The organism is Pseudarthrobacter siccitolerans (assembly GCF_001046895.1).
Classification (GTDB): Bacteria; Actinomycetota; Actinomycetes; order Actinomycetales; family Micrococcaceae; genus Arthrobacter; species Arthrobacter siccitolerans.
In genome coordinates, this window is the sequence record NZ_CAQI01000053.1 from 498,768 (window position 1) to 553,880 (window position 55,113).

Below are 55,113 nucleotides of genomic sequence, written 5' to 3' on the forward strand. Positions count from 1 at the left end.
GGAGATCTGCCGCCGTGAGGGCATGTCCATCTCGGACGTGATGCTGGCCAACGAGCTGGTGTGGCGGACCGAGGCGGAGCTGCGGGAAAAACTGCTGAAGCTGTGGGCCGTGATGCGCGAATGCGTGGACAACGGCTGCACTGCGGAAGGAATCCTTCCGGGCGGGCTCAACGTCCGCCGCCGTGCGCCGTCGTTATTCCAGACCCTGACGGCGGACACCGGGGTGACCGACCCGCTGCGGGCCATGGAATGGGTGAACCTGTTCGCGCTGGCCGTGAACGAGGAGAACGCGGCCGGCGGGCGGATCGTCACCGCGCCCACCAACGGCGCGGCGGGCATCGTCCCGGCGGTGTTGCATTACTACGTGAAGTTCGTCCCCGGCGCCAACGACGACGGCGTGGTCCGGTTCCTGCTGGCAGCGGCCGCCGTCGGAATCCTGTTCAAGATCAACGCCTCCATTTCCGGTGCCGAGGTGGGCTGCCAGGGTGAAGTGGGCTCCGCCTGCTCCATGGCCGCCGCCGGGCTCTGCGAAGTCCTGGGCGGGACGCCCGCGCAGGTGGAAAACGCCGCCGAAGTGGGCATTGAACACAACCTGGGCCTGACGTGCGATCCGGTGGGCGGGCTGGTGCAGATCCCCTGCATCGAGCGCAACGCCATCGCCAGCGTGAAAGCCATCAACGCTGCCCGCCTTGCCCTGCACGGCGACGGCAGCCACAAGGTGTCCCTCGACAAAGCCATCAAAACGATGCGCGAAACAGGAGCCGACATGAAAACCAAGTACAAGGAAACCTCCCGCGGAGGCCTTGCCGTCAACGTAATCGAGTGCTGAGCCATGACTGCAATTGAGACTGAAACCGTCCCTGCCGCTGCCCCCACCATGGTGGAGCACGTCCTGACCCTGGACTGCAGCGAGTCCCCGGGCATCGTCCACGCCGTGTCCGGGTTCCTGCTGGAGCACGGCTGCGACATTATCGACAACCAGCAGTTCGGCGAGCGCTCCGAGGGGCATTTCTTTATGCGGGTGCATTTTGCATCCGACGGCGATGCCTCCACCGCGGACACGCTGCGGGCCGCTTTTGGTCCTGTCGCCGACCGGTTCGGGATGCGCTGGAGGCTGGAGCCGCACGGCTCCAAGCGCCGCGTGCTGATCATGGTGTCCAAGTTCGGGCACTGCCTCAACGACCTGCTCTTCCGGGCACGGATTGGCGAGCTGCCGGTGGATGTGGTGGCCGTGGTCTCCAACCATACGGACCACCAGGCGCTGGTGGAATGGCACGGGATCCCGTTCTTCCACGTGCCCGTCACCGCCTCCACCAAGCCTTCGGCCGAGGCCCGGCTGTTGGAGCTTGTGGACGAGTTCGATGTGGAACTCGTGGTCCTGGCCCGGTACATGCAGGTCCTGAGCGACAACTTGACCCGGAAGCTGGACGGGAAGGCGATCAACATCCACCACTCGTTCCTGCCCAGCTTCAAGGGTGCCAAGCCGTACCACCAGGCGTACGCGCGGGGTGTGAAGACTGTTGGCGCGACGGCACACTACGTGAACAGTGAACTGGATGAGGGACCGATCATCTCCCAGCAGACCGTTGAAGTGGACCACACCTACGGGCCCGAGGACCTGGTGGCTGCCGGCCGAGACACCGAGTGCAAGGCCCTGTCCAATGCCGTGCGCTGGCACTGCGAGGGCCGGGTGATCCTGCAGGGCAACCGCACGGTGGTCCTCCGCTAACCCCCGGACGCTCTCTCACTTAACGTGGGTTTTGACCGGATGCTCTCTCACTTAACGTGGGTTTTCACGTGACGCTCTTTCACCTTGGTGAAGGAGCGTCACGGCGTTAACGCCTCGTGCGTGGATGCACGTCGGTGCTGGCGCTCAATCGCTGCCAGCAAATCCTGACGCCTGGGCGTGGTCCTGCCACGCGTTCCGGAGTGCCCGTTTTATTCGCTGCACTGCCTGGTGAAAATCATCCGCAAGATCGTCCTTATCGAAAACCAGGACGGTCCATCCGGCTGATTCAAAGGCCTTATCCCGTCTCCTGTCGCTTAACATCTGTGCGTCACCGAGGTGATGCTCGCCGTCGTACTGAAGAGCAAGGCGGCGATGACGATAGCCAAGATCGGCCGACGGCGACCGCCCGTCTCCGGCGCGCAATAGCACCTGGAGTTCGGGCTCGGGTAAGCCGGCGCTGGTGATGGCCAACCGCAGCAGTGATTCAGGAGCCGAGTCTGCGCCCACACGCATCAGATCCAATGCTTCGCGGGCACGGACGATGCCTTGGAGATTCGGGTGATGGCTGACGAGCACGCGCAGTCCCGCCAAGGTGTCATAAGGCTGCGTCCTTCCCTCGAAATCCACCCGCGGGACTCGGATCAGTTCATCCCCCATGCTCACCAGGTCATCGAGTGGCAGGACGCGCGCCAGATCGAGCCAGGTGCGTGACCTCGTGCTCAGGCGGATGCCGTCGACCAGCTCGATCTCGTCTTCACGAGCCACGACGGTGTGCCCGAATATGCCCTTTCGGCGGACCGACGGCAGGGCGCGCGGCTTGCTGAGGTGGAGCTCTGTGGAATCTGCCAGCCAAGGTGGCAGCACCTGACGCCGTAGCCGGGCCGCAGTCACGTGTGAGATCCAGGCACCGGGCGACGCAGCGGACAACGCCCTGGCGGCGCCTTCCAGGTCGAAGTCCCAGTCCGCCGGGCGGTAGAGACCCCGGCCCACGTTGACTACATCCTTGCGCCGAAGCCTGTCCAGCGTGACGCCGGAAGCCCTGGCCGAGCCGAAGGTGAAAGGAGCCTCAGCCAACGGCGGGGGCAAAAAACTTTGCTTTCGCATGCTGGCATTGTGCCTTGACACGGCAGGACGCTGCAGAAGTTATCCACAGGCCCGCCGTTGGGCTTTGGCAGGTGAGAGAGCGTCCGCCCGAAAGCAGCGTTAAGTGAGAGAGGGCTGGCCCGAAGGGCGCGTTAAGTGAGAGAGCGTCCGGGCTGGGTGGACTTCCCTGTTATTTCGACTCAAGGGCGGCGAGGCGGATGGCCAGGTGCAGGGCTGCCAGCCGGCCGGTGCCGCGGGGGTCGCCGCCGCACAGCGAGAAGATCCGCTGCAGCCGCTGGTGCATGGACTGGCGCTCCACATGGAGCTCCCGCGCCGCCTGCGCCGTGTTGCACCCCGAGTCCAGCCAAACCCGCAGCGTCTCCACCAGCTGGGAGTGCCGCTCGGCGTCGTGGGCAAGAACGGCGGCCAGCTGCTGGCTGACGAAGTCACGGCGCCGGGCCTCATCCATGGCCTGGACCGCCAGCCGTTCCACGGCGAATGCCTGAGCGTCCAGCACCTGCCCGGGTGTACTTGCCGGGGACCTGGACCGGCCGACGTCGGCAGCAAGTTCCAGCGTCAGCCGCGCCTCGGCGAGCGACCAGGGTGCGGCGGCAATCCCTGATGCCACCGGACCTACTGCACTGACGGTCCCCTCCGGCACTTCGAGTGAGTGCAGGCCGTCAAGAATCTTTTGCCGTTCGTCCTGCACGTTCCCGGAGCGGAGCACACCGAGCGCCAGCAGTTCCGCGTTGTCCGCATAGCTGGCGCCGTGCTGCCCGCCCGGATCCAAAAGGTGCTCCACATTCCGCCGGAGCTGTTTGGAAGCCGGAGAGCGCACAACTACGGCCACCACCTGGGCAGAGACTGGAATGCCGGCCGCCGGAGCAAGCTCCTGCAGCCGCCAGTTCTGCTTGCCGGAATCAATGGCCCGAATCAAGGCCGCCCCTGCCATTTCCTTCAAGCCGGGCGGCATCCGCTGCAGCAGTGCCAGGGCGAGAATGTCCACGGACCTGTTCCCGGCTATCCTCGCCAGGTTCACATCGGCGTCGCCGCGGACATACAGCGTCAACCGGGCAGACGGGATCCCGCGCACAGGAACCTCGATGTGGATGGTCTTCCCGGCCTCCCCCGCGTCCTCCCCGACGACGGGAGGTTCCGAATCATCCACGTGCCCGTTCGGCTCGGCACTCGCCAGCGTCACTCCGGCGGTGGAAGTCAGCACCACCTCAGAACCCGTAGCTGCTGCCAGGACCGCCAGGATCCGGTCAAGGCCGCTTCCGTGGGCAAGCTCCACCGCCATGGCGTGGCTGGCCTGGTCCGCCTGCTGCAGCTGCGCGGCGGACTGGCTGACCAGCTGTGAGTTGATGGCCTCCATCACCGCCACAAAAGGCACCACGCGGCGCAGCTCAATCAGCGGAAGGCCCGCTTCCTCGGCTGCCGCAATCATCGAGGAAGGAATAGAGGGCAGCACGCTTCCGGTCTCGACGGCGAGCGCCGCCACTCCGCGCTCGGCAAGGTCCCAAATGTAGCCCGTCCGGCGCTCATCCGAAGCCGACGCAAGGGCCTGGCCTCCCGTGAGCAGGAGTTCCCCGCCGCCGAGCAGGGACGCAATGTCCAAAACCTCACTCGAGTGGATCCAACGGAGCTGGGTCTGCGGGACAGCTCCAGCCGCCGCACGGACCACAGGATCGGCGGCAACAACGGTGGAATGCCGAAGCACATCTTCCAATCGGACTGGCATGACACTCCGTCATATAGAAGGGGAAAGCTCAAGACACATTGTAGATGGTGGATGTGGTCCCTGACACATAATCTTGAAGAATCCCCATCCCCTCAACGAAGAGGCTTCGATGCAACAACAATCCACAAGCCCAGGAATCGAGCAGTCCTCCCACGTGGAAGACGTCGAAGCCTGGCTCCAGCCCATCCCCGAGTCCCAGCGCACCCACAAGGTTTCAGGCCAGTTCTGGATCTGGGCCGGCGCCAACTTGGCTCCCATCAACTGGGTTCTGGGCGCCCTCGGAATCCACTTGGGGCTGGGTTTCGCGGACACCGTGACGGTCCTGGTCCTGGGAAACCTGATCGGCATGCTGCTCTTCGGCTGCTTCGTGCTGCTCGGCCAGAAGACCGGCGCCACCGGGATGGTGCTCGCCCGGGCCGCCTTCGGCCGGCGGGGCAACTATCTTCCCGCAGCCATCCAGGCGCTCCTGGTGATCGGCTGGTGCGCGGTCAACACCTGGATCATCCTGGACCTGGTCATGGCACTGTTCGGCACACTCGGCTGGGTTGATCCCACGGCCCACAACTACGCCTGGAAGATCGGTGTGGCCACGGCCATCATGGCAGCGCAGGTGGCCATCGCCTGGTTCGGCTACAAAGCCATCGCCGCCTTCGAAAAGTGGACGGTCCCGCCCACCATCATCATCCTCGCCGTGATGTCCGCCGTGGCCTGGTTCGGCATGAAGATCGACTGGGGCTACGCCGGCCCCGCAGGCAACATCCTTGAAGGGTCCGAGCGGATCGCCGCCATGAGTGCCGTGATGACTGCCATCGGCATCGGCTGGGGCATCACCTGGTTCACCTACGCCGCCGACTACTCCCGGTTCGTCAGCACCGAAGTCCCTAAGAAGAAGGTGTACCTGGCCTCCGTCCTGGGCCAGTTCATCCCCGTCGTCTGGCTCGGAGTGCTCGGCGCAAGCCTGGCCACCAACAGCGGCGAAATCGATCCCGGCAAGCTCATCGTCCAGAACTTCGGCGTCCTCGCCCTGCCGGTTCTCCTGATGGTGCTCCACGGCCCCATCGCCACCAACATCCTGAACATCTACACCTTCTCGGTGGCCACGCAGGCACTGGACATCACCATCAGCCGCCGCAAGCTCAACCTGTTCGTCGGCGTCTTCTCGCTCGCCGCCGTCGTCTTCTTTATCTTCCAGGAGGACTTCGCCGCAGTCCTGGACGCCTGGCTCATCGGTCTGGTGGCCTGGGTGGCCGCCTGGGGCGGCGTGATGCTGGTGCACTACTTCTGGATCGACAAGCGCTGGCCCGGCAATCCGGAAAGGCTGTTCGACGGCGTCGGCACGCGCAGGCTCCCCGGCATCAACTGGGCGGGGGTCACCTCCCTCCTGGTGGGCATCTTCGCCACCTGGCTGTTTATGTACGGCCTCGTTCCCGCCATGCAGGGCCCCATCGCCGTGGCCTTGGGCGGCTGGGACCTGTCCTGGCTCGCCGGCGGCCTCGCCAGTGCCACCAGCTACGCCATCCTGGGCCCGAAGATGCACCGGAAATTCATCGACGCCCCTGCCCCTGCAACCCAGGTTTCCGCCGAACTGACCGGAGCCTCCGCTCCCGGTACGCCGGCAGCGCTCTGACCTTCCCGCCCGCACCCGTAACGCTAGGACCACCATGACCCTTGAAGCATTCGCCGACTCCGCCCATCCCATCACCTGGCCTGAGGGCAAGCGCGCGGCAGCATCCTTCACGTTCGACGTCGACGCAGAATCCTGCACCATCGCCCACGATCCCAAGAGCACCCGCCGGATGTCGCTGATGACGCACCAGTCCTATGGGCCCAAGGTGGCCGTTCCGCGGCTGCTGCAGATCCTCCAGCGCCAGGACATCCGCGCCACGTTCTTTGTTCCCGGCTTCACGGCCGAGTGCTACCCGGACACCGTCCGGCGGATTGTGGACGCCGGGCACGAGGTGGCGCACCATGGCTACCTGCACGAGCCCATGCAGGGCATCGACGCCGAAACGGAGGCCCGCTACCTCGACCGCGGACTGGAGGCGCTCGCCAAAGCCGCCGGGGTGGAGCCGGTAGGGTACCGGGCGCCCTGGTGGGAACTGAACTGGCACTCGGCCGGGCTCCTGGCGGACCGCGGCTTCCTCTACGATTCGAGCCTGCTCGACGGCGACGCCCCCTACCGCTTCAGCGTCGCCCCGGGCGACTCCCGGGACATCGTGGAGATCCCCGTGGACTGGACGCTGGATGACTGGGAGCAGTACGCGTTCTACCCCGGCGTGACCGGCAGCGGCGTGATCGAAAGCCCGGCGAAGGTCTTGGAAATGTGGACCCTCGAGGCGGAGGCGCACCACGCCCAGGGCAGCTGCTTCGTCCTCACCAACCACCCCTTCATCTCCGGCCGGCCCTCCAAGGCCGTCGCCCTGGAACGGCTCATTGAACGGGTCAAGGGCATGGAAGGCATGTGGGTGGCCACCATGGAGGACATCGCCGAGCATACGCGCAGGACTGTCCAGGAGGTCCACACCCACGCGCGGATCGAGGTGCCGGCGTTCCCCGATACGGGAGCCCGGTTCACCCCGGCAGCGGTCCAGCAGGCGGCCGTTCAGCAGGAACGGCTGGCGGCTGCGGGCAGCTGAACCCAGTCATTTCAACGGTGGAGTGGTACTGCGGCCCTTGCGGTCGCGGTGCCGCTCCACCGTTTTATGCTGCCGCTGAACCCTTTTAGGGGGTCGCTGGCGGAACTTTTCACTGGCCTTTATGCCCGCGCCGACGTCCACCCCTGGGCGTGCAGCCTGTCGATTCCGTCCAGCAGCAGGTCCAGCGCGAACTCGAATTCGAACTGGTCATCGCAGCCCTGGCCTACGACGCCGGCCGGATCGTGGGCGGAAGCCATGGCGATGGTCAGGACGTTGGGATAGCGGGCGGCCATCTCCTGGAACATCGCTTGGCGGGCAGCATCGCCCGCGTCCACGGCACCCGCGTCGTCGTTGTTGGCCGGTCCGTCGAACAGTTCCTGCGTGAAGCCCCACATCCGGCTGCCAATAGCGTGCATCACGTGATGCGTCAGGTCCACCGAGAAACCGCCGTCGAGGAACATCCCGATGAAGGAGTCCATGTAGGCGAGGACACCAGGCGTTTTGTTGGTGCGCGTTTCAAGGACCTGCCGGGCCCACTGATGGCGCTGAAGCACACTCCTGGCCGAGAGGATCCTGCCTCGGACACCATCCTTCCAGCCCAGGCCCGTGGCGGGCGGATCAATCTCGGTGATGATCACATCGACCATCCCGTCGAGGAGTTCTTCCTTGTTCGCGACGTGCTTGTAGAGGGCCATCGGCACCACATCCAGCTCCTGCGCAAGCCTGCGCATGCTGAGCGGCCCGATCCCTATCCCGTCAGCGAGCGTGACGGCGGCCTGCAGCACCCGGTCGCGATTGAGGCGCACGCGCGGGACGGTGCCCTGACTGCCCATGCCATTGATCCTTCCGCTCTCCTTGCACCCCTTGACCAGTGTACGGCGTACACCTATCTTTAGCAGTAGCAGGTGTACGCCGTACACCTTTCCCCTCGAGGACGACCTGTCTGGTCCGCCCCGCAGGGCAAGCCGGTCCGCATCAAGAGGAGCAGAACAATGCACATCACGGAACAAAGCTCCCAGACGAAGTCACCGGTGGTCAGACGCCGGCCGGAATGGCTTGTTCCCGCCGGCCTGATCCTCCTCAGCCTCATACCGGTGATCGCGGGAGCGGCCCGCCTTACCGAACTGACCGGCGGTGGGGCAGTGACGGAGCGCAACGCCAGGTTCTTCGACTCCCCGGCGCCGGTGGTGGTCCACATCGTCAGTGTCACCGTGTACTCCCTGCTCGGGGCATTCCAGTTCGTGCCGTCACTTCGCGGGCGCAGGCACCGCTGGCACCGGATGGCCGGAGGCATCCTCCTGCCCGCGGGCCTGCTCGCAGCACTCTCCGGCCTGTGGATGACGGTTTTTTACACACTGCCGCCCAGCGATGGTGCGCTGCTGCTTGTCCTTCGGCTCGCTTTCGGCTCCGCCATGGCCGCCAGCCTCCTCCTGGGACTTGGCGCCGTGCTGCGCCGCGACTTCCGGCAGCACGGGGCCTGGATGACCCGCGCCTACGCCATTGGCCTTGGCGCCGGAACGCAGGCTTTGATCCTCATCGTGCCCGAACTCCTCTCCAGCCCGCCGGGCACAACCATGAGGGCCCTGCTGATGGGCGCCGCGTGGGTCATCAACCTTGCCGTCGCGGAATACTTCATCCGCAGGCGCTCCCTTCCGCCGCACCGACCCTCCCGCGGCAACTAAGCCGCGGGCCGCCGTCGTACGTCCCTTGCATGTCTTCCCAAGACGTTCCGTAACGCAGGGCTACGTCCTGTTGAGCGTTCGCGACGTTGCGTGAACGCCCGCGTCGGGACTGATTGTGGCGCTGGCGGGTGCTCCGTACTCTCATTTCAGCACCCGCCCAGCAAAGGAATTTCCCATGTCAGACCCCTCGAACAAGAGCCCGGAGAGCCACGAAGGCTCCACCCGCATCGTGGCCGGCCAGTCGGGCCGCTCCAAGCGTCCCCTCGGGAAGAAGATCGGCATCGCCGCCGTCCTCCTGGCCCTGGTGGGTGGCGGCGCGGCCGTCGCCGCCACCGTGAACAGCAGCGGCGGCGCCCCCGCTGCCGCCGGGGAAACCGCCCCTTCCGGCAACCCCGCCGCCGAACTGAAGCTCGGCTACTTCGGCAACGTCACCCATGCCCCCGCCCTGGTGGGCGTCAGCCAGGGCTACATCGCCGACGAACTCGGCGACACCAAACTGACCACCCAAGTGTTCAACGCAGGCCCGGCCGCCATCGAAGCACTGAACGCCGGCGCTATCGATGCCACCTACATCGGCCCGAACCCCGCCATCAACTCGTTCGTCAAGAGCGGTGGAGAATCGATCAACATCATCGCCGGCGCTGCGGCCGGCGGCGCGCAGCTGGTGGTCAAGCCGGAGATCAACTCCGCGGCAGACCTCAAGGGCAAAACCCTGGCCTCCCCGCAGCTCGGCGGCACGCAGGACGTGGCCCTCCGCGCCTGGCTCACCGCGCAAGGCTACAAAACCAACGTGGACGGCAGCGGCGACGTCGCCATCAACCCCACCGAAAACGCCCAGACCCTCAAGCTGTTCCAGGACGGAAAGCTCGACGGCGCGTGGCTGCCCGAGCCCTGGGCCTCCCGCCTGGTCCTGACCGCGGGCGCCAAGGTGCTGGTGGACGAAAAGGACCTCTGGGACGGCTCGCTGTCCGGCAAGCCCGGCGAGTTCCCCACCACCATCCTGATCGTGAACCAGAAGTTCGCCGCCGACCACCCGGACACCGTGAAGGCACTGCTGAAGGGCCACGTGAAGTCGGTTGAGTGGCTGAACAAGGCTGCCGACGGCGAGAAGGCCACCGTCATCAACGCAGCCCTCAAGGAAGCTGCCGGTGCGGAGCTGAAGGCGGACGTGATCGACCGGTCCCTGAAGAACATCGTGTTTACCGTTGATCCGCTCGCCGGAACCTACCAGAAGCTCCTCGAGGACGGTGTCACTGCAGGCACCACCAAGCAGGCGGACATCAACGGCATCTTCGACCTGCGTGCCCTCAACAGCGTCTCCGGCGAGAAGACCCCGGCGGCCGGGCTCGGCAAGGAGTAAACATAGCGCCACCCGGGACGCTCTCTCACTTAATGCGCCATTTTTGCCAACGCTCGCTCACTTTCCCCAGGAAAGTGAGCGGGCGTTGGCGATTTAAGCGCATTAAGTGAGAGAGCGTCCCCCCTCGCGGAAGGTATCGGTGGGACGGATAGTTGATATCGAAAAACTCGCCTTCCCCAAATATATGAAGTGCCTCACAGTAGTTACAGGACCTGCACCAAACCGACAGCAGCCAGTAACCAAAAGGACTTCAACGTGGAAACTCCCCTCTCCCATCTTGCCCACCTCGAGATCACCACTCCGGACGTCGAAGCCTCGGCACGGTTCTACGAGGAAAAGTTCGGCATGCGCATCATCGACCGCGTGGACGGCAACGTCTACCTGCGCTGCTGGGGCGATTACTACCGCTACAGCCTGGTGATCACCGAAGGCCCCGAAGCGTCCCTGGGCCGGATGGCCTGGCGCACCAACTCCCAGGCAGCCCTGGAAGCCGCAGCCCAGCGCATCGAAGCGACCGGCGTGCAGGGCACCTGGACCGCCGGCGGCCACGGCTACGGCAAGGCCTACGAATTCACCGGCCCCTACGGCCACCACATGCGCCTCTTCTACGACGTGGAAAAGTTCGTGGCCGAGCCCGGCTTCGAATCCACCTACCCGGACCGCCCGGAGCGCCGCAGCAGCCACGCCGCCGCCCCCCGCTTCCTGGACCACGTCACCGTAGCGTCCTCCGACGTCCGCGGTTTCGCCAAGTGGTACAACGAAGCCCTGGGCTTCCGCGTTATGGCGTTCGTGGACCTGGACGAAGCACCCATCACCGTGTTCTCCGTGCTGACCACCAACGAAAAGTCGCACGACCTCGGCGTTGTCCTGGACACCTCCAGCCGGGCCGGCCGGGTCAACCACATCGCCTTCTGGGTGGACGCCACCGAGGACCTGCTCCGCACCGCCGACGTCATGATGGAAAACGGCACCCCGATGGAATACGGCCCCTCCATCCACGGTGTAGGCGAGCAGAACTTCCTCTACTTCCGCGACCCCTCCGGCCTGCGCGTGGAGCTCAACTCCGGCGGCTACCGCAACTACGTCCCGGACTGGGAAGCCAGCACCTGGAAGCCCTCGCTTGGTTCCAACAACTTCTACAAGAACGGCGCCATGCCGCACTCCATGACCGAATCCTTCCCGCCGGCCGAAGGCTTCACCGCCACCGAGGAAGGTGCTTCGCCCGAGATGAAGGAAGCCCTCCTGAACCCGTACGCCAAGCAGGGCCGGGGCTAAGAAACCATGGCTGAAACCTATGCACTCATCCGGTTCCAGGAAGCCGGCGACTCCAAGGCCCGCGCGGGCCTGCTGGTTGACGACCGGGTCCTGCCGCTGGACGGGGACATCAACTCCCTGATCGAACACTGGGACACCACCGAACCCCAGCTGGACTCCCTGGCCGCCTCGGCAGGCAAGGACACCGGCCTGGCCCTGGCCGACGTCGAAATCCTTGCCCCCGTGGAGCCCGCGCAGGTCCTGCAGACCGGCGCGAACTACCGCAAGCACGTGATCGACCTCGCCGCAGCCCACCGCGAACCCGGGGAGGACGAGGAGGAAGTGCGCGCCAAAACCGCCGCCATGATGGACAAGCGCGCAGGCCAGGGCACGCCGTACTTCTTCATCGGGCTCCCGACGGCGATCGCCTCCGCCACCGACGACCTCACCCTGCCGTCCTACTCCAAGTCCCACGACTGGGAACTGGAACTGGCGGCGGTGATCGGAAAGACGGCGTTCCGGGTCACCACCGAGGAGGCCCTGGAGTACGTGTTCGGCTACAGCATGGTCAACGACATCACCACCCGCGAGTACGTTTTCCGCAAGGACATGCCCGCCATCGGTTCGGACTGGTACCGCGCCAAGAACGCCCCGGGCTTCCTGCCCACCGGGCCGCTGCTGGTCCCGGCCAAGTTCTTCGGCGACCCGCAGGACGTCCAGGTCACCCTGAAGCTCAACGGCAAAGCCATGCAGGACGAGTCCACGCAGGACATGATCTTCGGTGTGGCCAAGCTGGTCAGCGAAGCGTCGCAGATCATGCCGCTGCGCCCGGGCGACCTCGTGCTGACCGGCAGCCCCGCGGGCAACGGCCAGCACTGGGGCCGGCTGCTCCAGGACGGGGACGTTATGGAAGGCACCATCACGGGCCTCGGCACCCAGCTCATCCACTGCAAGGACGAAACCACAACAGAAGGTGTCCAGTGACCACCCAGGACACAGCACTAACCGGCGCCGGGGAATCAACTGATTCCCCGGCTATCCGGCGTGAGGATCCGGTCGGCAGCATCCGGGCCATGGCGCAGGCCCACAACAACTGGGGCCGCTGGGGCCAGGACGACGTCCTGGGTACCCTGAACTTCATCGACCCAGCCAAGCGCATCCAAGCCGCGGCATTGGTCAAGACCGGTGAGGCGTTCTCGCTGTCCCAGCCGTTCGACACCAACGGCCCCCAGAAGGGCTGGCGCCGCCGCACCAATCCGGTGCACACCATGACGGACACCGGAGTGGACGCCGAACGCGGCAACCAGGGCTTCCCGCACGGCTTCGGCGGAGCGGACGACGTGATCGCCATGCCGCTGCAGTGCTCCACCCAGTGGGACGGCCTGGGCCACATCTTCGACCAGGGCAAGGCCTGGAACGGCCGCGCCGCCGGCGACGTGGTCACCTCCGAGGGCGACCTGGTCACCGGTATCGAGACCGCGGCGGCCAAGATCGTCACCCGGGGCGTGCTGCTCGACGTCGGCCGGGCCCTCGGCCCCGAACTGGGACGGAACGACGGCGAACTGCCGGACGGATTCGCGATCACCCCCGAACACCTCCAGCGCACCATCGACCTCCAAGGCCCCACCTCAACCGTGGGCCGGGGCGACATCGTAGTAATCCGCACCGGCCAGTACACGCGGGTCCGCCGCGACGGCTGGGGCGACTACGCCGGCGGGTCAGCCCCGGGGCTGTCCTTTACTACGGCACCCTGGCTGCACCGCAGCGAAATCGCCGGAATCGCCACCGACACCTGGGGTTTCGAGGTCCGTCCGAACGAGTTCGACGCCGCCTTCCAGCCCCTGCACCAGATCGCGATCCCCAACCTTGGCCTGTTCCTGGGCGAGATGTGGGACCCGGACGGGCTGGCCGAGGCGTGCGCGGCGGACGGCAGGTACGACTTCCTGCTCACCGCAGCCCCGCTCCCGATCACCGGGGCAGTCGGATCGCCGGTCAACCCGATCGCCGTCCGGTAGCTTCAGTTAAAACAGCAACAACCACCAGCAGTATCGCCGTCAATACAAAGGAGTCAGCGATGGCAGCAGTACAGAACGTCGGAATCGTTGGGGCGGGAGCCGCTGGGCTGGCCGCAGCCATCCTCCTGGCCGACGCCGGAATCCAGGTGGAAATCCTCGAAAAGGCGGACGCCCCGCAGACCCTCGGGTCCGGCATCACCCTGCAGGGCAACGCCCTGCGGGTGCTCCGCCAGCTCGGAGTCTGGGACCAGGTGGAGGCGAAGGGTTACGGGTTCAGCACCCTGGGCCTGCGCGCCCCGGATCCGGCCGGCACCGTTATCGCGGTCCTCGAGGACATCCGGACCGGCGGCGAGGACCTTCCCGCCACCATGGGCATGTACCGCCCGGACCTCACCGCCATCCTCCGCGAACGCGCCGAGCAGGCCGGTGCCCGGATCAGCTATGGCAGGACCGTCACCGGAATAACGGACGACGGCGGATCCGTCACCGTGAGCACCGCCGACGGCGGCAGCACAACGTATGACCTCCTGATTGGCGCCGACGGCCTGCACTCAGCCGTGCGCAAGGCCATCGGCATCGACGTGGAACCACAGCCCACCGGCATGGGCATCTGGCGCGCGTTCGTGGAGCGGCCCGACGAGGTGGTCCGCACCGACCTGACTTACGGCGGCCCCTGCTTCATCGCCGGCTACTGCCCCACCGGCCCGGACACCATCTACGCCTACCTGGTGGAGAAGGCCCAGGAGCGCAAGCACGAGGACGGGCCCCGCATCATGGCCGAACTCGCCGCAGCCTACGGCGGGCCGTGGAAGGAAATCCGCGCCAACCTGGACCACAGCGCCCGCATCAACTACACGTGGTTCACCACCCACCTGGTGGATGGCCCGTGGAACCGCGGCCGCACCGTGATCATCGGCGACGCGGCCCACAGCTGCCCGCCCACGGTGGCGCAAGGTGCAGCCATGGCACTCGAGGATGCCGCTGTGCTGGCTGAGCTGCTGATCCGGGCTGACCACCTCACCGAAACCCTGTGGAAGGAATTCACCGACCGCCGGCTGGACCGGGCCAAGGCAGTAGTCACCGCTTCCGTCCAGCTGGGGCAGTGGATGCTCGACGGCGTCCGCGACGCCAACGTGCCCGGCCTGATGAACTCGCTGTCCACCATGCTAAAGGAACCCGCATGAGCGCCGATCCTGTCCAAGTGCCCACCGTGGATGTCCACGCCCACATCCTGCTTCCGGCCCTGCAGCAGCTGGCGGCCGAGACGGATCCCGAGGGCTTCGGCGCCCAGCAGGCCCTGGAAGTGCGGCGCAACGGCCCGGAGTCCATGGCAGCGTCGGGCAGGATGATCAAGGAGCGCTGGCCGCAGCTGACGGACCTGGACCGCCGGCTCGCTGACATGGACGCCCAGGGCGTGGAGGTGCAGCTGGTCTCGCCGTCGCCGTCGCACTTCTATTACTTCGCCGGCGGGGAACTGGGCCTCAAACTGGCCAAGGCCGCCAACCAGGCGGTCCGCGAATTTGTGGACCGCGCGCCGGACCGGCTCAACGGCCTCGGCCTGGTCCCGCTCCAGCACCCTGCCCTGATGGTGGAAGCCCTGGAGGATGCGGTGCTGGAATGCGGGCTGCTGGGTGTGGAGATCGGCTCGTTCGCCGCCACCCCAAACGATCCGGAGCGCAGCACCGTGGAACTGTCCGATCCCCGGCTGGAGCCGTTCTGGAACCGGGCGGAGGAGCTGGGCGCCCTGGTGTTCCTGCACCCGTTCGGCTGCTCGCTGGATGAGCGGCTGGACCGCTTCTATCTGGCCAACGCCGTTTCCCAGCCGGCCGAGAACGCGGTGGCCCTGTCCCACCTGATCTTCAGCGGCGTCCTGGACCGGCACCCTGAGTTGAAAGTGCTGGCGGCGCACGGCGGCGGCTACCTTCCCACAACGTTGGGCCGCTCGGACCATGCGTGGAAGGTCCGGCCCGAGGCACACGGCTGCGCCCAGCCGCCGTCGTCCTACCTGAAGAAGCTGTACTTCGACTCACTCGTGCACAGCCCCGCTGAACTGCGGGCTCTCGTGGCCGCCGCCGGTCCGGAGCAGGTGCTGCTCGGCTCGGACTACCCGTTCGACATGGGATCGGACCTCCCGGTGGACGAGGTGGAGGCCGCCGGGCTCCCTGCCGAGGACGAAACCCAGGTTTTGGGCGGCAACGCACGCACGCTGGGCATCACCGCGGCGGCCGCCCTGGCCGCCCGACGCAACGCTTAAGGAAGACGAATATGGTCAAGATTGCCCGTTGGGATCACGACGGCGGGACGCAGTCCGGCTTTGTGGACGGCGGAAACTGCTATGCCCTGCCCGCAGGCCAGTCCGTCCAGACACTGCTTGACGCCGGACTCGAGGAGGCGCTGGCACTGGCCCGTCAGGTCATTGCGTCCGCCCCTGCCGTTCCGCTGACGGAGGTGGGCCTGCGCGCCCCGCTGGTGCCCGCCACCATCCGGGACTTCGTGGCGTTCGAGGAACACGTCGAAGGCGTGCGGAAGAGCATCGACGGCGTGGCCGGCGTGGTGCCCGAATGGTACGAGGCACCCACCTTCTACTTCACCAACCCGCACACGGTGACGGGCACCGGCGAGGTGATCGGTATCCCGGCGGGGTGCACGGACCTGGACTTTGAGACGGAAGTGGCCGCCGTGGTCGGACGCGTTCCGGGCAGCGACGGCCGGAACCTGAGCGCGGAGGAAGCCCGCCGGCACATCTTCGGGTACGCCGTGCTCAACGACTGGTCCGCGCGGGACCTGCAGCGCCGGGAAATGAAGGTCAGCCTGGGGCCCTGCAAGGGCAAGGATTTCGCCAACACACTCGGCCCGTGGATTGTCACCGCGGACGAGTTCGAGGACCGGCACGACGCCGAGGGCTTCCTGCCGATCTCCATGGCTGTCGAAGTCAACGGGGAAGTGATCGGCCAGGACCTGCTCTCCAACATGGGCTGGCCGTTCGCGGAGCTGGTGGCTTATGCCTCGCAGGACTCGGTGGTGCGGCCCGGCGATGTGCTGGGTTCCGGCACGTGCGGCAGCGGCTGCCTGGCCGAACTGTGGGGCCGGAACGGCGCCCAGACTCCCCCGCCGCTGAAGACCGGCGACGTGGTCCGGATGACGGTGGAAGGGATCGGAACCATCGAGAACACCGTGGGCGCCCGGCGCGAGGCCGTGACCCGGGTTCCCGCCCGTACCCGTCCGCGCAACCGGGTGGCCGCTGCCGCTCCTTCCGGAATCTAGGGTGGTTTCCCTCCAGCTCGAGGGCCGGACAGTGGTGGTCACCGGCGCAGGCCAGGGCCAGGGTGCCGCGGAGGCGCGCCTGCTGGCGGAGGCCGGGGCGCGGGTCATCGCAACGGACCTGGCGGCGGAAATGCCCGCCGGGCTGGGCACGGAGCCTTCGGCTTCGGCCGGCGCCCTCGTATATCGGCAGCTGGACGTGACCGATGCCTCCGGCTGGTCCGGATTCACTTCCTGGATCCGGTCGCAAGGCTGGCAGTTGGACGGGCTGGTCAACAACGCCGGCGTCACCCAGCGAAGCCGGCTACTGGATGTCTCGGTGGCCGACCTGCAGAAGGTCTACGAGGTCAACGTTGCCGGCAGCCTGTTGGGAATCCAGTCGCTCGCGCCCTTGATGGGCAGCGGCGCTTCCATTGTTAATGTCGGCTCTGTTGCGGGCCTGACGGCGCACTATCCGTTGGCCTACACCGCGAGCAAGTGGGCGCTGCGCGGGTTGTCCCAGGTGGCAGCCATGGAACTTGGCCCGCTCGGGATCCGGGTCAACACCGTCCATCCGGGCTTCATCGAAACACCCATGACGGCGGGCGCCAAGCCTGAGTTCCGGCAGGCCACCCTGGCCGAAACCCCGCTGGGACGTACCGGCAGCGTGGAGGAGGTGGCCGCCGTCGTGCTTTTCCTGCTCAGCCCGCTCTCTTCCTTCGTAACGGGTGCCGAGATCCCCGTGGACGGCGGCCAGGCATCCCACGGCGCTGCCAAGTCGGTCTCCGACGCCCTGCGCTAAACCAAACGGTCAGCCCGGCAGCACCGCGGACCAGCCGCCGTCGACCATCAAGTTGGCGCCGGTGACGTACGAGGCCTCGTCGGAGGCGAGGAACAGCGCGCACTTTGCCACCTCTTCGGGCGCCCCTATCCGGCCCAGCGGGATGCTGCCGGCGATGGCCCGCATCGGATGGTCGGGAGCGAGGAGGTTGCCCTCGGTGGCCGCGGTACGGATCATTCCCGGACTGACCGCATTGACCCGCAGACCGTGCGGGGCGCCCTCGGCCGCAAGCTGTTTGGTCATGGCCACCACCGCTCCCTTCGTGGCGGTGTGGGCCAGCCGGCCGTTGGTCATCGAGCCGGTCACCCCCGCCGTGGAGCCCACCAGGACGATGGCGCTGTTGGCAGCCTGGATCAACTGCGGCCAGAAGTACTTGACCGGCAGGAACACCACGTCCATCTCGTGTTCAATGTTCCACTTCCAGTCATCGAAGGTGAGCTCCTCCACCGGGGCGAAGCGCGTGACTGCGGCGTTGGCGTACAGGACGTGGACCTGGCCGTGCCTGGCGGCGACATCCGCAGCCCAGGCCGCCACGGCTGCCTCGTCCGTCAGATCAACCCGGCTGCTGCTCATTCGGCCCCCGGCGTCGGTGACCGCCGCAACCGTGGCGGCGGCGCCGTCATCGTCCATGTCGCAGCCCACCACGCAGGCCCCTTCCGCGGCAAAGGCGAGCGCGGCAGCCCTGCCCTGGCCGCTTGCCGTTCCGGTGATGACGGCCGTCTTGCCGGCCAGGCGCCGACTGGAAGCGGGCATGGGAGATCCTTCCGAAAGTGTGTTTCCTCGACTTTCGCAGGGATGGGCCGGAAGGGGAACGGCGTCTGGGATCTAGGTGGTATCCGCCGCGTGGATACTCATTGGGACAAGTTCAGCCCTCTTCTGTGGTGATGACCGCAGGACTGTCTGCGGCCGGGGCCGCAGCGTCTGAGGCGAGGGCCTTGCGCCGGCGGGCAACCTGGATGGCGATGGCGGTGGGAATGGCGGCCAAAGCGGTGATCCGCATCCATGGCCGATCCAGGACATGGCCGGTGAGCGCATCAAGGGAGTAGAGTCCGGAACCCCCGATCGTGAACGCGGCGGCTGCCAGGCCCAGCACGGCCGGGTACTCAAGGCCGCCCTCCTGGGCGAAGAAACCGTTCGGGGCGTGGACGCTGGCTGCGACGCCCATGGTGGTTGCGGCAGCGGCACCGGCGGCAGGGGTGGCCAAACCCAGGGCCAAGGCGAGCCCGGCTCCTGCTTCACCTACACCCGCAAGGACGGCGCTTGTTTTAGCGGGGCGGAACCCCATGGCGTGCATGCCCTGACTGGTGCCTTCGACGCCTCCCCCGCCGAACCAGCCGAAGAGTTTTTGGGATCCGTGAGCCACGAGCACTCCTCCCAGGGCCACCCGGAACAGGGTCTGCGCGGCGGCCGCCGCCTCAGGGCTGGTGGTTACATTGCTCATAACAGTCCTCCTTGGGGTTGTCTGAGTCGCTGCACGGCTCGCTTCAGCACGAGTCTACGGCTGCGCAACCACCCGTCACAGGGGAAAATCATGCAGGGTACCCCCTCCGGCAGCGGGTGCCGGACATGGGTTTACCCGGTATCCGCCCCTTGGATAGCCACCGGATGCGCGGTGACGGGGAAGAGCTCGTGAAGCCGGGCGCAGGAGCGCTGGACCACTGACCGCAGCCACACGCTCGCCGGGTCCTCGGCCTGGGACGGGTGCCAGTACATCGCCTCCACCAGCGACGCTTCGGTTCCCCCGGAGAACTCCAGCACCGCTATGTCTGCGCCGCGCTGTGCCCGTCCAGCCAGCATCCGCGGAACGAGTGCCACAAGGTCCGTGCCTTCGACCAGGAGCGGCAGGGAGAGGAAGCCTGCCACCACGGCCGCCACCCGGCGCTGGATGCCCCGGGACTCGAACAGCTTGTCCGCCGGGGTGCTGATGCCCTCGCCGAAATAGCCGACGGCGTGCGGCACTGCGGTCAGGTCTTCGAGGGTCAGGCGGGGCTGCTGGAGCAGCGGGTTGCCGGCGTCGGCCACGGCCACAAAGCTGTCACGGAAGAGCTGCTTGCTGACGCCCTGCATCTGGTACCCCGTGGGCCCCACCAGCAGGTCGATCTTGGAGTAGTCGGCCATCTGGCCCTGGATCCCTGAGCCTGCGGTGGGGACGAAGTCCACGGAGACGCCCGGTGCTTCTTCCCGCAGGATCCCCCGCAGCGGCCCCACGATGAGGGCGGCGGCGTAGTCCGAGGCGGCGATGATGAACTCACGCTCGCTGGTGGCGGCGTCGAACCCGGACCGCACGCGCGTGGCCCGCTGGATGTGAAGCATGGCTTCATCAACCAGCGGGACCAACGACTGGGCAAAAGGCGTGAGGTCATAGGTGCGGCCGTTGCGGACCAGGAGTTCGTCGTCGAAATGGCGCCGGAGCCTGGCCATCGCCGCGCTGGTGGCCGGCTGGCTGAGCTGGAGCCGCTCCGCCGCCCGGGAGATGTTGCGCAGTTCCAGGAGGACCTGAAGTTGGGGCAGCAGGTTCAGGTCCAGGTTCTTCATACCCACAGGTTATCCGTGCCCTTTAGTTCCGCCCTTCCAAAGGCTGGCTAATGGCTGACCGGCACCATGCGCGGCCCCCGGACCAGGACGGCAAGGAGGGCCACAGCGCACGCGATGCCCAAGGCGCCCAAGGCAAACCCAAGACTTCCGAGCCCCGCCGCGGCCGCCCCGAGGACGATCGGAGTCAGGAACTGGCCGATGAACAATGTTCCGGTCCAGATGCCGGTGCCACGGCCGCGCTGCTGGTATTCGAGTCCGTTGACCGCCCAGGTCAGGAGGGTGGGCAGCAGGACACCGGTTCCTGCGCTGGCAATGACGGCACCGGCAATCGCCAGCGGAACATTCCCTGCGACGGAAACGAGTGAAAGTCCGACGGCGGCCAGCCCGAAGGCGAGCGCCAGCAGGTTCTTCGTGCCCAGCTTCGCCAGGAACCGGAAGGAGATGGCGCCAGCTGCCGTGGCCAGGGATGCGATGGCTGCGGCGAGGCCGATGAGTGCCGCGTCAGCAACGCCGAGGCCGGTGATGACATACGGCAGGTGCACGATGAGGGCGTAGAACACGATGCCCCCGAACAGCGTCACTGCGGCCGGGGCGCCAATCTGCCGCCACGGCACCGGGGTGCGCGCCGCCGTCGTGCGCTGGCTCTTTGCTGGCTCCCACAGCTTAAAGATCATGGGGATGACGATCACGGCACTGACCGCGTACAGCCAGAACGGCGTCCGCCAGCTGATGCTGCCCAGGGCACCGCCGAGGGCAAAGAACGCCGTGGCGGCGAGCGCACTGACCATTGTTTGCAGGCCCAGGTATTTGTTCCGCTGTTCGCCCTGGTAATAGTCCGTAAGGAGTGTGGTGCAGCACGTCATGATGGCGGCCTCTGCTATGCCCACGCCGACGCGGGACACGGCGATGGACTCCAGGCTGGTGAGCCACAGCGGCGCCGTCCCGAAGGCGGCATACGCCAGCATGGCGAAGACCAGGAGCTGCTTCCGGCCCACCCTGTCGGCGACATAGCCGGCCAGCGGTGAGAAGAGGGCCACGAACAGTGCCGGCAGCGTCAGGGTGAGCGGTACCAGGATGGCCACGCCGGGTGTGCCCGCAAACACCTCGCTTAACGTCGGCAGGATGGGCGCGAGCAGAACGGCGCCCAGCACCGGCATGCAGCTGCCGGCAACAAGCAGGGCAGCCTGGAACCGCCCGGCCCGGCGCGTCTCCGCCAGACCGGGCGTCCCGTTCCTGGCGGCACCCGCGAGCTGAATATTCTCCATTGAATCTTCCTTAGCCTCTTGATGGTCACGGGGTGGACGGCGCCGCTGGGGCACCGAAAAGTGACTTCCCTCACTGTGGCAACACCCGGGCTATCGCGGAATCATGGATTTGGGATAGCTGGTATCCACGGGACGGATGGACGCCATGGACCTCAGGGCCCAAAGGCTAACCGGAAGCGTGTTAGGAACCCAGTTCCTCGGCCACCTTCCGGGCGCCGCGCACCGCGATGGCAACACTCATCAGGGTGGGGTTCATCGCCGTCGCCGTCGGAATCAGGGCGTTGCCGCCCACCACCAGATTCTCGTAGCCCCACACCTTGGACCACGGATCCGCGACGGAGGTGCCGTCGTCGGTGGCGCCCATCCGCAGGGTGCCCTGGTAGTGCAGGCTGGAGCCGTTGGGCATCAGGCGGGGCTCGGCAACAAAGACGCCAAGGGCCTTGCCGGCACGCCTCAGCCGTTCCGTGGCCTGGGCGATCTCCGTTTCCTCCCGCTCGGTGAGCGCGTAGTCGATGGTCATGTTCGGGAAACCGCGGTAGTCCGGCTCGTTTTCGTCGAAGGTGACGGCGTCCTCGAAGCGCGGGTGCTTGCGCAGGCCGTAGCCCATGTTGACATAGCCCCAGCGGTTCTCCGAGTACGGGGTGCCCGGCTCCATGGGGAACGGCGTGGTTTCGGTGTACATCACCTGGACCGAGAAGGGGTGCTCGGGCTCGGAGAACGGGATGCGGTTCACGGCCGCCACCGGGTCGGCGGAATTCAGCGCCCGCCGGGCCAGCTCAACCTTGAGGTCCTCGTCCGTGGCGAAACGGCCCATCTTTTCGGCGTCGAGCGCCACCGTGGAAATGACCACGGGATGCTCGGTCAGATAGTGGCCCAGCGCCTGCGGCCGGACGCCCGAGGCCCACAAAAGCTGCGGGGAACGGAAGGCATCGGCGGCAACCACCACGATGTCGGCTGCCACAAAGGAGGCCTCCCCCGTGCGCAGGTCCTGCACCGTGACGCCGGTGACGCGCTGTCCGTCCAGCTCCACCCGGCGGACCAGGGTGAGGTAACGCAGTTCGAACTGCTTCGAGAGCGGGTTGTCCTTGTCGATCAGCGGTCCGAGGACGACGTCGGCACCCGCCCAGCGCACGGACCCGTCCGGCTGCGGGTCCCCGGCCACCGGAAGGGTGCCCACCCCGTAGCCGTCCGGCAGTTCCGCGCCGAACTCCTCGTCGAGGAGGGACCGGATGGCTTCGCCCACCTTGGAGTCCGCGAACGCGGCACTGTGGACGTGCAGCAGCTGCTTGGCGTCCTCGATCAGGCCGTCCCATTCGTCGTCGGCGATGAAGGGGAGCTTTTCGCTGAAGGCGGGCGACGGCGTCGCGCAGGTCCAGTGGGCGCCCTGGCCGCCCACGTTGGTGGCCGCAGCCGCGGCCGGGAAGGAGAGCGCATGGGCGGAGCCCGCGCCGCCGAAGTCCAGGAGGTGGGTGCCCTGCCGGGCAGTGAACATGCCCTCGGTGACGGTGCCCGCCGGAATGCCAAGCGATTCCCGGTAGGCGCCGGCCTGCGGGCCCTGGGACATTTCCCGGGCACGCGCCTTCTCGGCAGGATCGGGGATGTTGCGGACGCTCTCGCCGGGGACGTCGGTGAGCTGCGGTCCGGCTTCGAACATCACCACCCGGGCGTTCGGGACCTGCTCCAGGAGCACCCGGGCGTAAGTGGAACCGATGGGTCCGCTGCCGACGATGGCAATGGTGGGGTTGGACATGATGTCTCCTTTGAAATCAGGCCGAGAGGGATTCGGAAGTGCTGGAAGCGGGAACGGGGTCGTCGGAGAGGCGACCGTGTGGAAGCAGGAACGCGGCGATGATCCCCACCGCGTAGGTGGCCGCCAGGGCAATAAAGATCGGCGTGAAGACTGAGCTGTAGATCTGCGCCACGCCGGCCTGGATGGCAGGCGCGGCCGCGTGCACCAGCTGCGGCGTCAGGGTCGAAGCATCAAGGCCTGCCGGCAGCAGCGCAGCGACGCCGAATCCAATCACTCCGCCGATGACCGCCGTCGCCACCGTGGAGCCCACCTGCCGCACCAGGTTGATGGTGGCCGTAATGGTGCCGGTCTGGCTGGCGGGGGCGGCGCCCTGGACTACCGCCACGATCAGGCTCATAAACGCTCCGGTGCCCATTCCCACTACGGCCATCACCATCATGGGTACCCACAGCGGAAGGCCCGCGGGCAGCATGGCCATCACCAGAAGCCCGGCGGCTCCCATCATGGTTCCGATGATGGGGAAGATCCGGTACTGGCCTGTCCGGCTGGCCAGCCATCCGGTCAGCAGGTTGCTGACCAGCATGCCGAATACCGTGGCGATCGGGACGAGGCCGGAGACGGTGGCGGTGGTCTGGTAGGCCATCTGGAAGTACGTGGGCAGGTAGGCGGTGATGGAGAAGAGGCCGACGCCGATAATCGCCGAGAGTGCCGTGCCTGCGGCAATGGTCCGGTTGGCGAAGAAGTGGAGCGGCACGATGGGTTCGGGTACCCGCCGCTCGATGAAAAAGAAGGCGGCAAAGCCGGCGATGCTGACAGCGAGCGCGGCGGCCGTGGCGAAGCCTGCGCTGCGCTCGGCGGCCCAGGTAACAGCGAGGACGAGCGCCACCAGGGCGGTGGTGAAGACCGCAGCCCCGGCAACGTCGAAGTGGCGGGGCATGGGGCCGGGCTCCAGGTGCGGAACCGCGATCAGCGCCAGGCCCAGGGCCGCAACCCCCACCGGGATGTTGATCCAGAAGACCCACTGCCAGCCCCAAAAGTCGGTGATGGCACCCCCAAGGACGGGGCCTACCAGGATGGCGATGGGGAAGGCGGCGCCGATGATGGCCATGTAGCGGGGCCGTTCCCGCTGGGTGGTGACGCGGGCAATGATGGTCTGGGACATCAGCTGCAGGCCCGCGGAACTCATGCCCTGCAGAACGCGGGCGGCAATGAGCCAGGCCATGTCGGTGGCGAAGCCGCAGGCCAGTGAGGCAGCAAGGAACATCACCAGCGAGAAGAGAAAGATGCGGCGGGCCCCCAGCACGTCACCGAGTTTGCCGAGTACCGGCAGCAGCACAGTGCTGGCGAGGGTGTAGCCCACCACAACCCAGCTCATAAGCGTGAGTGCGCCCAGTTCACCGGAAATGGTGGCCAGGGAAGTGGACACGACAGTGTGGTCCAGGGCCCCGAGGAAGGAGACCGAGAGCAGGGCGACAACAAGGAGACGGAGTCTCAAAGGCGAAAGTGGCATAGTGATCTACCCGAACGATCGGGCCGTCGACGCGACGTGGTGTGCCCCCGGCGCACCATCACACCGGAGAACGGGTCCGGAAGGAACCCCGGCGCCGTTATCCATGATACTGCACTTTAGTCAGAAAACAACATAAGAATGCGTGGATCAGACATGAAAGCGGCGTGGACTGCCTACGCATCGAGCAGGGTCCGGGCCAGCGCCATGTCCTGCAGCAGCTCCGCCAGGTCCACTGCCGGCCCTTCCGCCTGGCACGCGTCGAGCGCCCGGCGGAGCGCAAGGCGCGCTGAGGACTCATAGCGCGGCGGAGCGCGCAGGACCCCTTCCTCGGTGACGGTCTCCACCCGGGCAAGTCCGGCCGGGTGATCAAGGGTCACTTCCGTCCGCACCTCACCGAGAGCCAGCACCTGGAGCAGGCCTCCGGCATGGGGACCGCCGATGGCGGTTGCCGAAAGGGTGGCGGGGACAGTGCCGCCCTGGTACTCACCCGCGTCCACGAGTGCGATCCTGCTGTGCACAGTGGCAACGCTTGACTGAAGGGCCAGCGATCCGGCGGCGAGGGACCGTATCCAGCCGAAACCGTCGCAGATGAGGGCACCAAGGCCCGCAGCGGGGGCGGCGCACTCCACGGTGATGATCCGGGCGGGACTGCCGCGTCTCGCCGCAACCGCGGCGGCTTCAAGGTCGGGGCGCAGGCGCGGGCGTTCGACAATCACGGGAATGTCCCCGGGCCACTGCTTCAATTCAATGGCTCCTTGCGGAAGAACAGCAGGATCCGCCAGCACCACCGCCGCCGCTCCGCCGGCGCGGGCGGCCAGCATCCCCTGCCACCAGTCGCCCGTTCCCGGCACCACCGCCACCGCTCCCCGCGCGTTTTCTGCGAGGGCAGCACTCACGGGAAGCTCGGCAACGGCCGCCGTATAGGCGGGCAAACCGGTGAAAACGCTGAACGCCCGGTCCTGGCTCATTGCGGCACCCCTTCGAGAACTTTCGCCGCAGCGGCATCGGCAAGATCGATGGCGTACCGGGCGTCAGCCAACAGTTCGTCGTATTCCACGGGGGCATCGCCCTCAAGGAGCGAGGCCAGCAGGCGCCACTCGGCCACATAGCCGTCCTCGGCATCCCGCGGATACTCCGTCCACAATCCGTCAACGCTCCGCACCCGGGTGGCGGCGCTTCCGGCGTGGACGAAGGCGGGCGGGAAATTGACCTCGATGCGGTCATGGGAAGTGGCGATACTCATCCGCCACAGGGCATCCGGCCCTTCCGGAAGCATGGTGAGCGCCAACTGGACCAGGACTCCCCCGGCCCTGTACCCCACCAGGTAACCGATCGGGGAAACGGCCCTCGCGTAGACCACTTCATCAATGCCCGGCGCGATGTCCCGAACGGCAGGAAGGTCATGGATTGCGAGGCCGGTCAGCAGCTGCCGCACAACGCCTGCCGCCACCGCAGGGTTGCCAAGGTCGGGGCGGCCCCGCCCGGCAGCCCGGAAAGGACCGCCCTCGCCAACCAGCCGGTGGTACCTGTCGTTCGGCGGAAGCGCCAGCGTCACTGAAATGGCCTGCACCCTGCCCTCCAGGGCCACGAGGTGGTGCTTGGCGCGCCCCCATGCGGCGTCGAACAGATGGTTAGTCCCCACCAGCAGGGTGGCGCCTGCGGCCCTGCATGCCGAGACAACGCGGTCAGCTTCCTCCCCGCTGGTGGCCAGCGGCTTCTCGCAGAAAATGGCGCGCTTGCCCGCGGCGAGCGCCGCCAGGATCTGGCGGGAGTGCTCAGCGGGCGGGCTGCAGATAGCCACCAGGCCCACGGCCGGGTCCGCCAGCAGGTCCGCCTCACCCTCCGACCAGCGGGCATCATGCCGTTCAGCCAGGACCCGGGCGCGCCCGCTTCCCGCATCAGCGACGTGCACCACCGTGAACAGGTCGGCAAGCCGCCCCAGCACCGGCAGGTGAAGCGCTGCGACACCGGGCCCGGCGCCAATAATCCCCACGTTCCAAGGCATCGTCACCCTCCTCTTCTGTCACTATTATTCATAAGTACGGAAGGATCTGGCTATAGTTGCTGCAAACCGCGCGTTAGTGGGCTTAGATGTGTGAGAATTGGAAACTATGACGACAGAGTCCACCCTCCGCTTCGGAGCCCAGACCGATGAAGTGACGAGCCTCCTGAGGATCGTCAACCTGGTGCGGACGGGCGAGGCAACCACCCGCCCCGAAATCGGCAAGGTCACAGGCCTGGGCAGGGGTGTTGTCAGCCAGCGCGTGGATCAGGCCATCCAGTTCGGCTTCCTCGGCGAGGGGGAATTCGGCGCCTCCTCCGGCGGCCGCGCGCCCCGGACCCTGCGCTTTCGCGCCGAGCAGGGGCGGATCATCATCTGTGCCCTCGGAGCGGCCCATATCAGGGTAGGTTTGACGGCGCTCGACGGCGACGTCCTGGAGCACACACACCGCGCCTGGGACATTTCCCGGGGTCCCGAGAAGACCATTGAGGCAGTGATGGCCCTCGTGGACGACGTGCTGAAGAAGGACTCCAACGTGCCCGTCTGGGCTGTGGTGGTTGGCCTTCCCGGTCCGGTCGACTTTGCCTCCGGCCAGCCCGTGTCGCCTCCCATCATGCCCGGCTGGAACGGCTTCGACGTCCGGACCCCCTTCGAGGAGCGCTTCAACGCGCCGGTCTGGGTGGATAACGACGTCAACCTGCTGGCCCTCGGAGAGCGTGCCCGCCGCCGCGATTCCCTGGCGGACCTGATCTACTGCAAGATCGGCTCCGGAATCGGTGCAGGACTGCTGTCCGAAGGCAGGATCCACCGGGGTGCCAACGGCGCCGCCGGGGACATCGGCCATGTCCGGGTCCTGGATTCCACCGCGCAGTGCCGCTGCGGGAAGGTCGGCTGCCTGGAAGCCGTGGCCAGCGGCTGGGCCCTGGTCAGGGATGCGGAACAAGCCATCAAGGACGGCGCCAGCAGCTCCATGGCCGCGGTAGTGAAAAAGAGGGCACTGACCCTCGAGGAGATCACCCTGGCGGTCCGGTCCGGCGATCCCCTGGCCATCACCTTGATTCAAAAGTCGGCGCGCGTAGCGGGCGAGACCATTTCCGCCCTGGTGAACATGTTCAACCCCAGCGTCATCGTCATCGGCGGCGCCATGGGGTCCGCCGGCGAGGTATTCCTGGCCGAAGTGCGGCAGCGCGTCTACGAACTGTCGCTGCCGCTTGCCACCCGCGACCTGACGATCACCCTCTCCGTGGCCGACGAGCGCGAACCCCTCCGCGGTGGCGCGGAACTGGCGCGCGAGCAGCTCTTCGATGTCACCTTCCCGCGCTGGTTTGCTGACGGCCGCCCCTCACCGGAACGGGTTGCAGTTCCCGCCTAGGATCAGCACCCGGCGCGCGGGCTCAGGCGACGTCGAGGGAGGCGCTGGGGACCGCCTTTCCGTCCAGTTCCAGCCGGGCCTCCAAATGGAACGGCAGGACCAGCGGCGAGCCGGGCCGCGCCTGCAGGTAGGGCACCATCAGCTGGAAGTCGACGGCGACGGCGTGCGTCCCGCGGGACAGCCCGCGCCTGCCTGCCAGGACGAGCCTGTCCTGCACAAACCACCAGCCCTGCTCTTCCTGCAGGGCGCCCGGGGACACGCGCCGCAACCCCAGCATTACTGCCAGTTTCCCCGGCGCCAGCGGAACGCCGTCCACCTCCACCGCGAGGCCGGCGATGCTCGAGAGCGGCATCGAGCGGATCCACGGCAGGCCTATGCGGAGCTCAAAACCTTCGGCAGTGGCGGTCAGCGCATCCTCGCGCACAGCGGTTCCCAACATGCCTTCCATCCTTTATCCTGAATCTGACATAAGTTTGTCATTAACAAGCATAAAGGGGAAGACGCCTTATGGCCCTCCAAATTCCTGGCAGCTGGACGCTGTGCGCCAGCTCCTTCAACTGGACCCCGGACATCATCGCCGCCCGCCGGACGGCCCAGGACATTGTCACCGGCATCGCAGATTCTGTGGTGCAGACGATCGAACTCGAGCCCGGACTGGTGTGGCGGTCCTTTCCCGCTCCGCGCGCCGCCGAAGTCGACGAGCTGCGGGATGCCCTGGCGGCAAAGGGCGGGTCTGTCAGCATCGTTGGGGCCAGCCTGGATGACTTCACACCAACGGAACGCCGTCCCCTGCAGGAACGCCTGGATTTCCTGGTTCCCCAGCTCCATGCCGCGCACCGCGTGGGAGCCACCGGCATCCGGCTCCCGATCGGCCAGGCCGGCACCGACCTGCTCACGCTCGTCCAGCCGCTGCTGCATGAGCTCGACCTGGTGCTGTACGAGGAAATCCAGGGGCAGCAGGCCCCCGGCAGCGCCGCCGTCGAGCCTGCCCTCGATGCCATAGATGCTCTCGGGGATGACCACGTGAGGGTGCTCGTGGACATCAGTATGCTGATGCCCGCCCTTCCCGTCAGCTACCTGGAGGAGCTGCGCCGGGGCGGATTGCCTGAGGACTTCGTGGGGCGGCTGGAGAATGACTGGCGCGACCCGTCCACCATCGACGCCGTCACCGCCCTGCTCCGCTCAGGAAACGTGCCCCCGAGGATCCACACCCTCTTTATGGACCTGCTCATCCGTTTCGGCCGCAGTGACGCGGCGGACCTGCAGGGCATCCTCCCCATGGCGGGCGCCTTCCACCTGAAGTTCTGGGACCTGGACGACGACGGCGGGCGGGTGTCGCAGCCGCTGCGGGACCTGGGCGCCCTCCTGGGCCGCAACGGCTTCAGCGGCACGCTCACCAGTGAGTGGGGCGGCCACGAGTGGCTGCAGGACGATCCTACGGACATGACCCGGCGGCATCTTGCACTGGCCGAGGCGGCCCTCGCTGAGGCAGCACCCGTGGCCCAAGGCGTCGTTGGTTGAAGCTCAACCAACGAAGAACGGCCGGTCCTGGAGTTCCAGGACCGGCCGTTCTTTGTGCTGAAATACTTTGTGCTGAAATACTTGGTGCTGAGCTACTTCGTGCTGAAGGCGGCGTCGAAGGCTGCCGCCGAGGGCTCGTAGCTGGAGAGCCTGCGCACAAAAGCCAGTGCCTCGGGGGCGCCGTCCAGGCGGTCCATGCCGGCGTCCTCCCACTCCACGGACAACGGGCCGCGGTAGCCGATGGAGTTCAGCATCCGGAAGGCGTCCTCCCAGGGCACGTCGCCGTGGCCCGTGGAGATGAAGTCCCAGCCGCGGCGCGGATCAGCCCACGCCAGGTGGGATGAGAGCCGCCCGTTGCGCCCGTTGGTCAGGCGCTTCTTCGTGTCCTTGCAGTGCACGTGGTAGATGCGGTCCTGGAAGTCCCAGAGGAACCCCACGGGGTCGATGTCCTGCCACACCATGTGGCTCGGATCCCAGTTCAGCCCGAAGGCCTCACGGTGCCCGATCGCCTCCAGCGCGCGCTGGGTGGTCCAGTAGTCGTACGCGATCTCGGACGGGTGCACTTCATGGGCAAAACGGACGCCCACCTCGTCAAAGACGTCCAGGATGGGGTTCCACCGGTCGGCAAAGTCCTGGTAGCCGGCGTCCACCATTTTTTCGGAGGCCGGCGGGAACATCGCCACGTACTTCCAGATGGACGAGCCGGTAAAGCCGGTCACCGTCTTCACGCCGAGCTTGGCGGCGAGCCGGGCGGTGTTCTTCATTTCCTCGGCGGCGCGGCGGCGCACCCCTTCAGGGTCGCCGTCGCCCCAGACGTTGTCCGGCAGGATGCCGCGGTGCCGTTCGTCGATGGGGTCATCGCAGACGGCCTGGCCCTTGAGGTGGTTGGAAATGGTCCACACTTTGAGGCCGTGGCGTTCCAGGATGTCGAGCTTTTCCTGGACATAGGCGTCGTCGTCCCAGCGCCAGGGGTCCAGGTGGTCGCCCCAGCAGGCGATTTCCAGACCGTCGTAGCCCCACTCGCCGGCGAGCCGGGCCACCTCCTCGAACGGCAGGTCGGCCCACTGGCCGGTGAACAGGGTAATTGGTCGTGCCATGTGTTTCCCCTCCTACGAAACCTGCGCCGGGACGTTGGCGGCGACGCGCGTCAAGGCGGACTCATTCTCGGAACTGCGCTCGACGGCGTCGAGCACCTGCTGCACCTTCAGCCCGTCAGCGAACGTGGGATGCGGGTCGGTGCCGCCCACGATTCCTTCCACGAGGTCCTTGACCTGGTGGGAGAACCCGTGCTCGTAACCGAGCATGTGCCCGGCCGGCCACCACGCCGAGACGTAGGGATGCTCCGCCTCGGTGACCAGGATTTTTCGGAAGCCCTGGCGGTCCGCGGGTGCCGTCCGGTCGTAGAACTGCACGCTGTTGAGGTCCTCGAGGTCGAAGGCCAGTGCGCCCTTGTCACCCGAGACTTCGATCTGCAGCGCGTTCTTCCGGCCGGTGGCGAAGCGTGAGGCCTCGAACGATGCCAGCGCACCGGATTCGAACCTGCCTGTGAAGATGGCGATGTCGTCCACCGTCACCTGGCCCTTGCCGGCACCGGCAGTGCCGGAGAGCCCGGAACCCGAGACGGAATCCTCCAGAAGTGGGCGCTCCTTCACGATGGTATCGATGGTGCCGGAGACCTTTTCGAGGTTCAGCCCGGTCACGAACTGGGCCAGGTCAATGGCGTGGGCGCCGATGTCACCCAGGGCCCCGGAGCCGGCATGTTCCTTCTGCAGGCGCCAGGCCAGCGGCATCTCCGGGTCCACCAGCCAGTCCTGCCGGTACGAGGCACGCACCTGGTTGATGGTCCCGACGGTGCCCTCGGCGATCAGGTTCCGCAGGAACGTGACGGCGGGAACCCGGCGGTAGGTGAATCCCACCATCGCCCGGACGCCCCGGGCGGCGGCCCGCCCGGCAGCCTCAGCCATGGCTTCGGCCTCGGCCACCGTATTGGCCAGCGGTTTCTCGCACAGGACGTGCTTCCCGGCTTCAAGGGCTGCGATCGCGATCTCGGCGTGGGAGTCGCCGGGAGTGACAATGTCCACGACGTCGATATCGTCACGGGCGATCACCTCGCGCCAGTCCGTGGCGGACTCAGCCCAGCCCCATTTTTGGGCTGCGTCCGCCACTGCGTCGGCGTTCCGCCCCACGATGACGGCCATTTCCGGTTCAGCCGGCAGATCGAACACGCGCGGTGCGGTCCGCCAGCCCTGGGAGTGGGCAGCGCCCATGAAGCCATAACCGATCATGGCCACCCGCAGGGTTGTCATGTCAGGACGACCTTGCGGTCAACCGCCACCCGGTTTCCGACGTAGCGCATGGGCGCGATCTGCATATAAAGCAGGCGGAGGGTGAGGATGACTTCGACGTCGATCTCCTCGCCCGCGTCGGGGATGCGGTCCAGGGGGATGATGACGTCCGGCTTGTCTGCCACGAACCACAGGGTTTCCCATTGCTCGGGCAGCTCCGCGATGGAGTAGGACTTGCCCTGCAGTTCGAAGCGGAGGGCTTCCTTGGGGATCGCCACACCGTTGACGGTGGCCGCAACATCGTCCACGGCGGACAGCCAGAGGCTGCGGTACCAGGGCAGTTGGACGGACACCGAAATGCCCTCGGGGTGCCTGCGGACGTCGGCATCCTGGAACAGGGAGTTGTGAGTTGCCATGGCTTTCCTTACTTGAACGTGTCGACGAAGGTGTCGTGGGGTGAAGGCGGCAGGGGATCCAGCGTCTGCCGGGTTGACGGGCTGTACGGGTGGTATTCCTGCGGAACGGGTTCGTCGGCGGGCGGCATAAACACCGGCTTGCCGTCGTCGCCGAAGTACATCAGGTCCAGGGCGAAGGCATGCTGGTTCTTCTCGGCGAAGCTGATCCAGTTTTCCTCGAACGGTGCCCTCAGGAGCTCGTAGCAGCGGAACTTCCAGATCTTCCATTCCCCGTCCTGGCGCAGGAAGTCCACAGCGTACTTACACCAGACCCAGTGGGCCCAGACCTTTTTGCCCTGCACCTCGCCCGGCGAATACATGTAGTCCGGGCTGTCCTTGGCCACTTCAGGGTCGGTCAGGCCGGACTCGTTGCCGGTCATGATCCAGATGCCCTTGGCCGTGTTGCCGTCGGCGGCCACTTCGATGACCGGGGTGGTGGTGTAATGCAGGATGAGCTTGCCCTCAGGCCGGGGACGGCCCTGGTGGTAGCGGATGACGCTCTCATAGTCCGTGTACTGGCCGGCGTTGGTGTATCTCGCCCGGATGCCGGGAGTGCCTGGCTTCACCCACAGCGGGATGATCTGTTCATCCTCAAAGGCATTATGCAGGTACATATAGCGGTTGAACAGGTTCTCAATGTCGCCCCTGTCGTTGGCCCGGCGGGCCAGTTTCAGCGCTTCAGCGAGTTCGCCCCGCAGGCGCTCCACCTCTGCTGTGAGGTCGGTATCGATGGCAGGCATTGGACCCCCTAGGCCGGAACGACGGATTCTTCGATGGCGCGGCGCATCAGTGCGTGCTGCTTCTTCACCAGGTCGACGGGGTCCGATTCGCCGAGGTCGGCGAAGGCGTGGCCTTCCCATTCGCTGGACAGGAATCCCTGGTAGCCGCCCTTGACGAACTGGCGCACGATGCGCGGGATGTCCATGGCGGGCTCGTTGCCGTTCTCGTCGATGTCGTAGAACTTCGCGTGGACGTGGAACATCTGCGGCATGATGTCCAGCCATTCCTCCGGCGGGACCAGTCCGTGCATGTTGAACGCCAGCCGGGTGAAGGGGCCCAGCCGGGCGGGATCGAAGTTGTTTTCGCGCAGGTAGTCCTCGAACTCCTGGTTCCGCTCCTGCATGGGCAGCGGCTTGCGCCAGATGTCCTGCATCACGGCAAAGTGTTCCTCGGGCAGGCCCATCTGGGTCAGGGTGCGGAACAGCGTGGGCGACAGGCTGTGCATGGTGGAACTGAAGTCTGCCGTGAAGCCCAGCCGGTCGCTGCCGAGCTCCTCATACATCTCGCGGATCTGGAGGATCTTGGGATCGTTCGGGCCCTGGGGCGCGTGGATCTCGTAGCCGAGCTTCTGGTCGTACTTCTCGGCCAGCGGAAGCAGCCGGCGGAGCAGTTCCTTGCCCGCGGACCGGATCACGATCTTGTTGAAGCCGAGCGTGTTGGCGGTCTTGAGCTGCCTGGCGAAGAAGTCGAACTCCTCGTCCGGCGTCATGTCCCGGTCTTTACGGCGGCCCATGTCCAGGTTGGTGCCCACGGCGCTGGGGGTCAGGCCGTAGCGGTCCATGCTGTCGCGCCACAGGCGGACGAAATCCTCGTCCACGTCCGGGTAGGTGCGCAGCATTTGTGCGATGTTGAATTCGACGCCCGGGCCGAGGCCTTCGTCGGCGACGGCCTTGATCAGGGTTTCCGGGGTGTAGAGCCCGGCGGCGAATTCGGAGGTGAGTGAATAGAGGGTGATGCCAAGCTCGATGCCCGAGCCTGCGATGCCTTCTGACATGTTATTAGTTCCTTTTGTTTCAGCCGCGGACGGGCTGGGCGAGGTGGCTGCTGAGGATGCGGCGGGCTTCGGTTGCGTCGGTGATCATGGCGGAACCGGCATTGGCCGCGGCTGAACGCTGGACGGCCTGCTCGCCGCGGATGATCTCGAAGGGGTCCTGCCAGTTGTTCCAGTGCCAGCCTTCGTATTCGCTGGAGATGGCACCGGAGTAGCCGTTTTCCACGAGTTGCCGGACCAGGCTGCGCACCGGCACAGAGGGCTCTTCGCCGTTTTCGTCGATGCCGAAGAACTTGCCGTGCACGTGCCGGACCCAGGGCATGATTTCCAGCCACGTGTCCAGGGGTGCAGGGCCGAACAGTCCCGTTCCGTTGATGCCAAAGTCGATACCCAGGTCCGGCCGGCCGTTCCGGGCGGCGAGGCCAATGAAGGCGCCGAAGCGTTCGCCGTGGACCTTCTGGTTGTTGGGCGGTCCTTCTGCATGGAAGCCGTCCCACAGCTCAACCACCTGCCGGAGCAGGTCCTCCGAAGCACCGCGGCGGCGGTAGGCCTCCAGCAGGGAGGGGGCAAAACCGGTGACGGTGGCACCCCAGTCGGCGGTGAAGCCGAGCAGCGGGGAATCGAGTTTTTCGTAGCGGTCGCGCAGTGCGAGGACGCGTTCGTGCGCGCCGTGCTGGTCCGCGTGGACTTCGAGGGCCAGGGTGACGCCGTACTTTTCGGCCACGGGCAGCAGGCTTTCCATGGCGTCGGGAGTCAGCGAGATCTGCACGCGGGCGATCGGGAAGCCGAGCCTGGCGGCCACCTCGATCTGCTGGCGCATGTATTCGACCAGCTCGTCGTGGTTCATCAGCCGGTCCCGCCGGATGCCGGTATCAACGTTGACCGCCAGCGACGTGGGGACGAGGTCCACCTCGGCCACCAGGTCGCGGAACTGGCCCACAAAGGTGTCATCGACGCGGTCCGGGAAGCCGCGCAGGCTGGAGAACCCGATAACCTCAAGGCCCGGGCCGAAACCTTCAGCCGCCACCTTGCGGATGAGGCCGTCAAGGTCGTACTGGCGGGCGTGGAAAGCCCGGGTGAAGCTGTAAAGGGTGACGCCCTGGATCGGCGTGCCGAGGCTGGTCATCGCTGTGCCACCTTCATGGTCTTGGTGTCGTGCTCTTCGATGTGCAGCACGCCGTGGTCGGTGATGATGTAGGGGATGTAGAGCTTCAGGTCCACCCGCACTTCGTGCTGCGCGTTGTCATCCCTGACGGGAAGGTCGCCGGAAAGGACGGCTGAGTCCAGCGGGTACCACCACTCGCCGGTTTCATCCACGAGCTCTTCAAAGCTGAACGTGCGGTTGTTCATGGTCCAGCGCAGCGAGGCCGCCGGTGCGGCAACGCCGTCAACCGTCAGTGCTGCGCCGGCGATGCATGAGCCCGGAAGGGCGCGGTACCAGGGGATCCGGACTTCGACGGCGGTGCGGCCGTCCTGGGTGGTCAGTGTTCCCTGCTCGATTATGCGGTCGGCGATCATCGAGACCTCCTTGTCTGCGGCATGCCTTGCCGGTGAGTGAAAAGAAAAGTGGCCGCGCTACCGGCACTTATTCATTATTTAGACAGTCTATTGTCTGATTCGGACATAAGTAAAGAGCTGGTGATTTCTTCAGCGATTTTCCGGGCGCCGCGCACGGCGAGCGCCACCGACGTCAGGGTGGGATTGCATGCTGTAGCGGTGGGGATAACGCCGTTGCCGGCCACAAAGAGGCCGGGGACCTGCCACACCTGGCTGTCCGGCGAACAGACGCTCTCGCCGTCGTCCGTCTCACCCATCCGCGTGGTGCCCTGGTAGTGCAGCGACGCACCCGGCGGCAGGACGAAGGGCCGCTCGTCCAGCGGTTCGCCCACCGCCTTGCCCAGACGGACAATTTCCTGCCTGGCCCGGTCCAGTACCACGTGGTCCCGCTCGGTCAGCCGGTAGTGGATGCGCATGGCGGGCAGGCCGTAGGAGTCGCGGGTATCGTCGTCGAACGCCACCCGGTCCTCACGCTGCAGGTCTTTCGCGCAGAACAGGCCCAGCCCCACGATGGAGCCCGGGACGATGGGATCATCATCGGCCAGGGGAACCGGGGAAGCATCGAGCTGCATGATCTGGCCGTGGAAGGGCGCCTCGTCCGTGTAGGGAACCCAGGCCACTCCGCTCTGCTCACTGAGGGCACCATTGGCCGCTGCCGGCGCGTCCTCGGGCTGGACGTCGCGGAGCCTGCTCGCGAACACCACCTGCGCCTGGTCGTTCAGGTAGCGGCCCAGGGCGTCGGGCCGGATCCCGGACGCCCACAGCAGCTGCGGTGTGCGCAGGGCGTCCGCCCCCACCACAACGTAACGGGCCGCCACCTGATAAGTGTCACCGCTGCGGCGGTCCTGGACTTCGACGCCGGCAGCAGTGCCGTCCTCCACCAGCACACGGGTCACCAGCGATTCATCAAACAGTTCAAACTGCGGATTATCGCGGGTGGCCTCCCCCATGACGACGTCGGAGCCGGACCATACGAGGGCGCCATCCTGCCGCCGGTGTACAGCAAGGGGCATGGGCTGGACCCGAAAGGCAGGCGTGCGGCCCTGATCCACGACCGCGGCGAGTCGTTCACGGACCAGGTCCGAGAACGGGGCACCATCAAAAGCGTGCGTGGTGACGCCCAAAAGGCGGTCGGCGTCGTTAAGGAGCTCTTCCAGGTCCGGCAGGAACGGGATGCGTTCCTTGCCGCCCGGGCGGGGGCAGGCGGCGGTCCAGTGGGCGGCCATCCCGCCCACGTTGCTGGACATGGCCGCGACGGGCATGCCGTCCTCGCCCGGGAAGGCGTAGCCGTCCTGCAGCAGGTAAGTTCCAGGGCGCGCACGGCGTTCGCCGCTCTTGACGGCGCCCGGCGAATTCACTGTTGCAGCACCGGCACCGGGACCCTCCGACGCCCGCTGGGCGAGGCTGCGGCTATCAGGGTCCTCGATGTTCTTGACGTGCGCGCCGGGCGGATTGCTGACAGTCGGGCCCACTTCGAACATCGCGATCGTGGCACCGGGGGCTTCCTCGCTGAGGATCCGCGCATAGGCCGAAGCCGTGGGACCGCTGCCGACGATGGCGACGTCAACTGCGGCGGGATACCGGTGACCGCTCACCGCCCCGCCACCAGTTCCTGGATGCGGCGCACCGACTTTGCCGAGTCGATGGTGGGGTAGTACTCGAGGCCGATGGGGCCGGCGTAGCCGCTGGTCCGCAGGTCCTCGAAGCGGGCGGGCCAGTCGATGGAGCCGGAGCCGGGCTCGCCGCGGCCCGGAGCGTCGGCGACCTGCACGTATTTGATGAGGTCCCCGGCGTTGGCGAGCTCCGCGGCCACGTCCTCGCCCTCGACGGTGGAGTGGTAGAGGTCGTAGAGGACCCCGAAGTTGGGCGAGTTGACTCCCTTGGCAATGTAGACAGCTTCGGATGTGCGGTCCAGGAGAGCCCCGGGGTGGTCAACACGGATGTTCACCGGCTCGAGGACCAGCGTGATGCCGGAACCTGCGATGTGCGCTGTGCCCTGGGTAAAGATTGCGATCAGCTCGTCCAGCTGGTCCTGCCGCTTGCGGCCGCCGAAGCCGGTGCCGCTGCCCACCACGATGCGGGGGCAGCCAAGCTGGCGGGCCACTTCGACGCCGGCATCCAGTCCGGCGTAGAACGGCGCGTGGTCCTTGGGCGGGATCATGAACTGCATCCGCGGTTCTGCCAGCTGGGCGGTGAGCTGGACACCGGTTTCCTCGAGGGCTTCCTTGAGGGCGGGAATGTCCTTGCCGCTGGGCCCCCACATTTCGACGGCGTCGAAGCCGGCGGCGGCTGCGGCGCGGACACGGTCGGCGGCGCTGGTGCCTGCTTCAGAGAACAAAAGGTCGATGTTGGGCGCGAGCTGGTACATGCGTGGCTCCTGGGTAGTTGAGAGTGGTCAGTAGGAAGGCGGGGCGGCGCCTGTGCGCCGATGCACCCGCTTTTGGGCGCAAAGGATCACGGCAGGCCGCTGGTGCGGCTTGGTGCCTGGCGGTTTCCGGCCGGGCTGGCTAGCCGGTCAGCCCTTCAGGCCGCCGGAGAAGCCCTGGATGAAGCGCTTTTGGGCGAACAGGAACAGGGCGAGGATGGGGATCATGGACACGATGACAATGGCGAAGATCGAGTTCCACTGGGAGACCAGGGAGCCGATGTAGTAGTACATGGCCACCGGGAGGGTCTGGTTGGCGGAGCCACCCAGGAAGATCAGCGATGTGAAGAAGTCGTTCCACACGATGAGCCCGGCGAAGATGGTGACCGTTCCGGTGGCGGGAGCCATCATGGGGAACACCACCTTGGAGAAGATCTGGGACTTGCTGGCGCCGTCGATGGTGGCCGCTTCTTCGTAGTCCGTGCCGAGGCCGCGGAAGAAGTTTGCGTAGAGGAAGATCGACAGCGGCAGGAGCATTCCGGTGTAGAGGACGATCAGGCCCCATGCGGATCCGGTGAGCCCCAGGGCCCGTGCACCCATGTAGAGCGGGACGGCGCCGAGTTGGCCGGGAAGGATGATGGCCACGAGGAAGAGGTAGTACGCACCCTTGCTCCAGCGGCGGGTGCTGCGGGAGATGACGTAGCCGGTGATGGAGCCGAGGGCGATGAGTCCCACGATGCTGCCCGCGGTGATGATGACGCTGTTGACCAGGCCCATCACCACGTTGGAGTTGCCGGTGGCGGTGAGGACGTCGATGAAGTTGCTGAAGTCCGGGCTTTTGGGCGGAGCCAGGGCTGAGGTGGTGAACAGCTCGGCGTCCGGCTTCAGGGCAGTTGTCACCAGGAAGTAGAACGGAGTGAGGAAGATCAGGGCGAGCGCCCACAGGCCGATTTCGCGGAGCAGGGTGAGTTTGGTGTAGCGGAACATGGCTTAGTCCTCAGGGTTCGAACGCGTCAGCCGCTGCTGGAGTACGGCGAAGATCAGGATGATGGCTGCGAGCACCAGGGCCAGGGCGGCACCGCCCCCGAAGTTCCCGAGCGCAAACGCCTGCTTGTAGACCTGGGTGGCCAGGGTTTCCGTTGCCCCGGCGGGTCCGCCGCCGGTGAGCGCCATGATGGGATCGAAGACGCGCAGTCCCTGGACGATTCCCAGCGTGGTGGCGATGGCGACGGCGGGACGGATGGCGGGCAGGGTGACGTTGCGGAACCGCTGCCAGAGGTTGGCGCCGTCAATGGCCGCTGCCTCCTCCACTTCCGCGGGGACACCGGCCAGGCCGGCCATAAAGATCACCATGGCAAAACCGGTGGAAGACCAGACCAGCACCACCAGGACGGTCCAGATGGCCCATTGCGGGTCTGCCAGCCACGGCTTGGCCTGGTCGCCGGCGCCTATTGCCGTCAGGAGGGCATTGAGCGGACCGTCGAAGTCGAAGATGTATTTCCAGATGTAGGCCGTTGCCAGCGGGCTGAGCACCACCGGCATAAAAAACAGGGTCCGGAGGATGTAGCGCGTCTTGAGGACCCGGTTCAGGCCCAGCGCGATGACCAGCCCGGCGATGTTGCCCAGCAGAACCGAGCCAAAGGCCAGGAAGAGGGTGTTGGAGAGGGCCCCGACTTTTGTGGGGTCCTTGAAAATGGCCTCAAAGTTGGCCCAGCCCGTGATCTTGAACGCGCCGATGCCCGTCCAGTTGGTGAAGGCGAAGAATCCGCCGATCCCGGTTGCCACATAGTGGATGGCGAACACCAGGGCGATCCCGGGCAGGGCCCACCACCAGTGTCCGAATTCCAGGCCGCGGCCCCGGGAGCGGGCGTTCTGGCCCGCCCCCGGAGTGCGCCTGCCTCGCCGGGGTGCTTCTGCTGCTTCGCTTTTCGGTTGCATCGTCGCAGTCATGGTAATCCTTGCTTGTCCCTTTGAGTGGTCGGAACGTTGATGGTGAAAAACGCTACTGGCCCCAGGCGGCGTCCATGGCCTGCAGGACCTGGTCGGGGCTCTTCTGGCCCGTGATGATGCCCTGGACCCCCGTGGCCAGCGCGTCGTAGACGGCGGAGTTCGGCCACTGAATGTTCGGCAGCGGGCCGTACTTGCCGTCCTTGATCAGGTCGCCGACGTTCTTGTACGCGCCGCCGTCGAAGTCGTAGCTGTCGAGTCCGCTGACCGGCAGGGCGCCGTCGATTTCTGCGAACGCCTTGGTCTGCTCCGGTTCGGCAGCCCAGGCGAGGAACGCCTTGGCGGCGTCCTTGTTCTTGGAGGCGGCGTTAATGGAGAAGGCGTAGTTGGCGCTGGCGTAGACGTAGTCGCTGCCCGAGCCCTTTTCAGCCGGCAGTGCGCGCACACCGAATTCGGAGCCGGCAGCGGCGGACTGCAGCTGCTTCCAGCTCGTTGCCGGGATGAATCCTGCCAGTGACGTACCGCTGGCAAGGCCCTTGGTAATGGCGTCAAAACCGGCACCGGCGGCGCCCTTCTGGAAGCAGCCTGCGTCCTTCAGGGTGTTGACTGCTTCGAGCGCCGACTTCCAGCCGTCCGAGCCCGCGAACGTGACCTCATTGGCGGCGCGCTTGTCGTTCCACCGGGGGTCTTCCGCGTAGACGCGGGAGGCTGCCAGGGACATCGCGGTCAGGCCTGTGTTTGGAGGCGCCGCGCCGGCAAGGGCGAAGAGGGATTTCCCGGACGACTCAAGGGCCTTGCACTGCTGCTCAAGAGCCGCAAAGTCCGCGGGGAACTCGCCGGCCTCCTTAACCGCGGCCTCGTTCGCGACCAAGGCGGACACCGTAATGGCCGTTGCCTGGCCGAATACCTTGCCCTCCGGGCCGAAGCTGCTGGCGCTCCCCTCAGGCAGGAGCTCCTTGGCGGAATCGTCCAAGGGCTCCAGGAACCCGGCCTCCGCAAGCGGAAGGATGCTGCGTCCCTGGCCGCTGCCCGGCGAGGTCACCACAATGTCCGAGGCGTTGCCTGCCTGGAGCTGGGTGCGCAGGGTCTGGTCGTAGGAGTCGTTGGGCTGCGGGTTGAACGTGACCTTCACGTCCGGGTGCGCCTCCATGTACTTCTCGGCGAGCACCTGGAAGGGGCTTTCGATGGTGTTGGAGGTGGCGAAGGACAGCGAAAATTCCTTCGAGCCTCCGGAGGAGGCGTTGCTGCCGGTGGAGGCCGAGCAGCCGGTAAGGACGAGGGCGGCGATGGTGGGGACGGCGAGGGCGCCGGCCTTGAGGCCTGAATAGCGACGGTGCTGTGTCATGTCCAGCCTTTCTGACTTCGTTGTCGAAATATCCGGGAGCCGTGACCCCGGTCACTCATCAGTATGCAGGAGATGTGCAGAAAAAGCACATAAGTATTGCGGATGCCAGACATAAGTTTCACGGGGGTCTGCGGAAGCCTGCCCTATGCATCGGAAGATGTGATGCACCGCACCTGCTCTATTGATGCCGCTGATACACTGGCGGGACGAAAGTTCACCGTTGAAAGATCGACGTGCCGTGACGAATAATGTCCTGCTTTCCCGGCTCGACCTCAACCTCCTGATCTCGCTGGATGCCCTCATCACCGAGCGGAGCGTGACGAGGGCGGCCGAGCGGCTTCATCTCAGCCAGCCGGCGCTGAGCGCTTCGCTGGCGCGGCTCCGCTCCCACTTTGGGGATCCCATCCTGGCCCGCCGCGGCAATGCCTATGAACTCACACCCTTCGCCCTGCGGTTGGCTGAGCACACCACCACGGCGCTGGAGGCGGCCCGGCGCGTCTTCGAGAGCCAGGCCACGTGGGAGCCAGCGGAATCGGAACGCGAGTTCTCCATCTACGGCTCCGACTACGGATTTACCACCGTTGGCCGCGTGGTTTCCGAGCTTGCTGCCGAGCGTGCGCCGGGCGTCCGGTTCCGGTTCATGCTGCACAACCCGATGGTGGTGGAAGATGCAGCCAACCGCCTCCGTTCAGTGGACGGCATGGTGATCCCGCACGGGTTCCTTTCCGGCCTCCCCTACCTGGACCTGTGGCGGGACGGCTGGGTGGCGGTCGTTTCCACGTCCAACGCCGCCGTCGGCGAAAAAATCACCATGGAAAACATTGCCCAACTTCCGTGGGTGATGACGTACCAGACCCGGTCCGCGTCAACCTCGGCGGAACGGCAGATCATGCAGCTCGGTGTTGAGCCGCGCGTGGACGTGGTGGTGGAGAGCTTCCAGTCCTTGCCGCATTTTGTGGTGGGAACAAACCGGATCGCGCTCATCCAGGCGGCGCTGATACCGTTCGCGCTCCGCGTGGGCGGTGTGCGCGTCCTCCCCCTCCCCTTCGATGCCACGCCGCTGGTGAACGCCCTGTGGTGGCATCCGGTGCACAACCGCGATTCGGAGCACGAGTGGATGCGGGGCCTGTTCAAGGAGGCTGCCGATATCGTCTCAGCCGCAGCCGCCAAGGACGCTCCTCAAGCCTCGGCTTAGCGGCCGCAGTTAAGAGCCCCCGGCGGCTTAAAAGCCACAGTGCCCGGCCGGATGAACGGACGGGCACTGTGGATGCGCAACGCCGGGAATCAGGCTGACGCCAGCGCTGACCGCATGCTCTTGCGGATGAGGTCGTGCTGCTTGCGGACCAGCAGCAGGGGATCCACCTCGCCAAGCTCGGCGAAGGCGTGGCCCTCCCATTCGCTGGACCAGTAGCCCCGGTAGCCGCCCTCAACGAACACGCGGACGAGTTCCGGATAGTCGATGGCGGGTTCGTTGCCGTGGTCGTCAATGTCGTAGAACTTTGCGTGGACGTGCATGATCTGGGGCATGATGTCCGCCCACTCTTTCGGGCTGACATGGCCGTGCATGTTGAAGGCCAGGTGCGCGAAGGAACCAAGGCGGGCAGGATCGAAATCCCGTGCCCGCAGGTAGCCGATGAACTCCTCCTGGCGCGCCCGCATCGGGGCATCGGTGGCCCAGATGGCCTGCAGCTTTTGGACTGCGTCGTCGTCGAGCCCGGCACGGCGGACGGCCCGCAGGAGCGTGGGAGACATGCTGTGCATGGTGGAGGAGAAGTCCGCCACAAAGCCCAGCAGCGGTGAATCGAGCTCCGCGTACACGTCGCGCACCTTCATGATCTCCGGGGAGTTGGGACCCAGTGGTGCGTGGATCTCGTAGGCAAGCTTGAGCTCCAGGTCCTCGGCGAGCGGCAGCAGCCGCCGCAGCAGGTCCGGTTTGGCGCTCTGGATACGGACCAGCGGGAACCCGAGCTTCTTGGCCCCGTGGAAGAGCGTCTGTGTGAAGTCATATTCCTCGTCGGGTGTCATATCCCGGTCGCGGCGCCGGCCCATGTCCAGGTTGGCACCGAAGGAGCTGGCGGTGAAACCGTGCTTGTCGAAGGCCTGCTGCCAGGAACGGGCAAAGTCATCCGAGACGTGCGGATACGTTGGCAGGACCTGGGAGGCCACGATCTCGATGCCGGGGCCGATGCCCAGCTCCGCCACGCGGTTCAGAAGGCCGTCAAAGTCGTACCAGCCGGCCCGGAACTCTGCGCTGGCCGAATAGAGGGTGAGCCCGAGCGAGAACGGATCGTCCTCGGCCTTTGGCGGAGGCGGGGTGACCGTCGTCGTCAGTTCAGGAGCCGCAGCGGCCCTGTCCGTGACAGTCAGCTCGAGCGTCTGGTTCACGAAGTTGGGGACGTACATCCCGGGGCCGCCGTCCTGGCCCGGGGCGATCTGCATGTAAGGCAGGCGCAGCTCCCCGATGAGCTGGACGGTGTGCTTTCCGCCCAGGGCCACAGGAGTGTCCCGCCTGGCGACCAGCAGGGGGTGCTCCTGCAGGTACCAGAGGGTTTCGCTCTGGGCCGGGAGGTCGGCGAGCGCGTAGCGGACGCCGCCAAGTTCCAGGGCCAGGTCCTCGGCAGGAACTTCCTGCCCGTCGACGGTGAGCCGCAGGCTGGAGACCGAGGAGAGCCACAGGCTCCGGTACCACGGCAGGGTCAGGGCCAGGGCCAGGCCGTCCGGGTGGGCGCGGAGGCTTGAATCGTCGAGAAGTCCGTTTGGCATTGTCTGTTCTCTTTGCTGGGAGGCGGGAAGGGTCAGGGAAGTTCGGCGGCGATACGGCGGATCAGGGCATGCTGGCGGCGTACCTGCTCGATGGCCCGCCACGGTGTGCGCTCACCCTCGTATTCGCTGGAGAGGTAGCCGGTGTAGCCCGCGTCTTTGAGCGCCTTGAGTACGGGGAGCCAGGGAATCTGCTGGTCCTCGAGTTGGTCGTTGATGTCGTGGAACTTCGCCTGGACGAACACCACATACTGGGCAATTGCTGCGAAATCGGCCGGGTCGACGCCGATGCCGTCCAGGAACGCGGGCCTGGTTTCGCGGGTCTCGCCGTCGCGCAGCGGGATGGGCCGGTCCTGGAAGATTCCGGTATCGATAAGCAGGCCGAAGTTCTTGGTTCCGGTCCGTTCGATGAGGCTGATGTAGTCCTCGACAACTGGGTGCTTGATGGGCGTGGGCGAATGGATCTCGGGGCAGATGGTGATCCCCAGTTCGTGGGCGAGGTCCAGGGAACGCTCCACCGATTCGGTCCAGATGGGGTCCGGAACCAGGTCGCTGGACACCACGCCGATCTTGGGCCGCACAAAGCCGAAGCCGAGCCGGTGGGCCAGGCGCAGGTCGCGCTGCAGCGCCTCTGCACCCTCGGCAGCCGTCATGCTCCGGCCCGGGTGCAGCCGGGTATCGATCCAGGACCCGTAGTTCGTGGGCTCCAGGGAGTACTTCTCGAGCAGGCTGTACCAGGTGTCGATCCACGCGGAAGCAGGTTCGGGGTAGCCGGGGACGTGGCCCTCGCCGAGGATCTCGACGCCGGTGGCGCCGACGTCCGCGATGGAGGCCAACGCAGTCTCCAGGTCCATGACCGTGCCGTAGTCGCCCATGTAACTGTAGAGGGAAACGCCGTAACGGAAGGTGCCTGCACCACCCTCCGGGGCCAGCGTCACCGCGCGGCTGGCGCGGTGGACGGTGGGCTGGTGCTCCACAGGAATATAGGACATGCGCAGCCGCAGTTCGATGGTGAGCTCATGGACGCCCCGCGGCAGGCCGCCGTCGAACGGAACGGTGACCACCGCAGCTTCCTCGAGGGGCCAGCGCACGCCGTCGCTTTCCCAGAGCTGCTGCAGCGTGTAGGTCCGCCCGCCGAAGGTCCACAGCGGAACGGCAGGACCGACGTCGACGATGTTGCCCACACGGACCGCAATGCCGTCGATCAGCGACGCGGCCATGCCGCGGTAGGAAGGCATCCGGACGCGGAACTGGAAGCCGGTCACACGCCCGCCCTCGGTGAAGTTGCGGAAGCCGACGGACTGGATGAGGTCTCTTTCGAGAAGCATCGTTGCTCACTCTCTCTAGGTGCGAAACCAGACTAACAGCATTCTGTCGGTTTCACACCTAAGTTTGTGAGAATCACACCTAACCCTCGGTGGAAGACCCGTTCAGCTCGGCGCGCGTGGGCGGGTTGGCGCCAGGACGCGAAACGGTCACCGCGGCGGCCCGGGCAGCATGGGCCAGCAGCTCACCCAACCCCTCGGCCGGGAGTTCGCGCAGGTCCTTGCGGTTCTGGGCGCCGTCGAGGCCGCGGTCCACCAGGCCGGACAGCAGTGCTGCCATAAAGGAGTCGCCCGCGCCCACCGTGTCTGCCACCTCAACCCTGGGCGCCTGGACCTGCGCCTCGCCGGCCCGGGTTATCCCCCACGGCCCGTCCGCGCCGCGGGTGACCACCACCATGGCCGGTCCCTCGTTGCCGCCCAGGTTCAGCCAGCGGCGGGCGGCGTCCAGCACATCCGTGTCCGGGTAGAGCCAGGCGAGGTCTTCGTCGGAAGCCTTCACCACGTCAGCGAGTGAGACGAATTTTTCCGTGTGGCGGCGCGCATAGTCCACGTCGGTGATGATGCTGGGCCGGCAGTTGGGGTCGAAGCTGATGGTGGCCCGCGGGTGGGCGTATTCGACGGCGGCCAGCACGTCCGTGGCGCCGGGCGCGAGCATCGTGGCGATGGAGCCGGTGTGCAGGAGGGTGGTGCCCTGCAGCATAAAGGCCAGGCGGTCGGCGATGCCGGGAAGCTGCCAGGTGAGGTCGAACGTGTAGGTGGCGGCGCCGTCGTCGTCAATCAGGGCGGTGGCCACGCTGGTAGGAAGATCGTCCGGGCCCAGCGGAAGCATCACAGAGCTGGAGCGCAGGTGCGCGGCGACGGAATCGCCGTACGCGTCCCGGCCATAGCGGCCGATGAACTGCACCGGGTGGTCCAGCCGGGCCAGGCCCACCGCGACATTGAGCGGACTGCCGCCCACGTGCGCCTCGATCCCGGAGGCGCGCTGGACAACGTCAACAAGGCCTTCACCAATAACTGTGAGCATGCCCATACTCTGCCAGAGGAGCGGCGCCGGCAGCAGTTTGTGTCAGCCCGCAGTTTGTGTCAGCGCAGCGCGGCAGCCCCCTGCGCCAGCCGGGTAATCTGCGCCCAGTCCTCACCTTCGACGGCGGCGCGCGGCGTGAGCCAGCTCCCGCCGACGCAGGTGACGTTCGGCAACGCCAGGTAGTCCGGTGCGGAGGCAAGGCTGATGCCGCCGGTGGGGCAGAACTGGACGGCCGGGATGGGCGCCCCGATGGCGGCGAGGTAATCAGGCCCGCCGGCGGGTCCGGCCGGGAAGAACTTCATCGCCGTCAGGCCGCGCTCCAGGACCGCCAGCACTTCACCCACGGTTGCCACTCCGGGCAGCACTGGAACCTCGAGCTGGAGCATGTGGTCCAGCAGCGTTACCGTCACGCCGGGGCTGACCAGGAACTGGGCACCCGCGGACACGGCGTCGTCGGCCTGCGCCGGAGTGAGGATGGTGCCCGCACCCACCAGGATGTCCGGCACTTCGTTTGCAATGCGCTTCAGTGATTCAAGCGCGCTGTCCGTGCGCAGCGTCAGCTCGATGATGCGGACCCCACCCTCAACCAAGGCGCGCGCCACGGGAACGGCGTGCTGGGGATCGGCGATGGTGACCACCGGGATGACAGGGGAAACGTGCAGGACGCTGGTTGCGTCAGCCATGGGTAATCTCTTTTCTCAGGCTATCCAGCCCGGTGTCGATGATGCGGTACCAGTGGGCCAGCAGGTCCGCGAAAGTGGTGTTGGCCGCGAGTTCGGCGTCAAAAATGCTGCGCACGCCCAGAAGCGCCGGCACCACGGTGGCGGCGGACCGCTCAGCGGGCAGGGCCTCCTGGAGCTCCTCCGCCAGGGGATCGTTCAGGTCTGCCGCAGCAGTGGTGGCCACGTGGTGCATCCATGCGGCCACGGCGAGCGCGGCCCAGCGTGGCTCCCGGCCGGCGTCGAGGGCGGCACGGGCGGTGGTCAGCAGCCGGAGGCCGATTTTCTGCGACCCGTCGCTGCCCACCTTGGCGGTGGTGTGGCCCAGTGCCGGGTTCGCGAAGCGCTTGAGGACCTGGGCGCAGTACGTTTCTCCGTCCAATCCCTTGGGCAGGCTGATGGTGGGCAGCGCGTCCTCGGCCAGCATCCGCTGACAGGCAACGCGGAAGGCGTCCTCGGCGACGGCGTCGCTGATGGTCGCCTTGCCGCTGGCCAGTCCCAGGTAGGCCAGCATCGAGTGGCTCGCGTTGAGCAGGCGCAGCTTGGCCGCCTCCCACGCCGCTACATCATTGCTGAACAGCGCCCCGGCCTGTTCCCAGGCGGGCCGGTCCCCCGCGAAGTTGTCCTCAATGACCCACTGCATAAAAGGCTCGGCCACCACGGCGGCCTCGTCCCGCAGCCCGAGTTCACGTTCGACGGCATCAAGGTCACCTGCCGTGGTGGCCGGCACCATCCGGTCCACCATGGTGCTGGGGAAGGTGACGTTGTCCTCAAGCCACGCAAGCAGCGGTCCGGATTCGTCCTCGGGAAGGGCGGCGGCGAACGCCCGCACCAGGGTGCCGGTCAGTTCACCGTTGCCCGGCAGGTTGTCGCACGAGACCACGGTCAGCGGTCTCCCGCCGGCCAGGGCCCGCTTCTGGATGCCGCGGGCGACCTGTCCGATGGCGGTCAGCGGCGGGTTCCCGGCGAGATCGGCCTGGACCTGGTCATCCGCGAGGTTCAGGGAACCCGTGTGAGGATCGATCCGGTAGCCCTTTTCGGTGACCGTCAGCGTCACCACCTGCGTGCTGTCCGCGGCGATCCGGTCCACGACGGCATCCGGCTGGTCCCGGCCCGAGATGGCCTCCACGATGCTGGACACCACGCGGAGCGGCGCGGCGCCGCTCCCCCGCTCAGCGATGCAGAAGAGTCCGTCCTGGGGAGCCAACTGGCGTGCCACGGTGTCGGAACGCTGGGTGACCCCGATGATCCCCCAGCCGGAATCACCGGTGGCGAGCATCGCTTCCTCGGTGAAAACGGCGGTGTGGGCGCGGGCGAAGGCACCCAGGCCGAGGTGGACGATGCCGGGCCGGATAGTCCGGCCCGCGAGGGGTGCGAGGTGTTGGCCGTCGCCGGCAAGGGAGGCGGCGCTTAGGCGTGTGATGGCGCTGCTCCTTCCGGTGCCAGGCCGATGGAAGCGTGGGCCCGCGTCTGCTCCAGCGTGGGGATGAAGCCGGTGCCGCCCTTGCCGCCCACCACCAGTGATGCCGCCGCTGCACCGTACCGGGCAGCGGCAGGAAGGGTGTCGCCAAGGACCAGGCGGGCGGTGAGGGTGCCGACAAAGGCATCACCCGCGCCGGTCTGGTCTACAACTGCCGGTGCCGGAATCGAGTCGATCCAGGTTTTGTCCTGGCCTTCGCCGTCCAGCTGGATGCCGTCGGCACCGCAGGTGACCGCCACGTTCCGCGCACCCAGGCTCCGCAGCTTCGCGGCGGCCTCCACCGGCGTCGGGCAGTCCAGGAGGGCCGACGTTTCGCCGGGGAAGGACGGGGTAACCACGAAGGCGCGGGGCGCCAGCTCCAGCAATGCCTCCGTCGCCTCCTCCACCGAGGTGAGGCGGGGGCGGAAGTTGGGATCGAACACAAAGCGCCTGGCGACAGCGGCGGCCTTGAAAACCGCCGCCCGGGACGAATCCGAGATGGCGCAGGCGATGCCGCCCGCCACCACGGCGCCGGCGGCGGCGAAAACTGCCGGGTCGACGTCGTCGGGGCCCAGGGTGGACCCGACGCTTCCGGTGCGGGCGTAGGAGAACTCGCGCTGGCCGTCGGGGTCGCAGTGGACGAGGTAGACGCCCTGCTGGCCGCGGCGGAACTTCAGCAGGTCAGGGGAAACGCCAAGTTCCACGATCCGGGAGGCGATCGCCCTGCCGAGGTCGTCGTCGGTCAGGACGGACAGGAGGCCCACGCGCGCGCCGGCGGCAGCGGCTGCCGCGGCGACGTTCAGGGCGTCGCCGGAGATACCAAGCTGGGCGGGGACGCCATGGCCGAACGCCACGTCGGTGGCCACCTCAACGAGGATCTCCCCCATCACGACGACGTCGAACGGCTCTTGCTTCGGGTGTTGGGTTGGGATGCTCACCAGTCGTGCACCGATCCGTCGAGCCGCCGGTTGATGGGCAGGTACTTGGGGTCGAACGGGAACCGGGCGGCGGCTTCCTCGTTGAACTCCACACCGATGCCGGGTGCGTCCCCGGGATGCATGTAGCCGTCGTTGAAGGTGTAGGAGGTGGTGAAGACTTCGTTGGCGGGCTCCCGGTGGCCCATGTATTCCTGGATGCCGAAGTTGGGGATGCTCATGTCCACGTGCAGGGCCGCGGCGAAGGAGGCCGGCGAGAGGTCGCCGGCGCCGTGGGAGCCGGAGCGCACGCCGTAGAGGTCGGCGAGGGAGAAGATGCGGCGCAGGTGCGTAATGCCGCCGGCGTGCGACACGGAGGTGCGGATGTAGTCGATCAGCCGCTCGGTGATCAGCTGCTGGCAGTCCCAGATCGAGTTGAACACCTCGCCCACGGCGATGGGCGTGGTGGTGTGCTGGCGGATCAGACGGAAGGCGGACTGGTCCTCAGCCGGCGTCGGATCTTCGATCCAGAAGGGACGGTACTGCTCCAAAGAGGCGCCCAGCCGGCCGGCCTCAATGGGGGTCAGGCGGTGGTGCACGTCGTGCAGGACGTGCACGTTGTAGCCGAACTGTTCGCGCACATGAGCCATCATCTTCGGCGCGAAGTCCAGGTACGCCGTCGTCTCCCAGGTGTCCTCCTGCGGGACGTTGCCGCTGGCGGGCTCGTAGAGTTTGCCGTCCACCGGGGCGATTCCGTAGGTCTTTTCCAGGCCCGGCACGGCTGCCTGGGCGCGGATGGCCTTGTAGCCGAGGTCCAGATGGTGCTGGAAGTCTGCGCTGAGGTCCTCCAGCGTGGAACCGCTGGCGTGGCCGTAGACCATCACGCCCTCACGGGCGGCGCCGCCCAGGAGTTCGTACACGGGCATGCCGGCGGCCTTGCCCTTGATGTCCCAGAGCGCGACGTCGATCGCGGCGATCGCGGTCATGGTCACCGGGCCACGGCGCCAGTAGGCGCCCTTGTAGAAGTACTGCCAGGCATCCTCGATGCGGCGCGCGTCGCGGCCGATGAGCAGCGGGCAGAGGTGCTCGGACAGGTAGGACGCCACGGACAGCTCGCGCCCGTTCAGGGTGGCGTCGCCGATGCCGGTGATGCCGTCCTCGGTTTCAATAACGAGCGTGACGTAGTTCCGTCCGGGCGACGAAACCACTACCCGTGCGTCGGTGATCTTCACTGGTTGGTCCTTCAGGTGTTTTCGGAGAGAGGCAGGTAGGTCGCAGTAAGTGCCGTTATGAGCCGCCATAACGGCACTTACTGCTACTGAGTTGGATGGGGTTGTCAGGGTGTGGTGAGCCGGAGCATGACCTTGCTGCTGCCGGCGGCGGGATCTGCGGAAACGCGCATGGCTTCCTCCGCCTGGTCAAGATCGAACCTGTGGGTGATGACCGGTGAGACGTCGAGGCCTTCGGCCATGGCGCGCAGGGCGTCGGTGATCTCGTCCACGAACCGGTATGAGCCGATCCAGGTGATTTCGCGCGTCACCAGGTCACCCAGTGCAGCGGGGGCAGGGGCGCCGGGCAGGTTGCCCACCTGGACAATGGTGCCGCCACGGGCCGTGGCGCGCAGGACCCCGCCGAGCACCGCGGGGATGCCGGTGGCTTCGAATACGAGTTCCATGTCCTGCGGGAGGGAGCCGCCGGCGGAGACGTTCAGCACCTCATCCGCACCCATGGCCTTGGCGATAGCGAGTGAAGCTTCGCTGATGTCCGTGGCGATGACGTTCCTGGCACCGGCGTGCTTGGCCGCGGCGATAACCAGGGACCCGATGGGGCCGGCGCCGTTCACCAGGACGTCCCGGCCGGTGAGGCTGCCAACCCGGCCGACGGCGTGAAGCGCGACGGCGAGGGGCTCGGCCAGTGCGCCGTGCAGTGTGTCCACGCCCTCGGGCAGCGGCCGGATCTGGGAGGCGCGGGCGAGCTTGCGTTCGCTGAAGCCGCCGTCGGTGTGGGGGTCAAAGGCGGCGGAGCCGAAATACCGGATCTGCGGGTAGAGGTTGGTCCGGCCCGCCAGGCGCTCCGGCATGGTGCCGTCCCCCACCAGTTCCGCGGGGTGGACGGTGACCGGCTGCCCCACCTCGAGGCCCGTCACGCCGGCGCCCAACTGGGCGATCCGGCCGGCCACCTCGTGCCCCAGGACCAGCGGGGACTTCAGGACAGCCGTCCCCGACCCGCCGTGGCGCCAGTACGAAAGGTCGGATCCGCAGATGCCGCCCCATTCGACGTCGAGCACTACCTCGCCGGGACCGGCTACCGGCTCCGGCCGTTCGTCGATCCGGAGATCGTTCGCCCCGTGGACTACAACGGCTTTCATACTGCGTCTTCCAGGCGGACCATGTCGCGGCCGCGGACCTCGGGGCCGACGGCGGCGGAGATGAGGGTGATCAGTGAGTAGGCGATGAGCATCGCGGCCAAGGGCCACCAGTGGCCGGTGATCGCGGTGAGCGTCGCTGCCAGCAGCGGGCCGATGGCGGTGGCCAGGATGCCGCCGATTTCCTTCGCCAGGGCGAGCTGGGTGAAGCGGGTCCGGGCTCCGAAGAACTCGGCCATGGTGACACTCTCCATGGCGAAGAGGCTCAGGACGCCCAGGTTCAGGCCGATGATCATGGCGACGGTGATGAGGACGGTGTTTCCGCTGGTGACCATCAGCAGCATGGGGATGGCGAACAGCGCGGTGAGGGAGCTCAGGGCCAGATAGAGCGGCCGGCGTCCGAAGCGGTCGCCGAGGATGCCCATGACGGGGATGGTCACGAACCCAAGCAGGGAGCCGTACATGATGGCGGTGGTGCCCACGCTCTTGTCGACCAGGAGGACGGTGGCGAGGTAACCGATGATGAAGGTCTGGATCAGGCCGGAGTTGCCTGCCTGCCCGAAGCGCAGGCCGAGGGCGATCAGGAATGCCTTGCCCTTGCGCTGGTGCAGTGCTGCTTCGATGGTGCTGGTTTTGGCCAACTCGTCCGCGGCGGCGATTTCGCGCTTGGACAGTGCGACGCCGTCCACCACGTCGGCACGCTCTTCAAAGACGGGGCTTTCCTTGACCGAGCGGCGGACCCAGACGGCGAAAATCATGAGCACGAAGCTGAACAGGAACGGGATGCGCCAGCCCCAGCTCAGCAGGTCTTCTTCAGACAGGGTGGACACAAGGATTGCCCAGATGGCGGAGGCGGCGAGGGTTCCGGAGTTGGTGCCCAGGCATACGAGTGACGAGATCAGGCCACGGCGGCGGGCGGGAGCGAACTCAGCCAGCATTACCGTTGCGCCGGCGATTTCCGCGCCGGCACCGAAGCCCTGTGCCAGGCGCAGGGCCACCAGCAGGATGGGTGCCCAGATGCCGATCATTGCGTAGGTGGGGAGGACACCGATCAGCGTTGTGGACGCACCCATCAGGGCGATGGTGATGAAGAGGACCTTCTTGCGGCCGATCCTGTCACCCATCCGGCCGAAGTACACGGCACCTGCAAGGCGGGCAACATACCCAACGCCGTAGGTTGCCATCGCGGCGATCAGGCCAATGACCGGGCTGACATCGGGGAAGAAGAGCTTGTTGAAGACGATGGCTGCCGCCAGCGAGTAGAGCTGGAAGTCCATGAACTCCATAGCCGTTCCCAGCCAGCCGGAGACGGCGACCTTCGCCAGTTCTTTGGTGGGTTTTGCCTCCGGCTTGGTGTTGGGGGGCGCAATGCTTTCGGTCATCAGGTGCTCCTTTGCAGGCGATGTGAACGAAGGGGATAAGACGGGGGACGCTGGCGGGTCTGCAACAAGTGACCAGCAGCACGTTCTACTACCATACAAGCACTACCATTCTAGTGTGTCAACAGCATAGAATGAGGTCATGGCTAGGGAAAAACACGGCGCGGCCCCGCGGCTGTCCGTACGGGACCAGACCCTTGAGACACTCCGGCGGCGCATCATTTCGCTGCAGCTGCCTCCGGGAGAACCGCTGTCCGAGAACGAACTCGCGCAGGAACTGGGCGTCAGCAGGACGCCGGTTCGCGAGAGCCTGATCCTGCTGCGCGAAGAGGGCCTGGTCCAGGTCTTCCCCCAGATCGGCTCCTTTGTGTCGCTGGTGGACCTGGGCCGGGTGTCCGAGGCCCAGTTTGTCCGCGAGGCGATCGAATGCGCGTCGCTGCGTGACCTGGCCGTGGACAGCGCGGGCATCGCCGGCCTGCGGGAGATCTTGAAGGCCCAGTCAGATGCCGATGCCGCGGGCGACGTGGAGGAATTCTTCCGGCTTGATGAGGACTTCCACCGGGAGCTGCTGCGCCTCGCCGGGCACGAGTCCGCCTGGGCGGCGGTCAACTCCGCCAAGGCCCACCTGGACCGCGCCCGCCGCCTCAGCCTGCTTGACACGCGACCCGTGGCCACCCTCATCGAACAGCACACCGCCGTGGTGGATGCCCTCGAAACCAACAACCTCAACGACGCCGACAGCAGCCTCCGCGTTCACCTGCGGGGTGTTTTCGAGGACGTCCAGCGCATCCAGGAGTCCACCCCGGAGCTCTTTTCCGACGGTGCGGCGCCGCGTCCCGGCAGGCGGAGCGTCGCGCGGCTGACGTAGCATCGCGCGGCCGACGCAGCATCGCGGGCAGTCAGGCAGCCTTTCGTGTCCAGCCCAGCAGCTCCTGCACCAGCTCCCGGCACTTCAGGTAAGCCGGCGCTGCGGGATCGATCAGCGCGAAGTGGTCGCCGGGAACGGTCACCAGCTCTGCGGGGACTTGCCCGCCGCGGCTCGCCTCGACATAGCTTTCGGACATCGCCAGCGGAACGTCGTCATCCTCCGTGGCGTGCACGGCACAAACCGGAACGTCCAGCGGGAGGGCTGCCATCGGGTCCGCGTACCGGTGCCGGCCCGGAAATTCCGACGACGGCCCGCCCAGCAGGTTGGTGACGGCACCGTTGCTGAGGTTGAGCCTTTCGGCCTCTGCCAGGTTCAGGACGCCGGACTGGCTCACCACCCCGGTGAGGCGGACGCCGTCGTCCCCCGACCCGACGTCGCGGTGCTCAGGTTCCAACTCCAACTCACCCAGCCGGCCCCGCCCAGCCGCCCAGACTGCCAGATGCCCGCCGGCCGAATGCCCGAGGGCCACCACGTTGGCCAGGTCCAGTGCATGCGGGCCGGCGAGCTCCTGCAGTTTGTCGATGCCGGCGAGGATGTCCTGGAAAGTCCCCGGCCAGCCTCCGCCGTTTCCCGCGCGGCGGTACTCCAGGTTCCACGCCGCCACCCCGCGGGCGGCCAGGTCCGCGGCCAGCGGTTCCCCCAGCCCGGCACCGTACCGCGGGCGCCAGTAGCCGCCGTGGATCACCACCACCACGCCTCGGTGCGTACCGCCGTCGGGCAGTTCGGGGAGGAACAGTTCGCCCCACTGGCTGGGGTCATCGCCGTAGAAATACCTGTGCCGCTGCGCCATGTGCCGAGCGTACCCCGCCCTGGCAATCCGGCCGTTGCAGCGGGGCCAACGCACTGCCATCCTGAGTGGATCCGCACTTCCAGCACTCCAGTAAAGGACGAGAAGATGCCGCTTTACCTGTCAAAATTCAGTTACACCCCGGAGACCTGGCACCGGCTGACCAGCAACCCCGAAGACCGTCGAAAGGCC

General features: G+C 66.7%; 52 protein-coding genes (2 of these 52 running past the window's edge). 18 read left to right on the forward strand and 34 right to left on the reverse strand.

The genetic code is table 11. The features are described from left to right. On the forward strand, positions 1-829 hold the 3' portion of the coding sequence (locus ARTSIC4J27_RS19435; RefSeq protein ID WP_050056813.1) for an L-serine ammonia-lyase. Its footprint begins 545 nt before the window's first position; 829 of the gene's 1,374 nt are visible here — the last part of the coding sequence; the start codon falls outside the window, past its left edge; its stop codon occupies positions 827-829. Between the two features lie 3 nt (positions 830-832). Further along, complete coding sequence (purU, locus tag ARTSIC4J27_RS19440; RefSeq protein WP_050056814.1) at positions 833-1,729, forward strand: formyltetrahydrofolate deformylase; 897 nt, start codon at positions 833-835, stop codon at positions 1,727-1,729. 144 nt (positions 1,730-1,873) lie between these two features. Here purU and ARTSIC4J27_RS19445 read toward each other — a convergent pair whose 3' ends face one another. Next, positions 1,874-2,833 (reverse strand): DUF559 domain-containing protein, encoded by a 960-nt coding sequence (locus ARTSIC4J27_RS19445; RefSeq protein WP_050056815.1) that lies wholly within the window; start codon positions 2,831-2,833, stop codon positions 1,874-1,876. Between the two features lie 169 nt (positions 2,834-3,002). Then, positions 3,003-4,553 carry a PucR family transcriptional regulator gene (locus ARTSIC4J27_RS19450; RefSeq protein WP_050056816.1) on the reverse strand — a complete coding sequence of 517 codons (1,551 nt, stop codon included), beginning with the start codon at positions 4,551-4,553 and terminating at the stop codon, positions 3,003-3,005. Between the two features lie 109 nt (positions 4,554-4,662). Between ARTSIC4J27_RS19450 and ARTSIC4J27_RS19455 the strand changes: the two genes are divergently transcribed. Then, positions 4,663-6,180 carry a purine-cytosine permease family protein gene (locus ARTSIC4J27_RS19455; protein WP_050056817.1) on the forward strand — a complete coding sequence of 506 codons (1,518 nt, stop codon included), beginning with the start codon at positions 4,663-4,665 and terminating at the stop codon, positions 6,178-6,180. 34 nt (positions 6,181-6,214) lie between these two features. Then, entirely contained in the window at positions 6,215-7,189 is a 975-nt protein-coding gene (locus ARTSIC4J27_RS19460) for a polysaccharide deacetylase family protein (RefSeq protein ID WP_050056818.1), read from the forward strand. Positions 7,190-7,308: 119 nt separating this feature from the next. On the opposite strand, the gene ARTSIC4J27_RS19465 is transcribed toward ARTSIC4J27_RS19460, so the two are convergent. Beyond that, a complete protein-coding gene (locus ARTSIC4J27_RS19465) occupies positions 7,309-8,022 on the reverse strand; it encodes a TetR/AcrR family transcriptional regulator (protein WP_050056819.1) in 714 nt (237 codons plus the stop codon). A gap of 159 nt (positions 8,023-8,181) precedes the next feature. Here ARTSIC4J27_RS19465 and ARTSIC4J27_RS19470 point away from each other — a divergent pair, with 159 nt between their 5' ends. The 9 genes from ARTSIC4J27_RS19470 to ARTSIC4J27_RS19510 all read left to right on the forward strand — a co-directional run bounded on the left by ARTSIC4J27_RS19470 (position 8,182) and on the right by ARTSIC4J27_RS19510 (position 17,542). After that, positions 8,182-8,871, forward strand: a complete 690-nt coding sequence (locus tag ARTSIC4J27_RS19470) for a DUF2306 domain-containing protein (protein ID WP_050056820.1) — start codon at positions 8,182-8,184, stop codon at positions 8,869-8,871. 175 nt (positions 8,872-9,046) lie between these two features. Further along, positions 9,047-10,231, forward strand: coding sequence for an ABC transporter substrate-binding protein (locus tag ARTSIC4J27_RS19475; RefSeq protein ID WP_050056821.1), 1,185 nt, complete (start codon positions 9,047-9,049; stop codon positions 10,229-10,231). 255 nt (positions 10,232-10,486) lie between these two features. Continuing rightward, the gene (locus ARTSIC4J27_RS19480; RefSeq protein ID WP_050056822.1) at positions 10,487-11,506 is read left to right on the forward strand and encodes a VOC family protein; all 1,020 of its coding nucleotides are present in this window, start codon (positions 10,487-10,489) and stop codon (positions 11,504-11,506) included. Positions 11,507-11,512: 6 nt separating this feature from the next. Next, positions 11,513-12,469, forward strand: coding sequence for a fumarylacetoacetate hydrolase family protein (locus tag ARTSIC4J27_RS19485; protein ID WP_050056823.1), 957 nt, complete (start codon positions 11,513-11,515; stop codon positions 12,467-12,469). Beyond that, a complete protein-coding gene (locus ARTSIC4J27_RS19490; protein ID WP_050056824.1) occupies positions 12,466-13,500 on the forward strand; it encodes a cyclase family protein in 1,035 nt (344 codons plus the stop codon). The genes ARTSIC4J27_RS19485 and ARTSIC4J27_RS19490 overlap by 4 nt, the downstream gene beginning before the upstream one ends. 59 nt (positions 13,501-13,559) lie before the next feature. Further along, positions 13,560-14,684 (forward strand): FAD-dependent monooxygenase, encoded by a 1,125-nt coding sequence (locus ARTSIC4J27_RS19495; protein ID WP_050056825.1) that lies wholly within the window; start codon positions 13,560-13,562, stop codon positions 14,682-14,684. Next, the gene (locus ARTSIC4J27_RS19500; protein WP_050056826.1) at positions 14,681-15,754 is read left to right on the forward strand and encodes an amidohydrolase family protein; all 1,074 of its coding nucleotides are present in this window, start codon (positions 14,681-14,683) and stop codon (positions 15,752-15,754) included. The genes ARTSIC4J27_RS19495 and ARTSIC4J27_RS19500 overlap by 4 nt, the downstream gene beginning before the upstream one ends. Positions 15,755-15,765: 11 nt before the next feature. Further along, complete coding sequence (locus ARTSIC4J27_RS19505; RefSeq protein WP_050056827.1) at positions 15,766-16,764, forward strand: fumarylacetoacetate hydrolase family protein; 999 nt, start codon at positions 15,766-15,768, stop codon at positions 16,762-16,764. A gap of 1 nt (position 16,765) precedes the next feature. Continuing rightward, the gene (locus ARTSIC4J27_RS19510; RefSeq protein ID WP_050056828.1) at positions 16,766-17,542 is read left to right on the forward strand and encodes an SDR family NAD(P)-dependent oxidoreductase; all 777 of its coding nucleotides are present in this window, start codon (positions 16,766-16,768) and stop codon (positions 17,540-17,542) included. 9 nt (positions 17,543-17,551) lie between these two features. On the opposite strand, the gene ARTSIC4J27_RS19515 is transcribed toward ARTSIC4J27_RS19510, so the two are convergent. The 8 genes from ARTSIC4J27_RS19515 to ARTSIC4J27_RS19550 all read right to left on the reverse strand — a co-directional run bounded on the left by ARTSIC4J27_RS19515 (position 17,552) and on the right by ARTSIC4J27_RS19550 (position 26,646). Continuing rightward, positions 17,552-18,334: an SDR family NAD(P)-dependent oxidoreductase gene (locus ARTSIC4J27_RS19515; RefSeq protein ID WP_050056829.1), complete on the reverse strand. Its 783-nt coding sequence runs from the start codon at positions 18,332-18,334 to the stop codon at positions 17,552-17,554. Positions 18,335-18,446: 112 nt separating this feature from the next. Beyond that, the gene (locus tag ARTSIC4J27_RS19520; protein ID WP_050056830.1) at positions 18,447-19,022 is read right to left on the reverse strand and encodes a DoxX family protein; all 576 of its coding nucleotides are present in this window, start codon (positions 19,020-19,022) and stop codon (positions 18,447-18,449) included. Between the two features lie 131 nt (positions 19,023-19,153). Next, complete coding sequence (locus ARTSIC4J27_RS19525; protein WP_050056831.1) at positions 19,154-20,116, reverse strand: LysR family transcriptional regulator; 963 nt, start codon at positions 20,114-20,116, stop codon at positions 19,154-19,156. 47 nt (positions 20,117-20,163) lie between these two features. Next, positions 20,164-21,381: an MFS transporter gene (locus ARTSIC4J27_RS19530; protein ID WP_050056832.1), complete on the reverse strand. Its 1,218-nt coding sequence runs from the start codon at positions 21,379-21,381 to the stop codon at positions 20,164-20,166. 181 nt (positions 21,382-21,562) lie between these two features. Continuing rightward, complete coding sequence (locus ARTSIC4J27_RS19535; protein ID WP_050056833.1) at positions 21,563-23,131, reverse strand: GMC oxidoreductase; 1,569 nt, start codon at positions 23,129-23,131, stop codon at positions 21,563-21,565. A 16-nt stretch (positions 23,132-23,147) separates the two neighbouring features. Next, a complete protein-coding gene (locus ARTSIC4J27_RS19540) occupies positions 23,148-24,626 on the reverse strand; it encodes an MFS transporter (protein WP_235436771.1) in 1,479 nt (492 codons plus the stop codon). 188 nt (positions 24,627-24,814) lie between these two features. Beyond that, positions 24,815-25,609: a hypothetical protein gene (locus tag ARTSIC4J27_RS19545; protein WP_050056835.1), complete on the reverse strand. Its 795-nt coding sequence runs from the start codon at positions 25,607-25,609 to the stop codon at positions 24,815-24,817. After that, positions 25,606-26,646 (reverse strand): Gfo/Idh/MocA family protein, encoded by a 1,041-nt coding sequence (locus ARTSIC4J27_RS19550; RefSeq protein ID WP_050056836.1) that lies wholly within the window; start codon positions 26,644-26,646, stop codon positions 25,606-25,608. Before ARTSIC4J27_RS19550 ends, ARTSIC4J27_RS19545 begins: the two co-directional genes overlap by 4 nt. Before the next feature lie 106 nt (positions 26,647-26,752). Between ARTSIC4J27_RS19550 and ARTSIC4J27_RS19555 the strand changes: the two genes are divergently transcribed. After that, entirely contained in the window at positions 26,753-28,015 is a 1,263-nt protein-coding gene (locus ARTSIC4J27_RS19555) for an ROK family protein (protein WP_050056837.1), read from the forward strand. A 22-nt stretch (positions 28,016-28,037) separates the two neighbouring features. Here ARTSIC4J27_RS19555 and ARTSIC4J27_RS19560 read toward each other — a convergent pair whose 3' ends face one another. Continuing rightward, positions 28,038-28,454, reverse strand: coding sequence for a C-glycoside deglycosidase beta subunit domain-containing protein (locus ARTSIC4J27_RS19560; RefSeq protein WP_050056963.1), 417 nt, complete (start codon positions 28,452-28,454; stop codon positions 28,038-28,040). Between the two features lie 68 nt (positions 28,455-28,522). On the opposite strand from ARTSIC4J27_RS19560, the gene ARTSIC4J27_RS19565 reads away from it, so the two are divergent. Next, positions 28,523-29,536: an apurinic/apyrimidinic endonuclease family protein gene (locus ARTSIC4J27_RS19565; RefSeq protein WP_050056838.1), complete on the forward strand. Its 1,014-nt coding sequence runs from the start codon at positions 28,523-28,525 to the stop codon at positions 29,534-29,536. 92 nt (positions 29,537-29,628) lie between these two features. Here the strand turns inward: ARTSIC4J27_RS19565 and ARTSIC4J27_RS19570 are convergent, their stop codons facing one another. The 12 genes from ARTSIC4J27_RS19570 to ARTSIC4J27_RS19625 form a co-directional block, all read right to left on the reverse strand. After that, positions 29,629-30,633 carry a sugar phosphate isomerase/epimerase family protein gene (locus tag ARTSIC4J27_RS19570; RefSeq protein WP_050056839.1) on the reverse strand — a complete coding sequence of 335 codons (1,005 nt, stop codon included), beginning with the start codon at positions 30,631-30,633 and terminating at the stop codon, positions 29,629-29,631. A gap of 12 nt (positions 30,634-30,645) precedes the next feature. Further along, the gene (locus ARTSIC4J27_RS19575; RefSeq protein WP_200900859.1) at positions 30,646-31,842 is read right to left on the reverse strand and encodes a Gfo/Idh/MocA family protein; all 1,197 of its coding nucleotides are present in this window, start codon (positions 31,840-31,842) and stop codon (positions 30,646-30,648) included. Continuing rightward, positions 31,839-32,237 carry a C-glycoside deglycosidase beta subunit domain-containing protein gene (locus ARTSIC4J27_RS19580; RefSeq protein WP_050056840.1) on the reverse strand — a complete coding sequence of 133 codons (399 nt, stop codon included), beginning with the start codon at positions 32,235-32,237 and terminating at the stop codon, positions 31,839-31,841. Before ARTSIC4J27_RS19580 ends, ARTSIC4J27_RS19575 begins: the two co-directional genes overlap by 4 nt. Positions 32,238-32,245: 8 nt before the next feature. After that, positions 32,246-33,016: a nuclear transport factor 2 family protein gene (locus ARTSIC4J27_RS19585; RefSeq protein ID WP_050056841.1), complete on the reverse strand. Its 771-nt coding sequence runs from the start codon at positions 33,014-33,016 to the stop codon at positions 32,246-32,248. Between the two features lie 8 nt (positions 33,017-33,024). Then, complete coding sequence (locus ARTSIC4J27_RS19590; RefSeq protein ID WP_050056842.1) at positions 33,025-34,050, reverse strand: sugar phosphate isomerase/epimerase family protein; 1,026 nt, start codon at positions 34,048-34,050, stop codon at positions 33,025-33,027. Between the two features lie 19 nt (positions 34,051-34,069). Continuing rightward, entirely contained in the window at positions 34,070-35,173 is a 1,104-nt protein-coding gene (locus ARTSIC4J27_RS19595; RefSeq protein ID WP_050056843.1) for a sugar phosphate isomerase/epimerase family protein, read from the reverse strand. Then, entirely contained in the window at positions 35,170-35,565 is a 396-nt protein-coding gene (locus ARTSIC4J27_RS19600; RefSeq protein ID WP_050056844.1) for a C-glycoside deglycosidase beta subunit domain-containing protein, read from the reverse strand. Before ARTSIC4J27_RS19600 ends, ARTSIC4J27_RS19595 begins: the two co-directional genes overlap by 4 nt. Positions 35,566-35,639: 74 nt before the next feature. Then, complete coding sequence (locus ARTSIC4J27_RS19605) at positions 35,640-37,199, reverse strand: GMC oxidoreductase (RefSeq protein ID WP_050056845.1); 1,560 nt, start codon at positions 37,197-37,199, stop codon at positions 35,640-35,642. Further along, complete coding sequence (locus ARTSIC4J27_RS19610; RefSeq protein WP_050056846.1) at positions 37,196-37,972, reverse strand: TIM barrel protein; 777 nt, start codon at positions 37,970-37,972, stop codon at positions 37,196-37,198. Before ARTSIC4J27_RS19610 ends, ARTSIC4J27_RS19605 begins: the two co-directional genes overlap by 4 nt. Positions 37,973-38,119: 147 nt before the next feature. Further along, positions 38,120-38,956, reverse strand: coding sequence for a carbohydrate ABC transporter permease (locus ARTSIC4J27_RS19615; RefSeq protein WP_050056847.1), 837 nt, complete (start codon positions 38,954-38,956; stop codon positions 38,120-38,122). 3 nt (positions 38,957-38,959) lie between these two features. Further along, positions 38,960-39,919 (reverse strand): carbohydrate ABC transporter permease, encoded by a 960-nt coding sequence (locus ARTSIC4J27_RS19620; protein WP_050056848.1) that lies wholly within the window; start codon positions 39,917-39,919, stop codon positions 38,960-38,962. A gap of 52 nt (positions 39,920-39,971) precedes the next feature. Beyond that, positions 39,972-41,261 carry an ABC transporter substrate-binding protein gene (locus ARTSIC4J27_RS19625; protein WP_050056849.1) on the reverse strand — a complete coding sequence of 430 codons (1,290 nt, stop codon included), beginning with the start codon at positions 41,259-41,261 and terminating at the stop codon, positions 39,972-39,974. A gap of 238 nt (positions 41,262-41,499) precedes the next feature. Between ARTSIC4J27_RS19625 and ARTSIC4J27_RS19630 the strand changes: the two genes are divergently transcribed. Then, a complete protein-coding gene (locus tag ARTSIC4J27_RS19630) occupies positions 41,500-42,456 on the forward strand; it encodes a LysR family transcriptional regulator (RefSeq protein ID WP_050056850.1) in 957 nt (318 codons plus the stop codon). A gap of 89 nt (positions 42,457-42,545) precedes the next feature. Here the strand turns inward: ARTSIC4J27_RS19630 and ARTSIC4J27_RS19635 are convergent, their stop codons facing one another. The 9 genes from ARTSIC4J27_RS19635 to ARTSIC4J27_RS19675 form a co-directional block, all read right to left on the reverse strand. Beyond that, entirely contained in the window at positions 42,546-44,024 is a 1,479-nt protein-coding gene (locus ARTSIC4J27_RS19635) for a C-glycoside deglycosidase beta subunit domain-containing protein (protein ID WP_050056851.1), read from the reverse strand. Positions 44,025-44,056: 32 nt separating this feature from the next. Continuing rightward, positions 44,057-45,349, reverse strand: coding sequence for a C-glycoside deglycosidase beta subunit domain-containing protein (locus ARTSIC4J27_RS19640; protein ID WP_050056852.1), 1,293 nt, complete (start codon positions 45,347-45,349; stop codon positions 44,057-44,059). Between the two features lie 79 nt (positions 45,350-45,428). Then, on the reverse strand, positions 45,429-46,370 hold the full coding sequence (locus ARTSIC4J27_RS19645) for a carbohydrate kinase family protein (RefSeq protein WP_050056965.1): 942 nt from the start codon (positions 46,368-46,370) through the stop codon (positions 45,429-45,431). A 59-nt stretch (positions 46,371-46,429) separates the two neighbouring features. Next, positions 46,430-47,053 carry a bifunctional 4-hydroxy-2-oxoglutarate aldolase/2-dehydro-3-deoxy-phosphogluconate aldolase gene (eda, locus tag ARTSIC4J27_RS19650; RefSeq protein WP_050056853.1) on the reverse strand — a complete coding sequence of 208 codons (624 nt, stop codon included), beginning with the start codon at positions 47,051-47,053 and terminating at the stop codon, positions 46,430-46,432. Continuing rightward, positions 47,046-48,512, reverse strand: a complete 1,467-nt coding sequence (locus ARTSIC4J27_RS19655; protein WP_050056854.1) for a mannitol dehydrogenase family protein — start codon at positions 48,510-48,512, stop codon at positions 47,046-47,048. The genes eda and ARTSIC4J27_RS19655 overlap by 8 nt, the downstream gene beginning before the upstream one ends. Beyond that, positions 48,500-49,435: a PfkB family carbohydrate kinase gene (locus ARTSIC4J27_RS19660; RefSeq protein WP_050056966.1), complete on the reverse strand. Its 936-nt coding sequence runs from the start codon at positions 49,433-49,435 to the stop codon at positions 48,500-48,502. Before ARTSIC4J27_RS19660 ends, ARTSIC4J27_RS19655 begins: the two co-directional genes overlap by 13 nt. Before the next feature lie 47 nt (positions 49,436-49,482). Beyond that, entirely contained in the window at positions 49,483-50,694 is a 1,212-nt protein-coding gene (manD, locus tag ARTSIC4J27_RS19665; protein WP_050056855.1) for a D-mannonate dehydratase ManD, read from the reverse strand. A 104-nt stretch (positions 50,695-50,798) separates the two neighbouring features. After that, on the reverse strand, positions 50,799-51,830 hold the full coding sequence (locus tag ARTSIC4J27_RS19670) for an L-idonate 5-dehydrogenase (RefSeq protein WP_050056856.1): 1,032 nt from the start codon (positions 51,828-51,830) through the stop codon (positions 50,799-50,801). Then, complete coding sequence (locus ARTSIC4J27_RS19675; RefSeq protein ID WP_050056857.1) at positions 51,827-53,209, reverse strand: MFS transporter; 1,383 nt, start codon at positions 53,207-53,209, stop codon at positions 51,827-51,829. The genes ARTSIC4J27_RS19670 and ARTSIC4J27_RS19675 overlap by 4 nt, the downstream gene beginning before the upstream one ends. A gap of 139 nt (positions 53,210-53,348) precedes the next feature. On the opposite strand from ARTSIC4J27_RS19675, the gene ARTSIC4J27_RS19680 reads away from it, so the two are divergent. Then, positions 53,349-54,074 (forward strand): GntR family transcriptional regulator, encoded by a 726-nt coding sequence (locus ARTSIC4J27_RS19680; RefSeq protein WP_050056858.1) that lies wholly within the window; start codon positions 53,349-53,351, stop codon positions 54,072-54,074. A gap of 31 nt (positions 54,075-54,105) precedes the next feature. Here ARTSIC4J27_RS19680 and ARTSIC4J27_RS19685 read toward each other — a convergent pair whose 3' ends face one another. Further along, entirely contained in the window at positions 54,106-54,924 is an 819-nt protein-coding gene (locus tag ARTSIC4J27_RS19685; protein WP_050056859.1) for an alpha/beta hydrolase, read from the reverse strand. 105 nt (positions 54,925-55,029) lie between these two features. Here ARTSIC4J27_RS19685 and ARTSIC4J27_RS19690 point away from each other — a divergent pair, with 105 nt between their 5' ends. Continuing rightward, positions 55,030-55,113: the beginning of a GYD domain-containing protein gene (locus ARTSIC4J27_RS19690; protein ID WP_050056860.1), read on the forward strand. The gene runs 243 nt beyond the window's last position; 84 of the gene's 327 nt are visible here — the first part of the coding sequence; its start codon is at positions 55,030-55,032; the stop codon falls past the right edge of the window.

What these genes read in the sequence shown, in the direction of transcription:
- purU (WP_050056814.1), top strand. Translation starts at nt 833, where the DNA reads ATGACTGCAATTGAGACTGAAACCGTCCCTGCCGCTGCCCCCACCATG.
- ARTSIC4J27_RS19445 (WP_050056815.1), bottom strand. Translation starts at nt 2,833, where the DNA reads ATGCGAAAGCAAAGTTTTTTGCCCCCGCCGTTGGCTGAGGCTCCTTTC.
- ARTSIC4J27_RS19450 (WP_050056816.1), bottom strand. Translation starts at nt 4,553, where the DNA reads ATGCCAGTCCGATTGGAAGATGTGCTTCGGCATTCCACCGTTGTTGCC.
- ARTSIC4J27_RS19455 (WP_050056817.1), top strand. Translation starts at nt 4,663, where the DNA reads ATGCAACAACAATCCACAAGCCCAGGAATCGAGCAGTCCTCCCACGTG.
- ARTSIC4J27_RS19460 (WP_050056818.1), top strand. Translation starts at nt 6,215, where the DNA reads ATGACCCTTGAAGCATTCGCCGACTCCGCCCATCCCATCACCTGGCCT.
- ARTSIC4J27_RS19465 (WP_050056819.1), bottom strand. Translation starts at nt 8,022, where the DNA reads ATGGGCAGTCAGGGCACCGTCCCGCGCGTGCGCCTCAATCGCGACCGG.
- ARTSIC4J27_RS19470 (WP_050056820.1), top strand. Translation starts at nt 8,182, where the DNA reads ATGCACATCACGGAACAAAGCTCCCAGACGAAGTCACCGGTGGTCAGA.
- ARTSIC4J27_RS19475 (WP_050056821.1), top strand. Translation starts at nt 9,047, where the DNA reads ATGTCAGACCCCTCGAACAAGAGCCCGGAGAGCCACGAAGGCTCCACC.
- ARTSIC4J27_RS19485 (WP_050056823.1), top strand. Translation starts at nt 11,513, where the DNA reads ATGGCTGAAACCTATGCACTCATCCGGTTCCAGGAAGCCGGCGACTCC.
- ARTSIC4J27_RS19495 (WP_050056825.1), top strand. Translation starts at nt 13,560, where the DNA reads ATGGCAGCAGTACAGAACGTCGGAATCGTTGGGGCGGGAGCCGCTGGG.
- ARTSIC4J27_RS19500 (WP_050056826.1), top strand. Translation starts at nt 14,681, where the DNA reads ATGAGCGCCGATCCTGTCCAAGTGCCCACCGTGGATGTCCACGCCCAC.
- ARTSIC4J27_RS19505 (WP_050056827.1), top strand. Translation starts at nt 15,766, where the DNA reads ATGGTCAAGATTGCCCGTTGGGATCACGACGGCGGGACGCAGTCCGGC.
- ARTSIC4J27_RS19515 (WP_050056829.1), bottom strand. Translation starts at nt 18,334, where the DNA reads ATGCCCGCTTCCAGTCGGCGCCTGGCCGGCAAGACGGCCGTCATCACC.
- ARTSIC4J27_RS19520 (WP_050056830.1), bottom strand. Translation starts at nt 19,022, where the DNA reads ATGAGCAATGTAACCACCAGCCCTGAGGCGGCGGCCGCCGCGCAGACC.
- ARTSIC4J27_RS19525 (WP_050056831.1), bottom strand. Translation starts at nt 20,116, where the DNA reads ATGAAGAACCTGGACCTGAACCTGCTGCCCCAACTTCAGGTCCTCCTG.
- ARTSIC4J27_RS19530 (WP_050056832.1), bottom strand. Translation starts at nt 21,381, where the DNA reads ATGGAGAATATTCAGCTCGCGGGTGCCGCCAGGAACGGGACGCCCGGT.
- ARTSIC4J27_RS19535 (WP_050056833.1), bottom strand. Translation starts at nt 23,131, where the DNA reads ATGTCCAACCCCACCATTGCCATCGTCGGCAGCGGACCCATCGGTTCC.
- ARTSIC4J27_RS19545 (WP_050056835.1), bottom strand. Translation starts at nt 25,609, where the DNA reads ATGAGCCAGGACCGGGCGTTCAGCGTTTTCACCGGTTTGCCCGCCTAT.
- ARTSIC4J27_RS19550 (WP_050056836.1), bottom strand. Translation starts at nt 26,646, where the DNA reads ATGCCTTGGAACGTGGGGATTATTGGCGCCGGGCCCGGTGTCGCAGCG.
- ARTSIC4J27_RS19555 (WP_050056837.1), top strand. Translation starts at nt 26,753, where the DNA reads ATGACGACAGAGTCCACCCTCCGCTTCGGAGCCCAGACCGATGAAGTG.
- ARTSIC4J27_RS19560 (WP_050056963.1), bottom strand. Translation starts at nt 28,454, where the DNA reads ATGTTGGGAACCGCTGTGCGCGAGGATGCGCTGACCGCCACTGCCGAA.
- ARTSIC4J27_RS19565 (WP_050056838.1), top strand. Translation starts at nt 28,523, where the DNA reads ATGGCCCTCCAAATTCCTGGCAGCTGGACGCTGTGCGCCAGCTCCTTC.
- ARTSIC4J27_RS19570 (WP_050056839.1), bottom strand. Translation starts at nt 30,633, where the DNA reads ATGGCACGACCAATTACCCTGTTCACCGGCCAGTGGGCCGACCTGCCG.
- ARTSIC4J27_RS19575 (WP_200900859.1), bottom strand. Translation starts at nt 31,842, where the DNA reads ATGACAACCCTGCGGGTGGCCATGATCGGTTATGGCTTCATGGGCGCT.
- ARTSIC4J27_RS19580 (WP_050056840.1), bottom strand. Translation starts at nt 32,237, where the DNA reads ATGGCAACTCACAACTCCCTGTTCCAGGATGCCGACGTCCGCAGGCAC.
- ARTSIC4J27_RS19585 (WP_050056841.1), bottom strand. Translation starts at nt 33,016, where the DNA reads ATGCCTGCCATCGATACCGACCTCACAGCAGAGGTGGAGCGCCTGCGG.
- ARTSIC4J27_RS19590 (WP_050056842.1), bottom strand. Translation starts at nt 34,050, where the DNA reads ATGTCAGAAGGCATCGCAGGCTCGGGCATCGAGCTTGGCATCACCCTC.
- ARTSIC4J27_RS19595 (WP_050056843.1), bottom strand. Translation starts at nt 35,173, where the DNA reads ATGACCAGCCTCGGCACGCCGATCCAGGGCGTCACCCTTTACAGCTTC.
- ARTSIC4J27_RS19600 (WP_050056844.1), bottom strand. Translation starts at nt 35,565, where the DNA reads ATGATCGCCGACCGCATAATCGAGCAGGGAACACTGACCACCCAGGAC.
- ARTSIC4J27_RS19610 (WP_050056846.1), bottom strand. Translation starts at nt 37,972, where the DNA reads ATGTACCAGCTCGCGCCCAACATCGACCTTTTGTTCTCTGAAGCAGGC.
- ARTSIC4J27_RS19615 (WP_050056847.1), bottom strand. Translation starts at nt 38,956, where the DNA reads ATGTTCCGCTACACCAAACTCACCCTGCTCCGCGAAATCGGCCTGTGG.
- ARTSIC4J27_RS19620 (WP_050056848.1), bottom strand. Translation starts at nt 39,919, where the DNA reads ATGACTGCGACGATGCAACCGAAAAGCGAAGCAGCAGAAGCACCCCGG.
- ARTSIC4J27_RS19625 (WP_050056849.1), bottom strand. Translation starts at nt 41,261, where the DNA reads ATGACACAGCACCGTCGCTATTCAGGCCTCAAGGCCGGCGCCCTCGCC.
- ARTSIC4J27_RS19635 (WP_050056851.1), bottom strand. Translation starts at nt 44,024, where the DNA reads ATGCCAAACGGACTTCTCGACGATTCAAGCCTCCGCGCCCACCCGGAC.
- ARTSIC4J27_RS19640 (WP_050056852.1), bottom strand. Translation starts at nt 45,349, where the DNA reads ATGCTTCTCGAAAGAGACCTCATCCAGTCCGTCGGCTTCCGCAACTTC.
- ARTSIC4J27_RS19645 (WP_050056965.1), bottom strand. Translation starts at nt 46,370, where the DNA reads ATGCTCACAGTTATTGGTGAAGGCCTTGTTGACGTTGTCCAGCGCGCC.
- eda (WP_050056853.1), bottom strand. Translation starts at nt 47,053, where the DNA reads ATGGCTGACGCAACCAGCGTCCTGCACGTTTCCCCTGTCATCCCGGTG.
- ARTSIC4J27_RS19660 (WP_050056966.1), bottom strand. Translation starts at nt 49,435, where the DNA reads ATGGGGGAGATCCTCGTTGAGGTGGCCACCGACGTGGCGTTCGGCCAT.
- ARTSIC4J27_RS19670 (WP_050056856.1), bottom strand. Translation starts at nt 51,830, where the DNA reads ATGAAAGCCGTTGTAGTCCACGGGGCGAACGATCTCCGGATCGACGAA.
- ARTSIC4J27_RS19675 (WP_050056857.1), bottom strand. Translation starts at nt 53,209, where the DNA reads ATGACCGAAAGCATTGCGCCCCCCAACACCAAGCCGGAGGCAAAACCC.
- ARTSIC4J27_RS19680 (WP_050056858.1), top strand. Translation starts at nt 53,349, where the DNA reads ATGGCTAGGGAAAAACACGGCGCGGCCCCGCGGCTGTCCGTACGGGAC.
- ARTSIC4J27_RS19685 (WP_050056859.1), bottom strand. Translation starts at nt 54,924, where the DNA reads ATGGCGCAGCGGCACAGGTATTTCTACGGCGATGACCCCAGCCAGTGG.